51 protein-coding genes, 1 pseudogene and 2 other annotated features (1 of these 54 only partly in view) are annotated in these 57,671 nt (G+C 37.0%); of the genes and pseudogenes, 8 read left to right on the forward strand and 44 right to left on the reverse strand.

The features are described 5' to 3' along the window. Both LOK41_RS01300 and LOK41_RS29215 read left to right on the forward strand, forming a co-directional pair. Window positions 1-333, forward strand: the end of a protein-coding gene (locus LOK41_RS01300) for an ATP-binding protein (protein ID WP_241814838.1). The gene continues 1,254 nt to the left of window position 1, outside the view; 333 of the gene's 1,587 nt are visible here — the last part of the coding sequence; the start codon falls outside the window, past its left edge; its stop codon occupies window positions 331-333. Then, window positions 320-556: a hypothetical protein gene (locus LOK41_RS29215; RefSeq protein WP_241814839.1), complete on the forward strand. Its 237-nt coding sequence runs from the start codon at window positions 320-322 to the stop codon at window positions 554-556. The genes LOK41_RS01300 and LOK41_RS29215 overlap by 14 nt, the downstream gene beginning before the upstream one ends. Window positions 557-824: 268 nt before the next feature. Here the strand turns inward: LOK41_RS29215 and LOK41_RS01310 are convergent. Both LOK41_RS01310 and LOK41_RS01315 read right to left on the reverse strand, forming a co-directional pair. Further along, window positions 825-1,162 (reverse strand): annotated as a pseudogene (locus LOK41_RS01310) (IS4 family transposase); the annotation flags it as partial. Between the two features lie 292 nt (window positions 1,163-1,454). Continuing rightward, the gene (locus LOK41_RS01315) at window positions 1,455-4,427 is read right to left on the reverse strand and encodes a hypothetical protein (RefSeq protein WP_241814840.1); all 2,973 of its coding nucleotides are present in this window, start codon (window positions 4,425-4,427) and stop codon (window positions 1,455-1,457) included. A 476-nt stretch (window positions 4,428-4,903) separates the two neighbouring features. Between LOK41_RS01315 and LOK41_RS01320 the strand changes: the two genes are divergently transcribed. After that, complete coding sequence (locus LOK41_RS01320; RefSeq protein WP_241814841.1) at window positions 4,904-5,170, forward strand: hypothetical protein; 267 nt, start codon at window positions 4,904-4,906, stop codon at window positions 5,168-5,170. A gap of 434 nt (window positions 5,171-5,604) precedes the next feature. On the opposite strand, the gene LOK41_RS01325 is transcribed toward LOK41_RS01320, so the two are convergent. The 9 genes from LOK41_RS01325 to LOK41_RS01365 form a co-directional block, all read right to left on the reverse strand. Beyond that, on the reverse strand, window positions 5,605-6,000 hold the full coding sequence (locus LOK41_RS01325; protein WP_241814842.1) for a DUF6262 family protein: 396 nt from the start codon (window positions 5,998-6,000) through the stop codon (window positions 5,605-5,607). After that, window positions 5,993-8,128 carry a tyrosine-type recombinase/integrase gene (locus LOK41_RS01330; protein ID WP_241814843.1) on the reverse strand — a complete coding sequence of 712 codons (2,136 nt, stop codon included), beginning with the start codon at window positions 8,126-8,128 and terminating at the stop codon, window positions 5,993-5,995. Before LOK41_RS01330 ends, LOK41_RS01325 begins: the two co-directional genes overlap by 8 nt. A 30-nt stretch (window positions 8,129-8,158) precedes the next feature. Continuing rightward, a complete protein-coding gene (locus LOK41_RS01335) occupies window positions 8,159-9,334 on the reverse strand; it encodes a tyrosine-type recombinase/integrase (protein ID WP_241814844.1) in 1,176 nt (391 codons plus the stop codon). A 324-nt stretch (window positions 9,335-9,658) separates the two neighbouring features. Continuing rightward, the gene (locus tag LOK41_RS01340; protein ID WP_241814845.1) at window positions 9,659-9,892 is read right to left on the reverse strand and encodes a YrhC family protein; all 234 of its coding nucleotides are present in this window, start codon (window positions 9,890-9,892) and stop codon (window positions 9,659-9,661) included. A 126-nt stretch (window positions 9,893-10,018) separates the two neighbouring features. After that, complete coding sequence (gene adhE / locus LOK41_RS01345) at window positions 10,019-12,622, reverse strand: bifunctional acetaldehyde-CoA/alcohol dehydrogenase (RefSeq protein WP_241814846.1); 2,604 nt, start codon at window positions 12,620-12,622, stop codon at window positions 10,019-10,021. Between the two features lie 261 nt (window positions 12,623-12,883). Then, window positions 12,884-14,017, reverse strand: coding sequence for a bifunctional cystathionine gamma-lyase/homocysteine desulfhydrase (locus tag LOK41_RS01350; protein ID WP_241814847.1), 1,134 nt, complete (start codon window positions 14,015-14,017; stop codon window positions 12,884-12,886). Window positions 14,018-14,019: 2 nt separating this feature from the next. Beyond that, the gene (locus LOK41_RS01355; RefSeq protein WP_174098918.1) at window positions 14,020-14,943 is read right to left on the reverse strand and encodes an O-acetylserine dependent cystathionine beta-synthase; all 924 of its coding nucleotides are present in this window, start codon (window positions 14,941-14,943) and stop codon (window positions 14,020-14,022) included. 82 nt (window positions 14,944-15,025) lie between these two features. After that, entirely contained in the window at window positions 15,026-15,721 is a 696-nt protein-coding gene (gene mtnN, locus LOK41_RS01360) for a 5'-methylthioadenosine/S-adenosylhomocysteine nucleosidase (protein ID WP_241814848.1), read from the reverse strand. 14 nt (window positions 15,722-15,735) lie between these two features. Continuing rightward, window positions 15,736-16,374, reverse strand: a complete 639-nt coding sequence (locus tag LOK41_RS01365) for a class I SAM-dependent methyltransferase (protein WP_241814849.1) — start codon at window positions 16,372-16,374, stop codon at window positions 15,736-15,738. Between the two features lie 137 nt (window positions 16,375-16,511). Here LOK41_RS01365 and LOK41_RS01370 point away from each other — a divergent pair, with 137 nt between their 5' ends. Then, window positions 16,512-16,727, forward strand: coding sequence for a YrzA family protein (locus tag LOK41_RS01370; protein WP_000010988.1), 216 nt, complete (start codon window positions 16,512-16,514; stop codon window positions 16,725-16,727). Between the two features lie 34 nt (window positions 16,728-16,761). Here LOK41_RS01370 and LOK41_RS01375 read toward each other — a convergent pair whose 3' ends face one another. From LOK41_RS01375 to LOK41_RS01440, 14 genes are all read right to left on the reverse strand, one after another. Further along, the gene (locus tag LOK41_RS01375; protein ID WP_241814850.1) at window positions 16,762-17,400 is read right to left on the reverse strand and encodes a YrrS family protein; all 639 of its coding nucleotides are present in this window, start codon (window positions 17,398-17,400) and stop codon (window positions 16,762-16,764) included. 116 nt (window positions 17,401-17,516) lie between these two features. Beyond that, on the reverse strand, window positions 17,517-19,271 hold the full coding sequence (locus LOK41_RS01380) for a peptidoglycan D,D-transpeptidase FtsI family protein (RefSeq protein ID WP_241814851.1): 1,755 nt from the start codon (window positions 19,269-19,271) through the stop codon (window positions 17,517-17,519). Between the two features lie 94 nt (window positions 19,272-19,365). After that, window positions 19,366-20,061: a hypothetical protein gene (locus LOK41_RS01385; protein ID WP_241814852.1), complete on the reverse strand. Its 696-nt coding sequence runs from the start codon at window positions 20,059-20,061 to the stop codon at window positions 19,366-19,368. 276 nt (window positions 20,062-20,337) lie between these two features. Then, window positions 20,338-20,814: a transcription elongation factor GreA gene (gene greA, locus LOK41_RS01390; RefSeq protein WP_174098911.1), complete on the reverse strand. Its 477-nt coding sequence runs from the start codon at window positions 20,812-20,814 to the stop codon at window positions 20,338-20,340. Window positions 20,815-21,097: 283 nt separating this feature from the next. Beyond that, the gene (udk, locus tag LOK41_RS01395; protein ID WP_098490236.1) at window positions 21,098-21,736 is read right to left on the reverse strand and encodes a uridine kinase; all 639 of its coding nucleotides are present in this window, start codon (window positions 21,734-21,736) and stop codon (window positions 21,098-21,100) included. A 17-nt stretch (window positions 21,737-21,753) separates the two neighbouring features. Then, window positions 21,754-23,034: a peptidase U32 family protein gene (locus LOK41_RS01400; protein WP_174098910.1), complete on the reverse strand. Its 1,281-nt coding sequence runs from the start codon at window positions 23,032-23,034 to the stop codon at window positions 21,754-21,756. An 18-nt stretch (window positions 23,035-23,052) separates the two neighbouring features. Continuing rightward, window positions 23,053-23,982 (reverse strand): peptidase U32 family protein, encoded by a 930-nt coding sequence (locus tag LOK41_RS01405; RefSeq protein ID WP_241814853.1) that lies wholly within the window; start codon window positions 23,980-23,982, stop codon window positions 23,053-23,055. 7 nt (window positions 23,983-23,989) lie between these two features. Continuing rightward, on the reverse strand, window positions 23,990-24,631 hold the full coding sequence (locus LOK41_RS01410) for an O-methyltransferase (RefSeq protein ID WP_174098908.1): 642 nt from the start codon (window positions 24,629-24,631) through the stop codon (window positions 23,990-23,992). Between the two features lie 215 nt (window positions 24,632-24,846). After that, window positions 24,847-25,917: an endolytic transglycosylase MltG gene (gene mltG, locus LOK41_RS01415; RefSeq protein ID WP_241814854.1), complete on the reverse strand. Its 1,071-nt coding sequence runs from the start codon at window positions 25,915-25,917 to the stop codon at window positions 24,847-24,849. Between the two features lie 220 nt (window positions 25,918-26,137). Next, on the reverse strand, window positions 26,138-26,422 hold the full coding sequence (locus LOK41_RS01420; RefSeq protein WP_241814855.1) for a DUF1292 domain-containing protein: 285 nt from the start codon (window positions 26,420-26,422) through the stop codon (window positions 26,138-26,140). A 12-nt stretch (window positions 26,423-26,434) separates the two neighbouring features. Then, window positions 26,435-26,848, reverse strand: a complete 414-nt coding sequence (gene ruvX / locus LOK41_RS01425; RefSeq protein WP_174098905.1) for a Holliday junction resolvase RuvX — start codon at window positions 26,846-26,848, stop codon at window positions 26,435-26,437. Window positions 26,849-26,851: 3 nt separating this feature from the next. Beyond that, window positions 26,852-27,118: an IreB family regulatory phosphoprotein gene (locus LOK41_RS01430; RefSeq protein ID WP_174098904.1), complete on the reverse strand. Its 267-nt coding sequence runs from the start codon at window positions 27,116-27,118 to the stop codon at window positions 26,852-26,854. Window positions 27,119-27,196: 78 nt separating this feature from the next. Then, entirely contained in the window at window positions 27,197-29,839 is a 2,643-nt protein-coding gene (alaS, locus tag LOK41_RS01435) for an alanine--tRNA ligase (RefSeq protein WP_241814856.1), read from the reverse strand. 53 nt (window positions 29,840-29,892) lie between these two features. Further along, window positions 29,893-30,110 (reverse strand) — a binding site (T-box leader). 45 nt (window positions 30,111-30,155) lie between these two features. After that, window positions 30,156-31,214, reverse strand: a complete 1,059-nt coding sequence (locus tag LOK41_RS01440; protein WP_241814857.1) for an AI-2E family transporter — start codon at window positions 31,212-31,214, stop codon at window positions 30,156-30,158. A 168-nt stretch (window positions 31,215-31,382) separates the two neighbouring features. Between LOK41_RS01440 and LOK41_RS01445 the strand changes: the two genes are divergently transcribed. Continuing rightward, the gene (locus tag LOK41_RS01445) at window positions 31,383-31,595 is read left to right on the forward strand and encodes a hypothetical protein (protein WP_174098901.1); all 213 of its coding nucleotides are present in this window, start codon (window positions 31,383-31,385) and stop codon (window positions 31,593-31,595) included. Between the two features lie 46 nt (window positions 31,596-31,641). On the opposite strand, the gene LOK41_RS01450 is transcribed toward LOK41_RS01445, so the two are convergent. The 7 genes from LOK41_RS01450 to cymR all read right to left on the reverse strand — a co-directional run bounded on the left by LOK41_RS01450 (window position 31,642) and on the right by cymR (window position 38,056). After that, window positions 31,642-31,770 (reverse strand): YrzQ family protein, encoded by a 129-nt coding sequence (locus LOK41_RS01450; protein WP_001102898.1) that lies wholly within the window; start codon window positions 31,768-31,770, stop codon window positions 31,642-31,644. Between the two features lie 18 nt (window positions 31,771-31,788). Continuing rightward, window positions 31,789-31,977, reverse strand: a complete 189-nt coding sequence (locus LOK41_RS01455; RefSeq protein WP_174098900.1) for a hypothetical protein — start codon at window positions 31,975-31,977, stop codon at window positions 31,789-31,791. 141 nt (window positions 31,978-32,118) lie between these two features. Next, window positions 32,119-34,455, reverse strand: coding sequence for an SF1B family DNA helicase RecD2 (recD2, locus tag LOK41_RS01460; protein WP_241814858.1), 2,337 nt, complete (start codon window positions 34,453-34,455; stop codon window positions 32,119-32,121). Window positions 34,456-34,557: 102 nt separating this feature from the next. Next, window positions 34,558-35,217, reverse strand: coding sequence for a tetratricopeptide repeat protein (locus tag LOK41_RS01465; protein WP_241814859.1), 660 nt, complete (start codon window positions 35,215-35,217; stop codon window positions 34,558-34,560). Between the two features lie 109 nt (window positions 35,218-35,326). Further along, on the reverse strand, window positions 35,327-36,442 hold the full coding sequence (mnmA, locus tag LOK41_RS01470) for a tRNA 2-thiouridine(34) synthase MnmA (RefSeq protein ID WP_241814860.1): 1,116 nt from the start codon (window positions 36,440-36,442) through the stop codon (window positions 35,327-35,329). Between the two features lie 16 nt (window positions 36,443-36,458). Continuing rightward, window positions 36,459-37,604: a cysteine desulfurase family protein gene (locus LOK41_RS01475; RefSeq protein ID WP_241814861.1), complete on the reverse strand. Its 1,146-nt coding sequence runs from the start codon at window positions 37,602-37,604 to the stop codon at window positions 36,459-36,461. Window positions 37,605-37,639: 35 nt separating this feature from the next. Continuing rightward, entirely contained in the window at window positions 37,640-38,056 is a 417-nt protein-coding gene (gene cymR / locus LOK41_RS01480; RefSeq protein WP_000704116.1) for a cysteine metabolism transcriptional regulator CymR, read from the reverse strand. 301 nt (window positions 38,057-38,357) lie between these two features. Here cymR and LOK41_RS01485 point away from each other — a divergent pair, with 301 nt between their 5' ends. Together LOK41_RS01485 and LOK41_RS01490 are read left to right on the forward strand one after the other, a co-directional pair. Next, window positions 38,358-39,644, forward strand: coding sequence for a replication-associated recombination protein A (locus tag LOK41_RS01485; protein WP_241814862.1), 1,287 nt, complete (start codon window positions 38,358-38,360; stop codon window positions 39,642-39,644). Window positions 39,645-39,681: 37 nt separating this feature from the next. Further along, on the forward strand, window positions 39,682-40,326 hold the full coding sequence (locus tag LOK41_RS01490; protein WP_241814863.1) for an RsfA family transcriptional regulator: 645 nt from the start codon (window positions 39,682-39,684) through the stop codon (window positions 40,324-40,326). A 346-nt stretch (window positions 40,327-40,672) separates the two neighbouring features. Here the strand turns inward: LOK41_RS01490 and LOK41_RS01495 are convergent, their stop codons facing one another. Both LOK41_RS01495 and LOK41_RS01500 read right to left on the reverse strand, forming a co-directional pair. Continuing rightward, window positions 40,673-40,927 carry a hypothetical protein gene (locus LOK41_RS01495; protein ID WP_241814864.1) on the reverse strand — a complete coding sequence of 85 codons (255 nt, stop codon included), beginning with the start codon at window positions 40,925-40,927 and terminating at the stop codon, window positions 40,673-40,675. Window positions 40,928-41,059: 132 nt separating this feature from the next. Then, window positions 41,060-41,827: a tRNA threonylcarbamoyladenosine dehydratase gene (locus tag LOK41_RS01500; RefSeq protein ID WP_241814865.1), complete on the reverse strand. Its 768-nt coding sequence runs from the start codon at window positions 41,825-41,827 to the stop codon at window positions 41,060-41,062. 232 nt (window positions 41,828-42,059) lie between these two features. Here LOK41_RS01500 and LOK41_RS01505 point away from each other — a divergent pair, with 232 nt between their 5' ends. Further along, on the forward strand, window positions 42,060-43,553 hold the full coding sequence (locus LOK41_RS01505; protein WP_241814866.1) for a peptide MFS transporter: 1,494 nt from the start codon (window positions 42,060-42,062) through the stop codon (window positions 43,551-43,553). Between the two features lie 147 nt (window positions 43,554-43,700). Here LOK41_RS01505 and aspS read toward each other — a convergent pair whose 3' ends face one another. From aspS to LOK41_RS01555, 10 genes are all read right to left on the reverse strand, one after another. Next, window positions 43,701-45,476: an aspartate--tRNA ligase gene (gene aspS / locus LOK41_RS01510; RefSeq protein WP_241814867.1), complete on the reverse strand. Its 1,776-nt coding sequence runs from the start codon at window positions 45,474-45,476 to the stop codon at window positions 43,701-43,703. A 12-nt stretch (window positions 45,477-45,488) separates the two neighbouring features. Beyond that, window positions 45,489-46,760, reverse strand: coding sequence for a histidine--tRNA ligase (gene hisS, locus LOK41_RS01515; RefSeq protein WP_241814868.1), 1,272 nt, complete (start codon window positions 46,758-46,760; stop codon window positions 45,489-45,491). A 69-nt stretch (window positions 46,761-46,829) separates the two neighbouring features. After that, window positions 46,830-47,062, reverse strand: a binding site (T-box leader). A 54-nt stretch (window positions 47,063-47,116) separates the two neighbouring features. Beyond that, window positions 47,117-47,293: a hypothetical protein gene (locus LOK41_RS01520; RefSeq protein ID WP_001242606.1), complete on the reverse strand. Its 177-nt coding sequence runs from the start codon at window positions 47,291-47,293 to the stop codon at window positions 47,117-47,119. Window positions 47,294-47,703: 410 nt separating this feature from the next. Continuing rightward, window positions 47,704-48,144 (reverse strand): D-tyrosyl-tRNA(Tyr) deacylase, encoded by a 441-nt coding sequence (locus LOK41_RS01525; protein WP_241814869.1) that lies wholly within the window; start codon window positions 48,142-48,144, stop codon window positions 47,704-47,706. 17 nt (window positions 48,145-48,161) lie between these two features. Continuing rightward, the gene (gene relA, locus LOK41_RS01530) at window positions 48,162-50,345 is read right to left on the reverse strand and encodes a GTP diphosphokinase (RefSeq protein ID WP_174098888.1); all 2,184 of its coding nucleotides are present in this window, start codon (window positions 50,343-50,345) and stop codon (window positions 48,162-48,164) included. A 211-nt stretch (window positions 50,346-50,556) separates the two neighbouring features. Beyond that, window positions 50,557-51,069 carry an adenine phosphoribosyltransferase gene (locus LOK41_RS01535; RefSeq protein ID WP_033672699.1) on the reverse strand — a complete coding sequence of 171 codons (513 nt, stop codon included), beginning with the start codon at window positions 51,067-51,069 and terminating at the stop codon, window positions 50,557-50,559. A gap of 46 nt (window positions 51,070-51,115) precedes the next feature. Beyond that, window positions 51,116-53,455 (reverse strand): single-stranded-DNA-specific exonuclease RecJ, encoded by a 2,340-nt coding sequence (gene recJ / locus LOK41_RS01540; RefSeq protein ID WP_241814870.1) that lies wholly within the window; start codon window positions 53,453-53,455, stop codon window positions 51,116-51,118. Between the two features lie 119 nt (window positions 53,456-53,574). After that, complete coding sequence (locus tag LOK41_RS01545; RefSeq protein WP_241814871.1) at window positions 53,575-54,468, reverse strand: cation diffusion facilitator family transporter; 894 nt, start codon at window positions 54,466-54,468, stop codon at window positions 53,575-53,577. A 294-nt stretch (window positions 54,469-54,762) separates the two neighbouring features. Next, on the reverse strand, window positions 54,763-57,027 hold the full coding sequence (gene secDF / locus LOK41_RS01550; RefSeq protein ID WP_241814872.1) for a protein translocase subunit SecDF: 2,265 nt from the start codon (window positions 57,025-57,027) through the stop codon (window positions 54,763-54,765). Between the two features lie 354 nt (window positions 57,028-57,381). Further along, complete coding sequence (locus LOK41_RS01555; RefSeq protein WP_174098883.1) at window positions 57,382-57,666, reverse strand: post-transcriptional regulator; 285 nt, start codon at window positions 57,664-57,666, stop codon at window positions 57,382-57,384. Window positions 57,667-57,671: the final 5 nt, after the last annotated feature.

The raw sequence follows: 57,671 nt of genomic DNA on the forward strand, positions 1-57,671 counted from the left end.
AATTCTCTTTATACAGTAAAATCAAAGTATAAAGAAACGGATTTCTTTATAGATGAAGTAATAGCAAATCCTTTTAATGTAGGTCAAGCATTTAAAGAATTAGTAAGCGATGATAAAAATTATGTTAAAATGCTACTAAAAGTTGATGATAGTATTGCTAAAGTATTTTTTGCAAAAAATGTTTTGATTATAGAAGGAGATACTGAGGAAGTTGTTATTAAAGAAACTATTTCAAGAATGCCTGAGGAATTAAGAAAAATATTTTCATATGATTGGGAAATTGTAAAAGCTAGAGGTAAGGCTCTAAGATATTTCTCTAGTGAAATATCTTAGAGCCTTAGGAATTAATCCTTATGTTATTCATGATAGGGATATTAATACACCAAAGGCATCTCAATTTAATGATCCTATACTTGAAGCTTTGGGTGATGAAAATAAACATAAGAGAATAATGTTAGAAGAGTGTATAGAGGATATTTTAGGATATGTTTCACCAAGTCGTGATAAACCTTTTAAAGCTTATAAGCATATTACTGAAAATTGGGATGATGACTGAGATAGTGTAAATTCACAGTGGAAAAATATAATCGGAGGATTATTAATTTCTAGTGTCCAAGGTGAAGCATTCAAGGAAGTTGCTGGTACCATAGAAGATTTCTTTAAGGAACAGGAATGACTTAATAGGGGTATCGTCACATCGCTATCAAGCTAAGCTCATACAACGTCAATTATAGTAGAGGTTATTTCTTTTTTCTAAAGGCTACGTGTAGGGAATTTAAAGATTTGCATACGAAATAAACCCTAATGGGTTTCATTTTTTTGATTTAAGCCGCTTGATTATCAGACATGGTACAATTGTAAACGACACCTAATATATCAAAGACTGTTTTCTTCTCATATCTATGAGATTTTCGCCCGTTTTGCTGTAGGAGGTTGAACAAGCGAATTAGAATCTTTGATAGCTCTTGGGTGTCTTTCTGTATAGCTTGGAAAAGAAGAAGAAAGTAATCTTTAATCATATATATGGCCTTATATTCACTCAGTTCTCGTTTCTTCTTCATAAGAAGTAATTGCCGCATTTGAAACATGGTAGAATGGCAATCAGCTGCCCATACAAATGGCATTCCAATCGTTCTCGTTTTATCTTTTTACAATGATGAATAGGAAGTTAAAATTTTTGGTTTCTTGTGTAGCTTTGAAATAAAGTTTAATTGAAACAATTGTAGCTTTTGAATAAAGTTTGATTAAATTAACTTAATAAACCTTGATAAAAGAACAAATAGAAAAAGCGTGTTTTGAAAAAAAGATTGATCAAAACACGCTTTTTCTATATTCAATTAAATCATCCTTTTATAAAAAAGTTTGATAATTTTTGTACTTCTTGCTCAATTAAAGCGCCCTTTAATTGAAAAAGAGCATATTTTACTTATTCAATGGATTTATATACTAATTGATTAACCTATTCTTAACCTTTCAAAACGACTTAAGTCGATTTGAGGTAAGTTGGGTAGGGATACATCTGGCGCCCAATCAGTATTGAATTTAATTTTAAGCTTATTTCTAATTTCTTCGGTGGGTACTCCTGAAAGTTCTAGTATCTTCCCTAATTCAAAAGGCTCAAGGCGAAAAAGATTTCCATAAACCTCTAAAATTAAATCTGAAGAAAATCCTAATCCATTCAACCAACTAGCCATTTCTTCCATAGGAAATCTTATACCGATGTACATACATGCTATCAACCCTTCTGTAATTTGGGGAAGATCGAATTCAAGTTGATTCAGTTTTTTAGTTATTTCTTTCCCATCCCAATACCCAGATTTATACATTGCATAAGCTATTTCTTGAGGGAGAGAACCTATATTCTTTAATTGAAGTGGTATGTCTTCTATATTCACTACTTGATTATCGTATAGGGATGCCAATTTCACCAATCCAGGAGCAATTTCAAGAGCCACATGATAACCAGCATCTTTAAGATAGCGATTCATATCGGCTATTTCCGCCCCAAAAGTACTTCTAAGGTAGTGCATAACCTCTGCGATTTTATAATTATCAGCGCTTTTAAACGCTTTGGCTGCATCTGCTGCTGATAAATGAAACACATCTCTTAATAGTTCACCTTTATCGATGGCAATTTCTACGAGTCCATTTGGTGCTCCAAATAGTGGACCAGCATCCCTAAGTAACTGTGCAGGATCGTCATACCATCGACTAAAATAATCCCAGCTCTTTGTTTTTATATGTTGAATAATTAAATTTTTTATATCTTTAAGGCTTGGAAATTCAGTTTTAGTTTCAAAATTTATTGTTAACTCCTCACCATGGAACGAAAAATTCCCTGTAACCTTACACAGAAATTCATTCAGCTCAAGATTAAGGTCAATTTCAATTGTTACGTGAACTCCTGTATCTAGAAAAAGGTGACCTATTAAGAAAGTAGCAGTAACAACAGGCTTATTTAAGGATATACGCTCTACTAGGTGAAAGCCTATTGTTGTACTTGCTACAAATCGTTTCTTACCATATAAAGCACATGACATAGTAACCGTCCCAAACCCTTCCAATTTCTCTTGAATGTTAAATAAAAAACCTTCTTCCTTAACGTGTGCCTCTATTGCAAGCTTAGCAAAATCAAATAGGGAGACACTTGCCGATAAATATAGATATTCAGAATCCTGTGCAGGTTGAGTAAGCTGTCTCGTATCAATAATAATAATGGCTCCTTTTTCACCCGAAGCATCTGCGATAAGCAGAATATTACTAAATCTAATAGGCTCACCCAACTGACCTTTTGCATAGAGCCCTTTTTCGTAATTAAATTCAATGTGCATTATAGAATCTAAACCAAATAAAGATGAATCAGCATAAAGAGAAAGTCCTGGCTGATAGATTACATTAGGGTCAATAGGGCTTCTAAAACCTTGTGGATCGGCTACAATATATAATTCGAATTTTCGTATGATAACTTTATTTAAGAGTGGAATCCACTCGCTATTAAGTCCTGTTAATGCGTCAATCAATTTTGTCAAAGGAATTTCTTCAAGTTCTGTAGGTGAGGCTGGCTCTTTCTTGAGTGAAGCAATAATAGCTTTAGGAATTCCTCCATTAGCAAATTCCCCTCCAGCTTCTAACTGTATGTCGTCTCCAAGTACAATCTTACCTATAATCCCAAAATTGAACCCATCCTCTTCAAAACCAATACTGGCACCCAAATCTTCTAAAACAACTCCCTTTATACCAAATGGTTCATTCCAATGTCTTTTATCTTCGGGTAACGATAAAATTATGTCTGGCATTTCGTTTGGATTCAAGGAGCTATGGCACTGAAAATCAAATCGGTCTTCACCAATTATGAGTACGATTATCCCTCCGATATTAAAAGAAGTTTGGCTTGTTATAATATTGAAATGAATTCCCTCAAATTGTAGAAATCCTTTTGGTTCAGGATTTTTTGGTAGTTCTGCAATAATCTTCGGTGTGTTTAGTTCACCATCAAGGTGAGCTGATAGTTTGAATGAGTTTAATTGTCCGAATATTGGTTCAAGTGTTTTTATAATGGAACCAGACATTTTGGCGATAGTGAAAAAAGTAACATCTTTTTTTACTATCGAAGGAGCACCTAATAAATTTTGTCCCAATGTACTGCTGGAGATAGGGAAGTTATCTATGGTACTAATGAGTAGACCCGGTTTTTCAAGTTCAACATTCAATTGAAATAGTTGTCTTAATATTTTGAGTTGATATATTATCATATCAGGGATCCAATCCTGTGGTGAAAAGAAACCAATTATATAGCCAGGATTGCTCCCATCTCTGTAAGTTTCAAACAGAATCTGTACTTTTTCTGAGAGATTTTGATTCCATACTTTTAATTCTAAAAAACCTTCAATTTTAGCCGTATACTTTCTTTGATCCTCAGGTACAATTATAAAATTAAGTTCTGCCTGCATGTTGGAAATCTTTATATGTAGGGGAGATATTACTTTTTCCCATGGATGGGAATGTTTTACTAATACTTTTAAAGTGTGTTGATTCCGGGAATCTAATAAAAATATTGACTCTTCTGCATCCAAAGCGTCCAAAACTGTTTCCTTGAGTTCCTGAAAATAAGTTGATATTCCCCATTGAGTAGGAAATTTTGAAAGTTTGATTGAAATTTCTGGCTTATCCTCAGTAATGAAAAGTTCGGCTATTACATCTAAAGACTGTGCAGAAAATATTGTAGTTGTTATTTTTCCTGTTATTATTATCTTACTTTCACTATCTACAGTGTTCACTGTCGCTTGGTCAAACGTAAGCCTTTCAACAGATAGGAAATTTTTAAATAATTGGGATATTTCCGATGTTCCTAGTTGTTCAGCACTTAGGTTAAAGGTTGTACCACTTAATCCTTCGTTAATAATTGTCTTTAACTGGTTGTAATCCAAGTATGTCACCATCCCATTCTATAAAAATTTTGGATAGTAATAGATTTTACTTACTTAATGAATTTATGTAAAAAACAGTAATAAGCCAACTTCTTATTACCTTTTTAAGAATTTTATCGTAATTAACTAATAGGTCTTGTTCCATTAAATGGCCCTTTAGTTGAATAACTTTATTGCTACTCAACTATTCCTAAATCCGCCTTTCAGTTCAGATCTTCTTTTCCCTATAAAAGCACCCTTTTAGATAAACAAATCCAAAGGGGAAAAACATCGCAACTTTTTTATAAACAGTACGACTTTATTTCAAAGCTACATCTTGCTCAATTAAAGCATCAGTTAGTTGAATAAGCAAAAAGTTAAAAACACTATTTGTTGTGGTCTTTTATGCTATGCTCCTTAATATTTTTGTAGTAAAATTCTGAGTATAGACAAGGTTTGTCTGTTTTAACAAATACTTGCTTAAAGAAAGGATAATTATGTCTAAATTCTCAAAAGCATTTAATGAATACTTTTATGCTTGGGGCGATAATGACCCTAAAAAAGAAGTTTGGAGATACGGAAAATATGTATCTTTAGAACGATTACATGGATATGACGATTATGTATATTACAGACCACGTAGGCAAATGGCAGGAAGGGTAATCGTTTTAAGCCTAATTGGAAGTGGATATTGTCTATATAAAGGTGGCTCTTACCTCAAAGCCAAGTACGATAAAAGAAAGACAGATAAAGAAAATCTCTAGTCTAAAATAGGCTAGAGATTTTCTTTTTACTTTTTTCTGAGAGATTTAACACTATTGTTTTCAATGTATACGCTCTTGGATACAAGCATAAATTGGAAACAATAGTGGTGGCTGCGAGGTTATTTTGTAAGCTGTTTTCTTCAACTAAACTGCCAGTTAGTTGAACAAGGAATCATGTATATCATATACAATTTCAGTCTACATAATCGTTTATTATCGGTAGCGAAGACAAGGCGGTTCCCTACTCTCATAAGGAATCCGACTTTTTCTCTTTCTACCAATCTATGCAATTTCTGATACATTCCTATCATGGTGTGGGTTTTCGGGTTCTCGTTTGTTACTGGATTAGCCAATAAACTGTATAAAATCTTGCATACTCTTAGCCTGGGTTTTTTCAAAAATACTGGCGATCCCCCAATATGTGTGCTCTTACTTTATAACTTCGAAAAGTATTCAGTAAGTTTTTCATTTTCTATTTCACGTAATCGCTTATTTTCTTTTTCGATTTCTTTATTCTTTTTCTCCAACTTATCAATCCTTCTTTTGAGTGAAGCGATTACGGCGTTTTGATTGTTTTCATCTCGTTTTATTCGGGATTCTACAAATACCTTTTCTTGTTGATTTCGTAAGAAATTGATACGCTCTTTGAGCTCATGATGGTTATAAAGCGTTGCTTTGCTCACCCCAGCTTCTGCTGCCACGCTATTAAAGTTAATTGCCTTAGAACTCTTGGTTAGACGTTTAATAGCTTCCTCAACCTTGGCTATAGTTATCTGTTTCCTTTTTTCATGTAGCTGCCTCAGTTGCTCCTCACGGTTGAAATTAGCCACGCTTAACACCTTCCTTTTTCTTACGTTCTAATTGTCTCTTCATCCGGTCAAATCGTCCAAAAATGACATTTCCACCCTTGATTGTTTCGTAAATGTTTTGGTATCTTTCCAAGTTCTTTTCGTTTGCTTTAACCATATCTTCGCGACCGTATTCTTTTGAGGCTTCAATCCACTTTGTAGTAGTCTCTATAAGAAGTTCATACTTTTTAACATCAAAACTCGTCATACCTACAGCTAAATCAAAACAAGGCTTTCCATCATTCGCTGTAAGACAAGGAGGCTCTGCTGCCAATGGGCAGTTTCCGTTCACTCTGGCACGACAAGTCCCGTAAGGGTTGTCCAGTGCATTTAACTTCTCGTCTTTCCACATCATCTCTAAAACGTCTTCAGGAATATCCACCGTTTCTGATACTTGATGGATTTCCCCATTTAGGTCAAAAGAGAATACGCCTTGTTTAACAACCTTTTCAAATGCTTTCCGTTTTGTATCGTCTAATAAACGTGCGTAACGTAGCGTCATTTCAGGTGACGCATGAGCTAATAATTCTTGTACTGTTAAAATATCCGCTCCACCATTTAACATCTTTACCGCATAAGTATGCCTAAATTGGTGTGTTTTGAAGTGAAAAACATTGCCCATTTCGTCTCTAATATTCTTTTTAATTGCCAAATCGTTAAGTTTATCTCGCACCCAACCCTGAGGAAAAGGTTTTCCCTTACGGGAACCCCTGTAACGAACGAAAATATATTTTTCAGGATTGTTATCATCGTTACTGAGTTCCTTAGAATTGCGAATTAAAATGGCAATCATATTTGCTAGTTGGTCATCAATTGGCATTTTATGACCTTTTGTATATGTTTTTTCAATATCGGTTTGAATGGAGTATTTGCCATTTAAACGAACTAAACAGTCCTGTGTTAATTCCAATACATCATTTATACGCATTCCGCTTTTGAATGCCACCCATACGACAGGTTGTATATCTAGATGGAGGTCGTTAATATTTTCAAATAACTGTTCCAATACACTGTCTGGAATGTAATCAATATCATCATCCGATTTTTTATCTAGCTTTGGATAATCCTCATCATAAAGCAGTTTGGAAGTTGATTTTTCAGGTGCAATGCTGTAATCAAAACGTTGGGTATCCTTCAAAAATTTATAAACACACTTTATATTGTGAAGTATATGTGCCTTCGGATTAGCATTTTTGTGTTTTATACTGCTTTTTGCATAGTGACGAAGGTGTTCTAAATATTCCTCAATATGCTCTCTTGTAAGACCCTTTAAATCATTCCAATCGGGTTCTAATTTTGAAATGAAATTTAGAAACAGTGGGACTACTTGAAGATAAACTCTAGCAGTTCCCCATGAAAATTTTCCTCCGCCTAATAATCTAGTTTTGATATATTTTTTTAAATACTTTCTAAAAACTATAGTTTCAACATTTTTAAAATTAAGATAATAATTTGTGATCGAAAGAGTATAAGTCACTCCATATTTGGCATTTAATACTCTTACATCCCATCTATCTTTTTCCCATTCTTCACGAGTGTCTGTTAGGTTAAATAAATTTTCATGCATCACACGGAAGAAGTTTGCTATTTCGTTTTTATATTCGCACTCACCGTACTTGAGATTTTTTGATGTCTGGATAGTTTTGATACCTTTATCATTCAACCACCAAATCCATTCTTTTTCAGCTCTCTCAATATCCAAATCAAGGAAAGAGTGAAGGTGAGGATACTTTTCATTTTGAAATTGAATTAGTTTATTTAATTTCGATGGATATTTAGCAAACAGTGTAGTTAAACTCCATTCATCGCTGAACAATTTATGATAGCACACCAATTTCAATTCTAAGGCAAGTGAATGATTCTCCGTTTGGAATTTTATATTTCGACTTGTCCTTTTGTATTTCACATATTGTTCTTGAAAGTTCGGGATTTGACCAATATCATCTACATTCCAAGCATCATTAACGAAAAAGTAATCGTCTTTTACAAGTCTTCTTGCTACTGTCCCGTCGTTGGAAATATCCTTAACCTCGTAAGAGGAGAGAGTAGAAGTGATTAAGTCCCAATATTCACTTTTAGGGATTGAATTACTTACTATGATTTTATCCAATGGTTTTCCTCCTAAAATGCTAATCTAGTTCTAAAAAGGAACTGCTTCGTCAGGGATGTCTGATTGAAAGTCCTCCTCTTTTTGTTCTTTACTTTGCCCAATTTCAAAGGCGTGAGAAGCTTTCTCCCAATCCTTACGGATATCATCTTCGGAAGGGTGAACGTATAGGTTAATCGTTGTTTGTATTTGTGCATGACCTAGACGCTCTTGTACCATCTTGATGTTTTTCGTTTGAAGATAATAAATCGTTCCATGAGTGTGCCGAAACATATGAGGAGTAATATGTATGCCTGTCTTCCGTTCAATCTCTTTAAAAGTGGAATAGACATCGGAATAGGTTAAGGGGGTTCCAGCATTCTTCCCCCAAATCTTCACAAACACAAAGTTATGGTCTGGATTATATTCATCAAGCACTTCGTACAAATAATCATCATACAAATCCATGAGTCCTTGAGAGATGTCTAATTTTCGTTCTCCAGTCTTCAACTTACCCCCATTTGGTAATTCGCCTCTATCTGTCAGTTGGATCTTGTGCTTCCTTTGTTTGGCATCAAATTGCAGGTCCTCAAGAAACAGGGAAAGGACTTCCCCTATACGCAAGCCACTTTCGAAAAGCAACCGTACCAGAAACCTATCCCTAATGTTCGTAGTAGATTGATAGATTCCATCAACTTGTTCCTTTGTAAATACCTTTACTCTTTCCCTTGGTACGTCTAATTTAAGGATATTTTTAGAAAGTGGTTTACCCTCATTTACATGATGTAAGAAACCTTTGTATCCATTTCCACCAGCCCCAACAAACATCTTCTTCATCAGCTTTTCAACAATATCTGAGTCAACTAAATCATTTCTGTATAGATAATCATAAAATGATGTAACTGCCGTAAGGTAAATGTTTACTGTTCTTTCACTACGTTTAGCTTTCGCTTTTTTATGAGGTACTACTTTGTTACTTTCGTATGGATTTCTGAGCCAAGCAACGAAGTTAGATAACAGATGAAAGTTGACTTGCTGATAATTAATTCCTGTTTGTTCTAAGTATGTAAAGTAAAATTTCAAAGCTGTACAGTAAGTCTTTAAAGTGTTGCTGCTCTCTCTGTTATGGAGGTATTTCATGTACTTTGCAACAGATTCTACAGGCAACCCATTTGTATCTAGCAGTAGATAAACTTTTCTATTGTCAACCGATATCTCTTCCACTCTCATGAGAACAATCTCCCGTTAATTATTATTTTTAATAGTATTTCTGCCCATAATGACTACTATTATTGTTGTTTTTTTAAGGTCCTCGACCTAACGGTTCTGCGGAGTGCTGTCCTCGCACTGAGGCTCTGTCCCCCACCTTTAATTGAACCAACATTCTGTTATTTCCATACATTTTATACATTATAAACTATATTTTCAATCTTTATTTTTCAAATCAATTATGTAAATAAAAAAGGATAATTAGCCATCATAATAGACTAACTATCCTTTTAATTACTATCTAAATTAAAAAAAAGATACACTCTTTTCGTAGCGTTTCATCTATCAATTTGATTCATATTCGTTCTCCTCTAATCTATCACGCAGCGCTTTAACACGCTTGAAAAAGAAAAATGACATCCCTAAAAATAAAGCGATAACCCCCATCATCGCAAAGGATTGTACAGTTTCTCTTCCTTCAGTTGGAATCAATAGGCCAATCATTAAAAATGTGGCTAGTGCAAGAAGAACTTGACCGAAGCGAATATAATCTGCTATTTTCTGCTGTAATTCTTTCATACTTCTACCACTCCTCCCTCTCACTCTATCATATTCTAATAGTTTTTAAGGCAAGTAAATACAGCCAATGAGGGAGAAGTTTTCCAAAGGAAAAAGAGCCGCTATGAAACGGCCCTTCCAAATTTTCTATACACCTTTATAAGCGCTCATGTATACTTCTTTCAACTCCGAAATAAGCGGTAATTTGGGATTTGCTGTTGTACACTGATCTTCAAAAGCTCTTTCCGCTAACGTACCAACAACCCCTTCAAACACTTCTTGTTCTACCCCTTGTCCAGCGATACTCATATTAATATTTAATTCTTTTCCAAGAGCAATAATCGCTTGCACGAGTGATTCTACTCCTTCTTCCACTGTGCTCGCTGGAAGTCCAAGCATTCTTGCGATATGTGCATAACGTTCATCAGCAACAAAGTGTTCATATTTTGGGAATAAAGCATGTTTTCTCGGTTTAATTGCATTATAACGAATAACATGTGGCATTAAAATTGCATTCGCACGGCCGTGCGGAATATGGAATTCCGGACCAATTTTATGCGCCAAGCTATGGTTAATACCAAGAAAGGCATTTGCAAACGCCATTCCAGCAATCGCAGAAGCGTTATGCATTTTCTCACGTGCCTCTTCATCATTTCCATCTTTATATGCTCGTGGTAAATACTTAAATACAAGATCAATTGCTTTTAATGCTAAACCATCTGTATAATCATTTGCCATAATAGAAACGTATGCTTCAATGGCATGTGTTAATACATCCATACCAGTATCTGCTGTTACATGAGGTGGTACCGTCATAACAAATTGTGGATCAACAATTGCTACATCTGGTGTTAACTCGTAGTCAGCTAACGGGTATTTGATATTATTCTTTTTATCTGTAATAACCGCAAATGGTGTCACTTCTGAACCTGTTCCTGATGTTGTTGGAATCGCAACAAATTGCGCTTTATTCCCAAGTTTCGGATACTTACATGTCCGCTTTCTTATATCTAAAAACTTTTGCTTAATGCCAAAGAATGTTGTTTCTGGATGCTCATAAAAGAGCCACATTCCTTTTGCTGCATCCATTGCGGATCCACCGCCTAAGGCAATAATCACATCCGGCTTGAAGCTTCTCATCATTTCGGCACCTTTAAATACCGTTTCATCTGATGGATCTGGCTCTACTTCAAAGTATACTTCTACCTTCACATCATTTGTATGTTTGCGAAAATAATGAGTTACTGTATCGACATAACCATGCTCAACCATCCCAGGGTCCGTTACAATAAATGCGCGTGAAATATTCGGCATATTTGCTAAATATCCTGTCGCATGCTTTTCAAAATAGATTTTGGGTGGTAATTTGAACCACTGCATATTCTTTTTTCTACTTGCAAGTCTTTTTATATTCAATAGATGTGTTGCCGTTACGTTTTGAGAAACAGAATTCTTCCCATATGACCCGCATCCAAGCGTTAATGATGGAATAAATGCATTATATATATCACCTATTCCACCTTGTGATGAAGGTGCGTTTACAATAAGGCGGCATGCTTTCATACGTAAACCAAATTGTTTTTGCACTTCTTTATTTGTAGAATGAATAACCGCTGAATGTCCTAAACCACCTAAGTTTAGCATTCCCTCGCAATATGTAAATCCGTCTTCAAGTGAATTTGCTTTTATACACGCTAGTACAGGACTTAATTTTTCACGAGATAGTGGATAATCAGCACCTACACCTTTAATTTCAGCAACGAGCATTTTTGTATCTTCTGGCACTGTAATTCCGACTAATGCTGCAATGTAATATGCTGATTTTCCGACGATATCACTATTGACTGCACATGTATTTTCATTAATCACAAGCTTCTCTAATTTTCTCCGCTCATCTTCTGTCACAAAATAACAATTATTTGCTATCATTTCATCTTTCACATCATTGTAAATTTCTTTGTCTACAATGATTGCTTGTTCAGAAGCACAAATCATACCGTTATCAAATGTCTTTGATAAAATTAAATCATTTACAGCACGCTTCACATGTGCCGATTTCTCTATATAACAAGGTACGTTTCCTGGTCCTACACCTAGGGCCGGCTTACCAGTAGAATACGCTGATTTCACCATTCCTGCGCCTCCAGTTGCTAAAACAAGCGCAACACCTTCATGATTCATTAATTGTTTTGTCGCCTCAACAGACGGTTTTTCGATCCATTGCACACAATTCTTCGGTGCACCTGCCTTCACTGCTGCATCACGTAACGTTTTGGCTGCTGCGACCGAACAGTTTTGCGCCGATGGATGAAACGCGAAAATAATTGGATTTCTTGTTTTCATTGCGATTAACGCTTTAAACATCGTTGTCGAAGTTGGATTCGTGACTGGTGTTACCCCAGCAACTACACCGACTGGTTCTGCAATTTCTATGATTTCTTCATGAGGATCTTCATGAATGATTCCTACTGTTTTATCTTTTTTCATACTATGCCAAATGTATTCAGTCGCAAAAATATTTTTGATACATTTATCTTCATATACACCGCGGCCCGTTTCCTCAACAGCCATTTTTGCAAGTGGCATATGTTGATCTACACCCGCAAGTGCCATTTCATGTACAATGTTGTCAATTTGTTCTTGTGTAAAATCTTCTAATGCTTGTAAAGCCCTCTGACCGTTCTTTACCAACGTATCAATCATTTCTGTTACTTCGTGCATTTCATTTACAACTTTCTCTTTGACTACCATGTAAATTCCTCCTATTCTGCTATAGGGACTTAATTTAGCCATAAAGGTCTTAATAAGTCCCTATTAACGTAAAAAAATAGAGTTACTTTCCCTACATGAATCCCATTGTTTGTGAAACTTTTCACAAGTTTATATGTGAAGCATCTCGTTTCATGATTTTACTATACACGAAATATTTCTCATTGTGTGTGTCTAATTTGTGAAATATTTCACAAATTAATTTAAGAACAAGCACTGCCGTCTTCAGCAGTGCTCCTTCCATTATGCCAATGCTTGTGCTAAATCTTCAATTAAATCTTCACCGTCTTCAATACCAACAGAAATACGAATTAATGTATCTGTAATTCCTAACTCTTTACGGCGATCTGCTGGAATCGATGCGTGTGTCATTTGAGATGGAATAGAAATTAAACTTTCTACTGCTCCTAAACTTTCAGCTAGTGTAAAGTATTGCAATTTCTCAAGTACTTTATTTAACGTTTCTTCACTATCTACATCAAATGAAATAATTGCACCATATCCACCAGCTTGTTCTTTTGCTAATGCATGATTCGGATGAGATTCAAGACCTGGATAATATACTTTATTTACTTTTGGATGATTGTTTAAAAACTCAGCAATCGCGCGTGAATTTGTTTCATGTTCTTCCATACGAATTCCTAATGTTTTTAAACCACGAAGTAATAAGAAGCTGTCTTGTGGTCCAAGAATGCCACCTGTTGAATTTTGAACGAAATGAAGATCTTCTGCTAATTGCGCGCTATTAACAACAACTAGTCCGGCAACAACGTCGCTATGTCCCCCTAAATATTTCGTTGCACTATGAAGCACAATATCTGCTCCTAAAGAAATTGGTGACTGCCAGTAAGGCGTCATGAATGTGTTATCAATAATTGTTAGTAAACCTTTCTCTTTTGCAAATGTGGAAATTTGCTTAATATCTGTAATTTTTAATAGTGGATTTGTTGGTGTTTCTACGTAAATTGCTTTCGTATTCGGACGAACTGCTTCTGCTACTTCGTCTAAGTTCGTTGTATCAACAAATGTATGCTCAATGCCGAAGCGATTCAATACTTTTGTAATCACGCGATATGTTCCGCCGTATACGTCATCTGTTAAAATGACATGATCTCCTTTTGAGAATAACATAATCGTTGCTGTAATAGCAGCCATCCCTGATCCAAATGCAAATCCCGCATGACCATTTTCTAGTACTGCAATCATTTCTTCTAATGCTGCACGTGTTGGATTTCCTGTGCGTGAATATTCGTATCCTTGGTGTTTACCAACCGCTTTTTGTCTATACGTACTTGTTTGATAAATTGGTACGTTTACAGATCCAGTTGAAGGTTCTCCTATGCGAATGCCATGAATTAACTTTGTTTTTGCTCTCATTTTTATTCCCACCCTTTGTATATATCTTTACTTAAGTAACGCTCACTGCTATCTGGAAAAATCGTTACAATGTTTGTACCTGGTTTTGCCTTTTCAGCCTCTAATAAGCTTGCATGAAATGCCGCTCCCGAGGAACTACCTACAAGAAGTCCTTCTTTCTGCGCTAACTCTTTCACACGTCTAAATGCATTTCGATCAGAAATAGTATGAATTGCATCAAAATATGATGGCTTTAAAAATGGCGGAATGAATTCCAGACCGATTCCTTCTGTTTCATGTGAACCTGCTTCACCACCATTTAAAATAGATCCTTCCGGTTCTACAATCACCGTTTTAATCTCACGGTTTTGTTCTTTTAAATAAGACGCAGTTCCCATAAATGTACCGCCAGTACCTGCACCTGCCACAAATATGTTAATCTCTCCATCTAGCGCTTCCCACAGCTCAGGTCCTAATGTTTTGAAATAGGCACGTGGATTTGCTTCATTTGCAAATTGGCTTGGAGAGTATGAGTTTGGAATTTCTTTTACTAATTCTTTTGCCTTCGCAATTGCACCCGTCATCCCTTGTTCAGTAGGTGTATGCACAACCGTTGCACCAAGTGCTTTCATGAGCTCTTGTTTCTCAATACTAAATTTCTCTGGTACACAAACAATAACGCGTAAATCATGCTCTTGTGCAGCGAGTGCCAGTCCAATCCCAGTATTCCCTGCCGTCGGTTCAATAATTGTTCCACCTTTTGCGACAAGTCCCTTTGCTAATGCATCTTCAATTAATTCTCTTCCTAAGCGATCTTTCACACTTCCACCTGGATTATAAAATTCAAGCTTTGCAAATAAACGAACGTCCTCTGGAAGTGAAAAACGAGTAATTTCTACAATCGGTGTATGACCGATTAATTCATGAACCCCACGATACACCTTCATCGTGTTCTCCTCCTTATTTGCCAATAAAGAAAAGGCAACTGTATGTATCTTCTATATATGAAACAGTTGCCTTTTTGTTACATTACTTTAACTCTTCTAATACTTTTACAATAAAGTTTGTAGAATGAAGAGCTGCTTGATCTAAAAATTGATCAAATGAAACATTTGATTCTTTACCAGCAATATCAGAAAGTGCACGAATAATTACAAATGGAACGTTATATTGATGACATACTTGCGCAACCGCTGCTGCTTCCATTTCTACTGCGTAAAGATTTTCAAATTTATCACGGATTGCTGCAACTCGGTTTGGATCACTCATAAATGAATCTCCTGTTGCAATCATTCCTTTCACAACTTGAATATCCTCTTCTGATTTCATACATTTCTCTGCTAGTGCTATTAATGCTTCATCAGCTTTAAATCCTGGTGGCATCCCCGGCACTTGACCATATTCATAATCAAACGCAGTTACATCCACGTCATGATGGCGAACTTCTGTTGAGATGACAACATCCCCAACATTTAAAGATTGGTGGAATCCACCAGCTGAACCTGTATTAATTATTTTTTCAGGCTGATATCTCTCTAATAAAATTGTCGTTGACATCGCTGCATTTACTTTACCAATACCAGACTTTAACAAGATTACTTCATGTCCTACCAATCGTCCTTTCGTAAATTCACAACCTGCGACAGTTTCTGTTTCTGCCTGTTCTAATTTGTCACGTAAAATACGTACTTCTTCTTCCATTGCTCCAATTACAGCAATTCTCAATCTAATCCCTCTTTCTATTGCTTAGTTGCCTCCATTACCCACACAAAATGATTTAATCTCGTGAATGTTACATGGAAACCATTGTTTTCAAAAATAGATTGCATAATAGGAATACGTGTGTAGTATTCTGTTTGCAAATCGTTTGCTAACTGGTGAAAACCTCTTTTCTTTGCAGCTTCAACAGTTTTATCATACGCTTCTTGATCTGCAAATATCGTATCAGCAAACACTATTTTACCACCTTTATGAAGCAATTGACTATATTTCGCAATTGCCACATCTTTTTCATCATCTGTTAGATGATGAAACGCATAGGTGCTTACAATTGTATCAATAGAACCCGGAACGTCAAAAGAAAGAAAATCTCCTTCTGTAATTGAAAATCCTTCTGGCAACTTTTGCTTTGCGATTGTACGCATTTCACGTGATGGCTCTATTCCATAAACAGTATGACCAGCAAGTAATAATTTATTTGTTAAATTGCCAGTACCAACACCAAATTCCAATACATTTCCAAATGATTTATTTACTACATCCTCTAAAATCTCCTCATAACGAGCGAAAACTTCTTTATATTGTATATCTTCGCCTTGTACGAATGAATCGTACGTATGAGCCCACTCATCAAATAAACCGTTAAATTCTGTACCCATATAAAATTCCCCTTTTTCTTATCGGTTTTATCAGTATGATATGCTTTCTTTCTGAAAATGTCAATTGAAATGAAAATGGTATTTCCTTCTTTTCTTTGTTACACTTAACTTGATTATATGGAGAGGAGTGTTTTTTTGTGTCATTTACCTTTGAAATGCTGGAAGATAAAGTAGAATTTTTTGAAGCACCAAACTTAGTTTCCTTAGAAAAGAAAATTAACGAGCAAATTGACAATAACAAAGCACTTATGCTGGAAGTTCATCATATTTCTCATCAAATGGTTATGGATCCTGAAAGCAAGAGACCTTATTATAGTGCTGTTGTTCATTTCAAATTAAAAAAATTACGCTAATAAAAAAGAGAGAGGTTATGAGAACCTCTCTCTTTTAGTTTAGAGTTTGAACAAGGACTGGTTTCCAGCCTTCATTTTCTACCCAATCAATATTTACATAATATCTTTTACCGCTTTGTTTATCTTGGACATTACCGTATGCTTTTTGCTTACCGTTATTTCCAATACGGTGAACAGTTAGTTGCTCCACCGGAACCTCAATTGCAGAGGAAATTGCTTGTTTCATTTCATTCCAATCTGCTGAGCCTATTTTAAATGTCATCGCAGGTGTCGCACCTTGCGTTGTACCTACTGGCTTCCAAGAAGGATTTGTGTACGCATCTGTTGCGTTTGACTGTGTTTTTTCAGCTGGTACTTTTTCATTTGCTTTTGCTTCTTCCTCAGCTTTTTGTTTCTCTTCTTCAGCCTTTTTCTTCTCTTCTTCCTCTTTCTTCTGCTCGTCTATTTTCGCTTGTTCTTCTTTCTCGTTCTTTTTCTCAGCTTTATTTTCTTTCTTCGTTTCCTGAGATACTTTTTTGTCTTGAGAAGACGCTTGTTCTGTTGTATCAGAAGTAAAGAATACTTGGTACGCTACAACAAGGACTGCTAACAACACGATAGCAATTGCAATATTTAAAACACCGTTTTGACGACGTTTTTGTTGTTTCTTTTGAAATCTAGATCCTCCTGCCATTCTTCAAACCTCCATGCAGTTTTTCCTACTTGCTATTGTAACATTAAATCTTAAAAGGTTGAACAACTACAGTGATATTTTCACGAAATGAAAACATTTGATAATAAATTGCAAGATTACCTTCTGTTTTCCAAACGGGATATCTCTTCTACAAATTCTTTAAAAATCGGTGTTACAGTATTTTCTTTATTATTCGTTTCTAAATCAACAACTACTAGCGCATATCTCGGGTTTTCGTACGGGAAATACCCCGCAAACCAGCGATTTACACGCTCCCCTTTTCCTGTTTGTGCCGTCCCAGATTTTCCGGCAATAGATAGCGGTAATGACTGAAAAGTCGCACCCGTGCCTTTTTCCATCGTTACGACTTTCCTTAACAAGGATTGTACTTGTTTCATTGTACTATAAGGGAGTTGTCGCCCTTCCAGTTTATGGTCTTCAAAATCCAAAAATTTTGTTCCATTTTTGTAACGTATTTCTTTTACAGCTTTTACTTCCCTCTTTTCACCATTCCTTGCAATCGTCGCCATCATATTTGCGACGGCTAAAGGGGATATTTTTACGTCTTTTTGCCCAATGGCCGTTTGAGCGATTGCTTTATGACTCCCCTTATTTTCTTCCCCATTCCAAACGGTTGCTTTTTTCTCTTCTAACAATTGTTTAAACTCATGTGTATGAAACACTTGTCCTTGCCATCCTACCGTCCTACTCGCTCCTAGCGCCTCTAAATACGTTTCCATTACATGTTTATCCTTTTGCATCAATTCGTCACCAAGCACTGCAAATGTCCTATTACAACTTCTAGCAAAGCTCTCTGTAAAGCTTAACTTCCCCATCATAACCTGGGGGGGATTTTCACCGTACGGATCTGTATCACAGTTAAACTTACGATGGGATTGAATTATATCATTATCAATTGCTGCAGCCGCAATAACTGTTTTAAAGACAGAACCAGGAAAATGCGGTGTTAGCATTTGATTTTCTATTCTTTTTTTATATGTATTTTGATTGTTCATCTGCAAGGACGGTTTACTCACCATTGCTACAATTTCACTCAACTTGACATCAAGTAATACTAATCCACCCTTCTTGAGTCCATGTTTCTGCACGATTTCTTCAGCTTTTTGTTGCAACGATTTTTCTATCGTTGTTTGAATCGTAACGGGATAAAAAGGATTTCCAGGAGATGTATATTTCGCGCGTTTTCCAAAAATCGGTTCTCCTTGCCTATCTACTTGATACAGTACTTTCGTTTCACCATCAGTCATTAAAAACTCATCAAACGATTGCTGTAATCCAGAAATACCAATCGGTGTTTGGCTAGATATTTTTTTTAGTTCCTCATATCGTTTTTTAAATTCCTTCTCATTTTCCCCGACTACACCGATAAGGTGCTCTGCTTCAGATGATTGTTTTATTTTCACTTCAGTTGCCACCATACCTAACATATCAGTGCGATTCACCTTTTTCATCTGTTCTTTCGTTAATTGTAACGGTTTATCACCTCTTCGAAATATAAATGGTTTTCGTTTTCCTTTCATTTGCAGATTTATGTCTTGCCTTGACACACCAATGATATGCGCAATTTTCTCTAACATGTCACTTTTTATTTGTAGAAATGGAAAAATAACTAAAACTGGGTATCTTTCCTCACCCAGAATTTCCCCATTTCGATCAACAAAATGCCCCCTACCATCATCCACTGTGACAGCTTGTGTACGTTGGGTGACACTCTTTTCAAGTAAATTTATATGTCTCTTCGTAAATGATTCCGTGGCTATAAGTTGTATTTGTGCTAGCCTACCAAGTAATACAAGCATCATACATATAAAGCATAATAAAATGATAATCATTCTGTTCTTGATTTTCATACAAAAACACCTCGTCTTTTTTCAGTTTAGACGAGGTGTTAGTCCTTTTATACAAAGTGAAATGTTATCCAGTCCTATATGGTGTAATTATTTTTTATTGGCTGACGGGTTGCTTTGCATATTTTTCGAAAACTGATTTATAAGTTTCCACATTTAAACCGGAATTTTGAGCAACTTCAACTGCGGTAGTCCTTACTTGCTCTGCACTTTTCACATATTCTTGTTTTAGAGAATTCATTTCATTTCTTTTTTCCTTTGCATTCTCAACTGTTACAGAATCTAAACACGCTATCAACTTTTCTGTTATCTTTAAATAGTTATTTTCTGCGTTGATTAATTTTTGAGTTTCATCCTTCTTTAACTTAGATCCTTTTAGGAAAGTAACAGCTTGATTTACTTCATCTTTTAAAAGTTTGTCATTATTTTTTGCCTGTTCTTGCAATAACTTCTTCATGTCATCTATTGCTTTCTGATCCATCGACTCTTGTAACATATATTCTGGGTTTCCAATTGCATTATCATATTTAACAGTTACATCATTAAAAAGTCTCATGACAATAGCTAATTGGTACTCTGGATCAAAGTCTTCAAACTTCTCTCTCTTTTTATCCTTATTTAATTCTTGCTTTTCTTTTGTATTCGTTTCGTTTTTGGAAGACGAAGATATATCGTCCTTTCTTTCTTCTTGCTTCGATTCTTTTGATGCACTTGTTTTCTCACTAGATCCACATGCCGCTAATCCTGTCATCATAACGCCACAAGTGAGTGCTGCAAATAATTTCTTTTTCATGAACTGTCCCTCTTCCTTATCCCTCTTAAACTCTCTTCACACTTCAAACATAAAGTATAAAAATTCCTCACTCATAATATCAGAATTAAAGCTCTTATATTGTCATATTATGTCGAATAAAGTGAAAATCCCCTCAAGGATCTCTTTCTCTTTTATCGCTCAAACCAGATTATCATGAACAATTATATAGAACTTTTCACTCAGAATCTTGAGAGCAATGGGATAATAAAAGAGAAAAAATAAAAAAGGCCCACTCATAGGAGTGAACCTTTTTTATTATTTTACAGAGATAATCTCTACTTGCATTTCTCCGCCTGGTGTTTGAATTGCTACTTTTTCACCAATTTGCTTACCTAGTAAGCTTTTTGCGATTGGAGAATCGTTAGAAATTCTTCCTTCAAATGGATCTGCTTCTGCGCTACCAACGATTGTGTAAGCTTCTTCGTCTCCATCTGGTAATTCTTTAAATGTTACTGTTTTACCTAATGTTACAACTGTAGATTCTTCACCATTATCTTCAATGATAACTGCGTTACGAATCATATTTTCAAGTTGTGTAATACGACCTTCTACGAATGCTTGCTCATCTTTCGCTGCATCGTACTCTGAGTTCTCAGAAAGATCACCGAAGCTACGCGCGATTTTAATACGCTCTACTACTTCTTTACGTCTTACTGTTTTTAATTGCTCAACTTCATTCTCTAGCTTTTGTTTTCCCTCAAGTGTCATAGGGTATGTTTTTTCTGTTGCCATGTTTTCCACTCCTTTTATATACCAATCCCCCGAAAAAAAGAGGAGTTCAATATGAAAACTCCTCCGCTGTATTAAATAGCGGAGGTTTCTAGCGTAATCACACACCAGTGGAGTTGTCACACACAACCCCATATTTTTTCCAATGCCTCTTTATATAAAGAAGATATGTATGGAAATCTCATATAAATATGCCCCCACCTAACATTAGGTGAGGTTGCATGTTTCATTGTATTCGATAAGAAGGGAAAAAATCCCTTCCTATCGTATATCTTTTACTATGCTATTACAAATTCACTTTTTCTTCAAGAATTGTTGCAATTTTTGTAACCATAATATCAATTGCAACGTGGTTTTGTCCACCTTCTGGGATAATAATATCCGCAAATTTCTTAGAAGGCTCAATAAATTGATTATGCATTGGACGTACAACATTTACATATTGCTCAATAACGGAATCCATTGTACGACCGCGCTCTTTTATATCACGTTGCATACGACGTAAAATACGAAGGTCAGCATCTGTATCAACAAACACTTTAATATCCATTAAATCGCAAAGACGCGGATCTTCTAAGATGAGAATCCCTTCTAAAATCACTACATCTTTCGGTTCTACTGGAATAATTTCTTCTGAGCGTGTATGCAATGTATAATCATATACGGGTTTCTCAACCGGCTTATATGCAAGCAACTGATGTAAGTGCTCAATTAATAAGTCATTATCAAACGCTAATGGATGGTCATAATTTGTTTTTAAACGCTCTTCCATTGGCAAATGGCTTTGATCTTTATAATAATAATCTTGCTCCAAAATTAAAATGGAATGACCTTGAAATTGATCAAAAATCGCTTTTGTTACACTTGTTTTACCTGATCCTGAACCACCAGCAATTCCAATTACAACCGGCTTATTCGTCCCCATTCGACTACCACTCTTTCTTATTGATGTATGCTTTTTCGCATCATATTATTCACATACACTGGTTGATCCACTTTGAATTTCACGATTTGCAACGGATGTCTCGCTGCATCTAATTCGTTTCCATCCTCATCCCAAATTTTCTCCACCGTTTGTGTAAAGTTTTCTATTTCTGGCCCAAAGAATTCAACTTCATGTCCTGGTTTAAAGTAATTACGCTGCTCTAACGTAACAATGCCTGTTTCTTCATTATAATCTAACACTAAACCAGCAAAATCATACGTTGTTTTCTTACTATGGTTCCCGAACATTTGCTCTTTATATCCTGGAACGCCTTCAAAGAATGCAGGAGCTGTATCACGATTTGCGCATTTATCAAGCTCGTCTAACCATTCTTGTTTAAACTCAAAGTTATCAGGATCCGCGCAGTACGCATCAATTACTTTGCGGTACACAGTTGCTACTGTCGCTACGTAATGGATAGATTTCATGCGCCCTTCAATCTTCAAGCTGTCAATTCCAATTTCGATCATTTTCGGAATCGAAAGAATCAGATTTAAGTCTTTTGGACTCATTGCAAAATGTTCATCGCCTTCTTGGAATAAAGGAAGTTCTTCTGCTTCTTTATGTTGTGATACTGTTTGAACTAAGTCATAATCCCAGCGACAAGACTGGCAACAACCACCACGGTTCGAGTCACGTGCTGTCATATGGTTACTTAATGTACATCTTCCAGAGTATGCAATACACATTGCCCCATGGACGAACGCTTCGATTTCAATATCAACGTTTTCCTTAATTTCCTTCATTTCTTCATAGCCGACTTCGCGTGCTAATACAAGACGATGCAAGCCTTCTTCTTTCCAATACTGCGCTGCTTTCCAGTTGGATAGAGACTGCTGTGTACTTAAATGTACTTCAACAGAAGGTGCTACACGTTTACACGTCTCAATAATAAGAGGGTCTGCAACAATAATACCTGTTACACCAGCTTTTTCAATCCCTCTTAAATAATCTTCTAATCCATCCATGTTTTCATTATGTGCAAAGATATTTGTTGTTACATATATTTTCGCACCGTATTTCTTTGCAAATTCTACGCCTTCTGCCATTTCTTCTAGCGTAAAGTTCCCTGCATTTGAACGAAGACCGAATTCTTGTCCACCTAAATATACAGCATCTGCACCGTAATGAATAGCTACTTTTAATTTCTCTAAATTACCTGCAGGGATTAACAGTTCAGGTTTTTTCACAATAACACGTTTTCCATCGATTACTCGTGAAATTTCTTGTACAGTCATATCCTACACCCTCCTCGTTTAGTAAACCGTTTCTTTAAAGAAAAATCCTGTATCTAACGGACGATTTACTGGTTGTATTTCTTCTATCTCTTTATATAAATCGTCTTTCACGTCATAATACGCATCGCGATCTTCTACACATAAATCAATAGCTTTACGATATTTCTTTGTTACTTCGATAATGTACGCAGAGCTTTTTAACACACCGTCAATTTTCAAGCTATCAATTTCAGCATCGATCAGTTCATCTAACTCATCAATGAAACAAATATCATTCGGACTCATAATATGAGTACCATTTTCATCCTCATAAATTGGATATTTGTTATTACGCTCTGGATCATGTAAGAACATATTCTCTTCATGCTTTTTCTTTTCAATTTCCAGATTACGATCTTGGTACTCGAAGTAGTTCCCTACTAATGAACGTTTTGATTGGAACATGCATGTCATACCATGAATTTGTACTTCCACTTCAACTTCAGCGTTTTCTTTTAATTCAACAATTTCATCTAAACTTAATTCACGTGCAAGTACGGCACGTTTTGCACCTTTACGGCCCCAATAGTTACATGTGAACCAGTTTGTTGCTGTTGTTTCTGTATTCCAGTGCATTTGCATATTTGGTGCTACTTCACGTACAGTCATTAATACTGCTGGATCTCCAAAGACAATCGCATCTACATCTACTTCTTGCAGGAATGCAACGTAGTCTTTTAGTTCCTCTACTTTGTCGTTATGGAACATAGCGTTCATCGCTACGTATACTTTCATACCATTTTCATGCGCAATACTCACAGCTTGTTTTACATCATCACGTGAGAATTCCCCTGCTAAACGTAAACCAAATTTTTGTTCACCGATCATTACGGCACTTGCCCCTGCTTTTGCAAGAGGTTCAATATCCGCCACCGCTCTTGGCGTTACTAACAATTCAGGTTTTTTCATACCTTTGTCACCCTCTCTTTTTACTCACGGCTACTCCATCACCAATTGGGAAAATGGTTGTATCATATCCTTCATGGTTCATAAGCCATTCATTGTACGTCTTAATACGACGAATCAAACCACGTGTACGCCTATTTTCGATTTTCTCTTTCGTCGTTACAAGTCCGTGATACATAACATTATCTGAAATAATGACACCACCCGGATTTAATAACGGTTCATATAAGTCAAAAAAGCGACGATATTGTCCTTTTGCCGCATCAATAAAAATAACATCAAATGTTCCGTGTTCTTTCACTTGTTCACCTGTTTCTAGTGCATCACCATAAATAACGGAAATACGTTCTTTTACAGGAGAACGCTCTATATATTCAAGTGCTTTTTCATATCGATCGCTATTGCGTTCTACTGTCACAATTCGCGAATTTGGAATAGCTTGCATCATACGAATACTCGAATAACCAATTGCTGTTCCAAGCTCTAATATGCTTGTCGGTCCAATTAAACGTAAAAATTGCAACATAAACTCCATTCCAAGACGATCCATAATCGGCACATGATGTTCACTTGCATACTGTTCCATTTCAAGAATCAGTTCATCTTTTGGATCAATAAATGATAATAGGTACTCGTTAACTGCATCCTCCATAAATGGTCCTCCTTATTTACATGGAGAAGTGCCTCTATGACGTGTCAGCCTTTGTCTTTTCACACATAGAATGCAATAAAAATACAAGCCAGCTTCACCCTTAGCTTGTACGTCCCGTTTTGATATTAAAAACGATTCTTCTGCCAGTTTTTAACCCGATATATTTTACCATAAAAAAGAGGGATATGCGACCCTTTTCGCTCTCCCTCCTATTTTCATTTCTTTTGCGTAATATATTTTTGTTTCAATGCATTATGTTCTTCTAACGTTTTCGCATAATACACTTCACCGCTTGGTGCTGCTAAGAAATAGTAATAATCTGTTTGTGCAGGTTCTAATGCTGCTTGTACAGAATGTTTACCAGAGTTCGCAATTGGTCCAACAGGTAATCCCTTTACAACATAAGTATTGTAAGGCGAATTTACTTTTAAATCCTCATATAACACGCGGTCTTTATGCTTTCCAAGTGCATATAATACTGTCGGATCTGTTTGAAGCGGCATTCCTTTCGCTAAACGATTGTAAAAGACGCTAGAGATTTTTTGACGGTCTGTAAAACCAGTAGCTTCTTCTTCAATGAGTGAAGACAATGTTAAAAGCTGATGAACGTCCCACTTCTTCTCTTTCATTTTCGCCTCATTTTGAACAATTAATGCATTCGTTTTTTCAAGCATCTGCGTTACAATTTCTTCTAAAGTCGTATCTTTTTTATAGAAAGAATACGTCGCTGGATATAAATAACCTTCTAACGGATATTTAATATTAACATCAAAAATTTTGTTCGTTAATAGTACCGGATACTTTTGCTGCATCTTTTGAATAAATGCCTTATCGTTTAATTGACGCACAACATCATCTTTATTCCATTTCAGTTCTTTCGCAATGATATCGGCAATTTCAACAACTTGTGCACCTTCTTTAATCGTCAATTTATAAGCAACTGGGCGATGTACACTACCTGATGACATTTGTTCCATTACTTCTTCTACATTCATTGAGGAGTTCAATAAATATGTGCCAGCTTGTAAATTTTTAGATTTTGCTTTTGCATAAAAGCTAAATATTGTACCGTTTTTAATCGCGCCTTTTTCTTCCAAAATCTCTCCAATTTTACTTGTAGATGAACCTTTTGGAATCTCTACTTCAACCTCTTTTTTATTTCCGCTATCAACCGGTCCTAACGCTGATGAAATATACACATAGACTGACCCGCAGACTACGAGTAGCGCAATAATCGCAATTAGAAAACCACGTCTACGCTTCTTCTTTACTTGATTCTCTATCAAAATCCTTCCTCCTTATTCCATTGTAGACCATATGTACTTCCTCTATACAATGCCCTACAAACCCAAAGCAAAACTCATTCATTTGCAGATAGTTTTTTATTTAATACAATCCGTCTCATTATACTATAAATAATTATGTAGTTTCGACAAAAAATCTGTCATTTTGCACAAGAATACAAAAAAGATGGACTGTATGTACAGCCCATCTTTTTCACCTAAATTACTCTTCGCCATCTTCTTCTTCAGCAAGTGTGTTAAACATTTCTTGTACCATTTCCCACTCTTCTTCAGATTCGATTGGAAGTAATGTTCCACCTGATTCTTCTTCGTTTTGTTCGAAAGCCATCGCATCATAAATTTGATCGCCATCTTCGTCAACTTCACCGATTGGAGAGAAGACTACATAAGATTTTTTGCCAAATTTTTCAGCATCAAAAGTGAAAATAATTTCACATAAATGTTCGTTTCCTTTTTCGTCTACAATTGTAATTTGATTTTCTTCCATTTTGGTCACCTCTTATTTACTATCTAAATATCCTTGTAAAATCACGACTGCCGCCATCTTATCGATAACTTGCTTCCGTTTCTTTCGACTTACATCAGCCGAAATAAGAAGACGTTCCGCCGCCATTGTTGACAGACGCTCGTCCCACATCATGACTTCTAATTGTAACAGTTCACGTAGGCTTTGTGCAAATTGCTGACAAGCCTCACCACGTGGTCCGATTGTACCATTCATGTTCTTTGGCAATCCTACTATTATCTTGTCCACATTGTACTGTTTTACTAACTCAGAAATGCGATCAAAACCGAAAATTTCTCGTTCTTCATTGATTTTAATCGTTTCTAAGCCTTGTGCTGTCCAGCCCATTTCATCGCTAATCGCCACGCCGACTGTTTTTGTACCAACATCTAAACCTAATATCCGCATAAACTACTCCTCACGATGTTGTTTCAAATAAGACTTCACAAGCTCTTCAATTATTTCATCACGTTCTAGCTTACGAATAATGTTTCGTGCATCTTTATGACGAGGTATGTATGCTGGGTCTCCACTTAATAAATAACCGACAATTTGGTTAATCGGATTATATCCTTTTTCTTGAAGTGCATCATACACAGTTAAAAGTACATCATTTACATGGACACTCTGTTTTTCATCTTGAAAGTTAAACTTCATTGTTTTATCAAAACCGTCCATTTTAAGCACCTCACTTATAAGTAGTAAGTATAGGGAGAAGAATTTCTCCTCTCCCTACTATTGTACACTACTCTCTCTTTATTTTGAAACAGATTTAACGTACTCTTCTACAAATGCTAAAGCTTCATTCACTTGTGCTGGGTTTTTACCGCCTGCTTGAGCCATGTCAGGACGACCACCACCGCCACCACCGCAACGAGAAGCAACTTCTTTCACAAGTTTACCAGCATGGTAACCTTGGCTGATTAAATCTTTCGTTACACCTGCTAGGATATTCACTTTATCTTCATTTACAGCTGCCAATACAACAATTGCAGACTCTAATTTATTTTTCAGATCATCCATCATTGTACGTAAGTTATTCATATCCGCAACATTTACTTTTGTTGCTAATACATTTACTCCGTCCACTGTAACAACTGAATCTGTTAAGTTTCCAGCTTCAATATTGCTTAATTTCGCAGCAAGAGATTCATTCTCTTTTTGAAGTTGTTTCACTTCAGCAAACAGACCATCTACCCTTGTTAAAATATCTTTTGGATTTGTTTTCATTTTACCTGCAGCTTCTTTTAATAACCCTACTTGATCGTTCATTAATTCGTATGCAGATTTACCTGTCACTGCCTCAATGCGGCGCGTTCCTGCTCCGATACCAGACTCAGCAACGATTTTGAAAATACCGATAGATGCTGTGTTATCAACGTGACAACCACCACAAAGTTCTAAGCTGTAATCGCCTACTTGGACAACGCGTACAACATCTCCGTATTTTTCACCGAATAATGCCATTGCACCCATTTCTTTTGCTTCTTCAATTGCTTTTTGAGAAATCTCAACATCAATACTTTCCCAAATTTTCTCGTTTACAATACGCTCAATTTTTTCTAATTCGTCAGCTTGTACTTGACCGAAGTGAGAGAAGTCAAAGCGTAAACGTTCTGATGTTACAAGAGAACCAGCTTGGTTAACATGTGTTCCAAGTACATCTTTTAATGCTTGATGAAGTAAGTGAGTCGCTGTATGGTTTTTCACAACGCTGCTACGGTTTTTCATATCGATAACAGCTTTTACAGCCGCTTCTTTCGTTAAAGTACCCTCTTCAACAACAACTTTGTGTAAGTTTTGACCATTCGGCGCTTTTTGTACGTCTTTTACAAGGACTTTTACACCATCAGCAAGAAGGTAACCACGGTCTGCAATTTGTCCACCGCTCTCAGCATAGAATGGTGTTACATCAAGCATTAATTGCCCTTCTTCGCCCGCTTGTAAGCTATCTGTATACTCGCCATTTTTCACAAGTGCAACAACATTACTTTCTGTCGCAACTGTACCATAACCAACGAATTCACTCGTTACTTTAATTTCTCCAAGTACGCCGCCTTGAACTTGCATAGAATCAACGTCTTGACGAGCAGCACGTGCACGTTCACGTTGTTTTTCCATCTCCGCTTCAAAACCTGTATGATCAACTGTCATACCAGCTTCTTCTGCATATTCTTCTGTCAATTCAATTGGGAAACCGTATGTGTCATATAGACGGAACGCATCTACTCCAGAAATAACAGTTGTTTTTTCTTCTTTCGCTTTTGCAATTACTTCTGCTAAAATTGCTTCACCATCATGAAGAGTTTCATGGAAACGCTCTTCTTCATTTTTCACAACTTTTGCAATGAAGTCTTTCTTTTCAAGAACTTCTGGATAGAAGTCTTTCATTACTTCGCCAACAACCGGTACTAATTCAAACATGAATGGACGGTTAATGTTTAATTTCTTCGCATAACGTACAGCACGGCGTAATAAACGACGTAATACATAACCGCGGCCTTCGTTAGAAGGAAGAGCACCATCACCTACAGCGAATGTTACTGTACGAATATGGTCAGCAATTACTTTAAACGCCATATCTTTTTCTACATCACCATCGCGATACTTCTCACCAGAGATTGATTCTGTTGCACCAATCATCGGCATGAATAAGTCTGTATCGAAGTTTGTAGGTACATCTTGAACGATGGATGTCATACGCTCTAGACCCATCCCTGTATCGATGTTTTTCTTTGGAAGTGGTGTATATGAGCCATCTGGATTATGGTTAAATTGAGAGAATACAAGGTTCCATACTTCTAAATAACGCTCGTTTTCTCCGCCTGGATATAATTCTGGATCGCTAAAATCATTGCCATAAGCTTCACCACGGTCATAGAAAATTTCTGTATTTGGCCCACTTGGTCCTTCACCAATATCCCAGAAGTTTTCTTCTAGACGAATGATTCGTTCTTTTGGAACACCCATTTTTTCATTCCAAATTGTAAATGCTTCATCATCTTCAGGATGGATTGTTACAGATAACAACTCTTTATCGAATCCAATCCATTTGTCGCTCGTTAAGAATTCCCAAGCCCATGTAATCGCTTCTTCTTTAAAATAGTCACCAATTGAAAAATTCCCTAACATTTCAAAGAATGTATGGTGACGAGCTGTTTTCCCAACGTTTTCAATATCATTTGTACGAATTGATTTTTGTGCATTTGTAATACGTGGGTTTTGCGGGATTACACGACCATCAAAGTATTTCTTTAATGTTGCTACACCACTGTTGATCCATAAAAGAGATGGATCCTCATGCGGAACTAATGATGCACTTGGTTCAATTGCATGCCCTTTTTCCTCGAAAAAGTCTAAAAACATTTGACGAATTTGTGCGCCTGTTAATTGTTTCATCTATATTTCCTCCTTTAAGAAATTCCATAAAAACAAAAAACTCCCGTCCCTATAAAAGGGACGAGAGTTAACTCGCGATACCACCCTAATTATGAACCGATCTTTACAATCTCGGTTCATCACCTCATGGTGCCGTAACGTGGCAAGACGACAGTGATTAGCTGCTCTCAGGATTAGCGTTCTGTCACCCTTCATTTAAAACTTCTTTCAGCCGATGGAAGCTTCTCTCTAGAAATGGACTGTGACATACTCGTTCCGTCATCAATTTAAAATCATATACTATATGCCAAAATTGTAGCGAATCCGTTTCCATTTGTCAATGTTTCCATAGTGGCTTTATATGAACAATGACTGTACGAACTACCGCTAAAATAGGAACTGCTATTAAAAGACCTACGATTCCGCCTACTTCTCCTCCAATCAACAGAGACAGCATAATAATAACAGGATGCATACGTAACGATTTCCCAACAATATACGGAGAGAGAATGTTACTTTCAACAAATTGCAAAATAGCAAGTGCAATACTCGCTTTAATGAAAAGGTTCGTGGATACCGTTGCCGCAATCATCAATGTCGGAATCGCTCCTAAAATTGGACCAAAGTAAGGAATAATATCAGTAACCCCAACAATAATCCCAAGTAGTAAAGGATATTTCATACCGATAAACCAAAATGAAAGAGCAGACACTCCCCCTAAAACTAAACAAACAAATAATTGTCCTCGAATATAACTTCCAAGTGACTTATCAATTTCTTTCGCTAACACTTGCCCTGTGCTACGCCATTTACTCGGAACCATCTTCCAAAAGATATGATAAAACTCTCCATAGTCTTTTAATATGTAAAATACAATAAACGGAATTAAGAAAATAATAAGCAATGAATCCAGTACACCACGCGCTGTACTCATCACTTTATTTAAAAGTGCTTGTATCTTCATTTCAATGCCGACAAATATTTGCTTTACTTTTTCATGAATAAACGATGGAAAATTATCCGTCTGTTCCGTCACACCGTCCAGCCAAGAATCATACATTTTCATAAATTGCGGGAATTGCTTATTAATTTCTTGCAACTGACTAATGACAACTGGTGTCCCTTTATAAATCCCGTATCCGAGACCGCCGAAAAAGAGAATATAAATAAGCAAAATAGCAAGTGTACGCGGCATTCCTTCTTTATGTAATTTTTCAATTAAGGGATGCAGTAAATACGCAATGAAACAAGCGATAAAAAATGGTGTAATTGCTACTTTAAAAACAAATATAATTGGCGCCCATAATGGCTTGATTTTTAAGAAAACGAGTAAACATAGAAACACTAATAACAATAATCCCAATCGATAGATCCAAATAATTTTAAGATTCTTCAAACGAAAAACCTCCTCCCCTCTTATTTTGAAAAGAAATAGAGAAGGTTATGTGCAAAACTTTTAAAAAAATAACCGGACTAAAATAATTTCATACAGACCATACTGTTTTTAAAAAACTTACATATATTTAACATCATATGGACAAGCATTTAGGTGAGGAGGGATCAAGTGGTTTGGTTCATGTTAGTTCTTTCAGCACTTTTCATGATACTAGAATGGGTTTGCATTGGCTTTGGTATTTGGAAAGGACTCTTCACACGTTCAACGCGGAAAGAACGTGCAAAACAGTTGTGGTATTATGGAGTTCTCGGTATTGGATGTTACGGACTTTCTTATCTTTTTTCTGAAATCGGACTATTTTATTTATATACGAGCACATGAAAAAACTCCCTAATGCATACGGGAGTTTTTCACTTTATAGAAATAATTATAGATAAGACTTAATCATTTTTCGTGCTCTTTTCATATTGCGTTTGGAAAACACGTCTTGTTTACGTGCATATTGATATGCCGCAGCTCCGATACCTAATGCGATTAGTGAATTGCGTACGTTCAAAGTAAATCCCCCTTTTGATTATCCGATGGTTCGTTCATTCTCATCAAATAAATCATCAAGAGAACTAAGCGAGCCATCTTCTTCTACTTGATGCGTATGGATTTTCCCCTTTGAAACCGATAATTCAATATAGCAGTTCCAGCAATAAAATTGGTTGACACCTATTTTCCCAATGTCTTTCCCTCTGCAATTTGGACAACTGAACATATGGCTTTCATCTCCTTACAGTCTCCCAGATTCTATTCGCCATTATGTCCAAACTGCATTCATTTATACATACTAGAACGGCTTTACACTTTCAAAATAACGTTATACAGGTTGAAAGGTTCACTATATAATCTCACCTTGCTACATAAAATCATACGGTGAAATGTTTTCCACATCCATCTCTTGTCCATCAATCGTTACCATTTGCACTTCTCCTTTTGATTCCTGCAAGCGACCAGCTAACGTCGTTTGCCGCATGGAATCATCCAGGCGATTTACACCAGATTGAAAGGCTGCTTCTTCCCCGCAAATAATTAAAAACTTTTTACTTCTCGTAATACCTGTATAAATTAAATTCCGGCGCAACATGCGGTAATAACTCTTTACAATTGGCATGATTACAATTGGGAACTCACTTCCTTGGGACTTATGGATTGAACAACAATACGCATGTGTAATTTGATTTAAATCCGGCTTTATATACGTTACTTCAATTCCATCAAATGAAACGACAATCATATCTTGTTTCTCGACATTTTCTTTTGCATAAAAGACAGAAACAATTTCTCCGATATCACCATTAAACACTTGGCTTTCCGGTTGATTCACAAGTTGAAGTACTTTATCGCCCGTTCGGTACACAACATCACCGTAAGCAATTTCTTTACTCTTTTCTTTTTTCGGATTAAATACTTCTTGGAGCGCTTCATTTAACACATTAATCCCCGCTGGCCCGCGGTACATAGGCGCTAACACTTGTACATCTCTAGCGCTAAATCCTTTCGTTTTTGCGTTTTCACATACTTGCTTTACAACTTCAACAATTTGAGCACCTGAGCAACCAATAAACGAACGATCTTTTTTATTTTGCGCTAAGTCTGGTGGAAGCGTTCCTTTTTTTATCGCATGAGCAAGCTGAATAACTGAGGAGCCTTCTGCTTGACGGTAAATTTCTGTTAGCTTCACTGTTGGAATCGCATGAGCATCTAATAAATCTTTTAATACTTGTCCAGGTCCTACAGAAGGCAATTGATCTTCATCACCTACAATAATGACTTGAATATTTGTTGGTAATGATTTAAACAATTGATTCGCAAGCCAAATATCAACCATTGAAAATTCATCGATAATAAGGAGTTTTCCTTGCACAGGGTCTGTTTCATTTCTCTGGAATGAACCTTCTGGCGTCCAACCAAGCAAACGATGAATTGTACAAGCTGGAAGCCCTGTAGACTCGCTCATTCTCTTCGCAGCTCGCCCTGTAGGAGCGGTTAAAAGGATCGGAAACGGATTATCATCACTGTAATCTTTCGGGTTCAATGATAAACCATGCAAGGAGGCATACATTTCAACAATTCCTTTAATTACAGTTGTTTTCCCTGTACCGGGCCCACCTGTTAATAACATCATCGGTTTATGAAGTGCAGTTTGAATCGCTTCTTGCTGTAGCGGTGCATATTGTACTTTTAGCTGTTCTTCAATTTTTCCTAGTGTTAATAGTACTTCTGCTTCAGGAAATGAAGGCGTCTCTTCTTGATTCATGAGACGACGAATTGATTTGACAACACCCTTTTCAGAATAAAACAAAGAAGCCAAATAAATGCGCTCATCTTCGATAATAACTTTCCCTTCTCCTTGCATCATTTCAACACACTGCACTACATCTTCTTCTGTCACAATGCCCTCTTGCTTATTTAAAAGCGAGATCGTCTCTTGAACCAGTTGACCTCTTTCCATAAATACATGCCCATCTTGCAGCGAAACATTCTCTAACGTATAAAAACATCCAGCACGTACACGGTCGTTATGGTTCCCTGATATACCAAGCGCTCGTCCTATATCATCAGCTCTTCCAAATCCGATTCCATCAACTTCCTCAATCAGCTGATACGGATTGTTTCGAATTACCTCAAGTGTCATTTCTTTATATTGCTGATAAATCTTAATTGAGAGCTTCGTCCCAAAACCATAACCATTTAAAAAGCTCATGACCTTTTCCAGACCTTGATATTCAATGATTGTGTCATATATTTCTTGCGCTTTCTGCTTGTTTACCACACCTTCTAGCGCTGATGGATCGTCCATAATTTTAGAAATTGCATGCCCCCCAAGATGATCAACAATCTTTTCTGCTGTCCGTTTTCCAATCCCTTTAAACAAATCACTCGCTAAATATTGCACCATACCGGTTTTTGTTTGAGGCAATTCTTTTTTAAATGTTTCAACTAAATATTGCTTTCCATACTTTGGGTGGTCTTTAAAGTGACCTGTCAATGTAAATACTTCATCTTCATGCATACGGGGAAAGTGACCATTTATCATCACTTTTTTTTCGTCGTATGTTTCATTTGTTTCAATGATTTTCATACTGACAACGGAATAGAGGTTTTCTTCGTTGTGGAAAATGGTATGAAGAACTTGTGCTTTTATAAATTTTTGCTCTTCCTCAAACAAATCCATTGCATGTTGGTTTCCCATCTTTTCTCTCCTTTCCGGTTTCCCTCACCCTAACGAGCAGTAAAACCCCCACCTCATTCTTTATAATGAGATGAAGGATAACTGCACGTTAAAGCACATCTGTTATTCAGCTTCTTGCTCTAATAAGCGAATGCCGTTCCCTGCTAAGAAGTGATCTGGTTGAATTTCAGTCGCCTTCTTAAATAAAGCAAGTGCCTTCTCATTATTTTCTTCAAATACATACACAACGCCTAAATTATAGTACGCATCTGCATGCTCTTCATCCATTTGTAATACCTTTTCAAAATAAGGTTTTGCGTATTGAATATGTTCTAATCTCGCAAAGCATAATCCGCATTGGAATACCGCTTCTACATCCATCTCATCTAATTCTGCAGCCCTTTGTAAAAATGGCAATGCAAGACGATCATTTCCAAGTTGCACGTGTGTCATTCCAAGCATAAATGTCACATCTGCTGATTGTAAGCCAGCTTGCATCGCTTGCTCAAACATTTCTTTCGCTTCGTTAAATTGCTCTTGACTATAATATAAGCTTCCAAGACCATAATAGGCAGTAGCTGATTTTTCATCTAATTCTAATGCACGTTTATAAAATAAAATCGCACGCTCACTATCACCTAGTGCATCTAATAGATTCGCAAAATTAATGTATCCAAGTGCATCTTTCGGATTTTCTTCAATTGCTTCTGTAAAGTTTTTTGCTGCCTCTTCCCAATTTCCTTCTTGCATATATTGAATACCTGCTTCAAGCTTATTTGACATGTTCTTCACCTCTACAACAAATTATAACAAAGAATCTATTTTCCGAGCGAACAAAAATTCGCTCTTTAAGAAAGAAACCTCTGACCGCTAATCGGCAGAGGCTTCTTTTTTATCCTAAATAATCTAATTTCTTACCACTACGATATACTTCATCAATTGTAGCACCGCCCAGACATTCATCCCCATCATAGAAAACAACCGCTTGTCCTGGCGTAATCGCACGAATTGGTTCATCGCAAAGAATACGAATCGTATTATCATTAACGATTTGAACCGTTACCTTGTTATCCTCTTGACGATAACGGAATTTTGCAGTGCACTTAAATTCCTTTTCTTTCGCTCTGTTGCTTACCCATCCTACATTAGTAGCAATGACTTCATCACCGTATAGAAGTTCATTATGGAAACCTTGATCAACGTATAAGATGTTCTCTTTTAAATTTTTCCCAACAGCGAACCATGGATCACCATTACCACCAATACCAAGGCCATGACGTTGTCCAATTGTATAGTACATTAAACCGTCATGTTTTCCTTTCACTTCACCAGATAATGTTTGCATCACACCCGGCTGAGCTGGTAAGTAGTTACTTAAGAAATCTTTAAAGTTACGTTCACCGATAAAGCAAATACCGGTGCTATCTTTTTTCGTTGCTGTTGCTAAACCAGCCTCTTTCGCCATTTCACGAATTTGCGGTTTCTTTAATTCGCCTAATGGGAACATCGTTTTTGAGAGTTGCTCTTGGCTTAATTGATTTAAGAAGTATGTTTGATCTTTATTATCATCAACGCCGCGAAGCATTTTATATTCGCCATCGATATAAGCAACACGCGCATAATGACCTGTCGCGACATAATCCGCACCAAGCGCGATTGCATGCTCTAAAAAGGCTTTAAATTTAATTTCTTTGTTGCACATTACATCTGGGTTTGGCGTACGACCAGCTCGGTACTCATCTAAAAAGTACGTAAACACTTTATCCCAATATTGTTTTTCAAAGTTTACTGCATAATATGGGATACCGATTTGGTTACATACTTCGATTACATCATTATAATCTTCCGTTGCTGTACAGACACCATTTTCGTCTGTATCATCCCAGTTTTTCATAAAAATCCCGATTACATCATAACCTTGCTCTTTTAATAAAAGAGCTGCTACAGATGAATCGACGCCACCGGACATTCCGATGACAACGCGCGTTTCGTGAGGTAGTTTGTTCATCTTGTCACCTCCCATGCTAGTTTTGTGTTAATCGCTTCACGATTTTCACTGTTTCGTACGCTGCTTTTTCCACTTGCTCTTTCGTATTACCAAGACCAAAGCTAAAACGTACGGATGAACGTATTTGATCAGAATCTTTTCCAAACATCGCTACTAACACATGTGATGGGTCAATAGAGCCAGCTGTACATGCAGAACCACTCGATACTGCAATGCCCGCTAAGTCTAGATTTACAAGAAACGGCTCAATATCCATTCCTGTAAAACTTACGTTAAACACATGTGGCAAGCGATATTCTAAGTTTCCGTTTACCTCGAAAGTAATGTCTTCTTTTTGAAAGACAGATACCATTATATCCTTAAATTCTTCATATTGGGCATTTTTTTGCTCACGTGTTTCTTCAGCGAGAAAAACAGCATGCTGTAATCCAACGATACTAGGCACATTCTCAGTGCCTGCACGGCGTTTTCGCTCTTGCTCTCCGCCCGTTAATAACGGTTCGAATTTCACCCCTGTGCTAACATATAGAAACCCTACACCTTTTGGACCATTAACTTTATGAGCTGAGATTGATAATAAATCAATGCCCAAAGTCTTCACATCAATCGCTGTTAAACCATATGCTTGTACAGCGTCTGTATGGAAATAAGCTTGATGTTCTTTTAACAATGCTCCAATTTCTGCAATCGGTTGAACCGTTCCAACTTCATTATTCCCAAACATAACAGATACAAGAATCGTTTCACCCGTTAACGCCTCTTTCACATCAGAAACTCGAACACGGCCCGTTTCATCAACAGGTAAATATGTCACTTCGAAGCCTTCTCGCTCTAGTACTTCACATGTATGCAAAATAGCATGATGTTCAATTTGCGTTGTAATAATGTGATTTCCTTTATTACGGTTTGCACGTGCCACACCTAAAAGCGCTAAATTATCAGCCTCCGTACCACCGCTTGTAAAAATAATTTCATTTGGATTTGCATTGATGCTGCGTGCACAAACGCGTCTTGCTTCATCTACCGCATGGCGCGTTTGGCGTCCATAAAAATGAACACTAGACGGATTACCAAATATTTCTGTCATATATGGAATCATCTTTTCGACTACTTCTGGGTGAGCCGGAGATGTCGCAGCATGATCTAAGTAAATGCGTTCCATCAGATCTCCTTCTTTCCAAATCGTTTCACAAGGATTTAAATGTAAAACATATAACCCCCATGATTTTCTTCCTCATAGCGTACTAAATCTTCTAAAGTTGTACTATCTAATACTTCTTGTACTGCATCACGAACACGCATCCATAATTGGCGCTGTGCTGGCTCTTCCTCTTCTATCATTTCAACAACGCTAATCGGACCTTCTAGCACGCGAATTACATCCCCTGCTGTAATGTTAGCTGGCTGATCAGATAATACATAACCACCATATGCCCCACGCGTACTTTTTACAAGACGAGCGTTACGAAGTGGAGAGATCAATTGCTCTAAGTAATGTTCAGATAGGTCATGCGCCTGCGCAATTGATTTTAAAGAAATCGGACCCTCACCAAACTTTTTCGCAAGATCAATCATAATTGTTAAGCCGTAACGGCCTTTCGTTGAAATTTTCATCTATTTCGCACCTCTTTTCAAAATTTCACTTCTATTAGTTAAATCTTTATTCGTAAGAAAAACACAATGTAAAAATCAAAATCCTATGAAATTATAGCATAATATAGTATTATAAGAAATTTCAACTTATGTATCAAAATGATAACATAAAATCACATTGAAAAACTCGGAAATTATTACAATTGATAGAAAAATGAAAATATTCACTCAGATTACTTATATTATATAGCATCACATTTCAATTTTTCACCCAAAAGATGTTACCATGGAATGAGATTATATATTAAGGGAGACGGTGACAATGAAACAACCACTCGCACACCGAATGCGTCCAACAAATATTAAAGAAATTATTGGACAAGAGCATTTAGTTAGTGAAGGGAAAATTTTATGGCGAATGGTTCAGGCAAACCATTTCCAATCGATGATTTTATACGGCCCACCCGGAACTGGAAAAACATCAATTGCTAGTGCAATCGCTGGTAGTACAGGGACGCCTTTTCGCCTATTAAATGCTGTTACGCATAATAAAAAAGATATGGAAGTTGTCGTACAAGAAGCAAAGATGCACCGCCACCTTGTGTTAATTTTAGATGAAGTGCATCGCTTAGATAAAGCAAAACAAGACTTTCTCTTACCCCATTTAGAAAGCGGGCTCCTAACCTTAATTGGCGCAACAACGAGTAACCCTTTCCATGCGATTAACTCTGCTATTCGCAGTCGTTGCCAAATCTTCGAGTTACACGCACTAACAGAAGATGACCTTTTAATCGGCTTAAAACGAGCGCTCAACGACAAAGAAAGGGGCCTTAGGGAATATAATGTAACGGTTACAGATGAAGCGCTTCGCCACTTTGCAAACGCCTCTGGTGGAGACATGCGCTCTGCCTATAACGCACTTGAACTTGCTGTATTATCTAGCTTTACAACAGATGATCAAAAAGTAGAAATCACATTAGACATTGCAGAAGAGTGTTTGCAGAAAAAAAGTTTCGTTCACGATAAAGGCGGAGATGCTCATTATGACGTTCTATCTGCCTTCCAGAAATCTGTACGAGGTAGCGACGTGAATGCTGCCCTTCATTATTTAGCGCGCCTTATTGAAGCTGGCGACTTACAAAGTATCGGGAGAAGGCTTCTCATTATGGCATATGAGGATATCGGACTTGCTAGTCCACAAGCTGGACCACGTACGCTTGCTGCGATTGAAGCAGCAGAACGCGTCGGGTTTCCAGAAGCTCGCATCCCGCTTGCAAATGCAGTAATTGAGCTTTGTCTCTCTCCAAAATCAAACTCAGCCTACAAGGCGCTTGATGCTGCACTTCATGACTTACGAAACGGACAAACAGGTGATGTCCCAAGTCATTTGAAAGATAGTCACTATAAAGGCGCTGAATCACTAGGCAGAGGTATCGGATACTTATATCCACATGATTATCCAAATGGATGGATTGAGCAACAATACTTACCTGATAAAATTAAAAACAGACAATATTATAAACCGAAAACAACCGGGAAGTTTGAACAAGCACTTTCAGGTGTGTATGAAAGATTACAAAGTTCGCATAAAAGCAAACCAAAAGGGTAATCTAAGCGAAAACGACATGATAATGGAGGTTTCGCTTATGAAAACGCGCCAAGATGCATGGACAGGAGAAGACGATCTCCTTTTAGCAGAAACCGTCTTACGGCATATTCGCAGTGGCAGCACACAACTAAAAGCATTCGATGAAGTCGGAGATAAATTAAACCGCACTTCTGCCGCTTGTGGATTTCGCTGGAATGCTGAAGTTAGACAAAATTATGAGGATACTGTACAACTTGCTAAGAAGCAAAGAAAAGAGTTAAAACGCTCTGAAGCAAATACGGAAAAAGAACAACTATTAAAACCAAAACAAAAAGTCATAATCGATGCTGAATTTTCCGAAGAACTTGTTTCTAATAAACCTTCTCTTACAATGCAGGATGTAATCTCATTCTTGCAAAACTTAGGCCACAGTAATCCTAGGTTAGAAAAGATACAAATTGAAAATGAAGACTTGCATAAAAAGCTTGCCTCCTTACAACAAACAAACGAGAAACTAGAGGATAAACTAGCTACTTTAACGAAAAAACAACAAGCAATCGAAGAAGATTATGCAATGCTTGTTCGAATTATGGACCGCGCGCGAAAACTTGTGCTAGTAGATGAACAAGAAGATCAAATTGCTCCTATTTTTAAAACCGATCAAAACGGGAATTTAGACATTATATATTCAGCTGAAAATTGAAATACTCTCCACCTTATATACATGGTGGGGAGTATTTTTTGTGCATTCAAAACAAAATAAGGAGAAATATAACTTTCATGTTATTATATACCTAACGAAACACGTTATTGAAAGGGGATGTTATCTATTTCATTAACAATTTTCAAAATTACACTCGGGATTCTTGTTTTGATTTTAGGTTTTTGTACTATTAAAGGCTTAAAAAAACTTCCTCATACAAATCGGACAAATATGATAATTATTTATTATTTTTAGTCGCCTTTGAATCTATTGCATTACCGATGTGGGTATTTCTTTTTTGAAACTTAAAAGATCCTACTTTTTAAAGCAGAATCTCTTTTTCATTTCAAAATGAATTCATATACATGAAAGATAGCTCTTTCACTTCTAAATTATGCCTATCAGCCGTCTCTTTCGCAACTTCCATCGCTTCTTCTTTCGTTTTCAAATGTTCCGCAATTACTTGACATACTTGGCAATACGCTTTTTCATTTCCAGCCAATTTATGAGTAATTCCATTTTTACAACTAAATTTTACAAGCCATCCTTTTGAATTTTCCCATACTCCTACAAATGCTACCGCTGGATGTAATTGTTCCATGCTTTCTCCCCCTAGCTAAATGTGAGTATTTACAATTATATTATACATAAAAATACCAATATACAGATAAATAAATACACCGGAAACAAAAGAGGGTGTATCCCTCTAATAAGGGATACACCTTTTTATCTGTTATTCTTGTCCTACACGCTTTACTTCTACATTCTTTATACGTTCACGCACAACGTGACTTGCCATAATTAGACCGACAACAGATGGTACGAATGCATTTGAAGAAGGTGGTAACTTCGCTTTACGAATTTTTGCGTTTTCATCTGGAACGATTTCTTTACGAACCTCTTCACGAATTACGATTGGGTTTTCATCAGAGAATACCACTTTCACACCTTTTTTAATTCCTTCTTTACGAAGTTTCGTACGAATCACTTTCGCAATTGGATCTGTGTGTGTTTTTGAAATATCCGCAATACGGAAACGAGTTGGATCCATTTTGTTTGCTGCACCCATACTTGAGATAATTTTAATTTTACGTCGTAAGCATTGTTTAATTAAATGAATTTTGAACGTAATTGTATCAGATGCATCGACTACGAAATCTAAACCATGCTTAAAGAACTCTTCGTATGTTTCATCTGTATAGAACATTTCTAGTCCAATTACTTCACAGTCTGGATTAATATCAGCAATACGCTCTTTCATTAACTCTACCTTTGAACGCCCTACAGTAGAAAGTAATGCGTGAATTTGACGATTAACGTTTGTAATATCAACAACGTCCTTATCAACTAATACAAGGCGTCCTACACCAGAACGCGCTAATGCTTCCGCTGCAAATGAGCCTACGCCGCCAATTCCTAAAATACCAACTGTACTATTTTTTAATATTTCAAGACCTTCTTTTCCAAAGGCTAATTCATTACGTGAAAATTGATGTAACATTCAGTTCTACACTCCTATTACAAAAAATGGTCTACCATGATGTATTCTAGCGTTTTTCCGACTATTTGTATAGAAAAAGTTATAGAATTCCTAAAAATGCATATTCAAAAAACATAATAAAGGAATCGGAATCGTTCTATGACTAGATGAAGTAAACTTAAAAATTTGTTTTAAAATCAAAACTCTTAAGTTATACTGAAATAATATCTAAATATATTAAGGAGATAACATTATGGATAGGAAAGAAAAAAACGAAATTATTGAGAGTATTCCACAAAAAGGTTTTTTTGGACATCCTAAAGGTTTATTTACTTTATTCTTCACGGAATTTTGGGAAAGATTTTCTTATTATGGAATGAGGGCCATATTACTTTACTATATGTATTATTCTATTGCACAAGGCGGATTAGGGATTGATCAAGCTACTACCACCTCAATTATGGCGATTTATGGATCCCTATTATATATGTCCAGTATTATTGGTGGTTGGGTCTCTGATCGCCTACTTGGTTCAAGTAGGACTGTTTTTTGGGGCGGCATTTTAATTATGGTTGGTCACCTTATTCTATCGCTGCCAGGTAGTATTACTACTTTATTTATATCAATGGTCTTTTTAATATTTGGAACAGGATTATTAAAACCAAATATCTCTAGTATTGTTGGAAATTTATATAGTGAATCTGACACACGTCGAGACTCCGGGTTTAGCATTTTCTATATGGGCATTAATCTAGGTGCTCTTGTAGCCCCTCTTGTCGTTGGTACATTAGGTCAACAATATAATTTCCATCTCGGTTTTGGAATTGCGGCAGTTGGTATGATAATAGGCTTATTACTATTTGTGTTTACGAAAAAGAAGACTCTTGGTTTAGCTGGTACACAAATACCAAACCCTTTAACAAGTATGGAACGAAAGAAAACACTTAAACATTTTAGCATAAGCATACTTGTTATCGTCTTCTTATGTGCTGTTACAATACCCACTGGGTTATTAACTATTAATCGTTTTACTTTTTTAATAGGTATCTTAGGAATTATTATTCCTACTTGCTACTTCATTTATATGTATCGTAGTCCAAAAACTACAAAGGTTGAACGCTCTCGCCTTCTTGCTTATATACCGTTATTTATTGCAGCTACAATGTTTTGGGCTATACAAGAGCAAGGTGCAATTATTTTAGCTACCTATGCTGATCAACGGACCCAGTTACAATTTGCTGGATTCAAAATACAATCTGCATGGTTTCAATCATTAAGTCCTATATTTATAGTAATACTGGCACCATTATTTGCATGGGTTTGGGTAAAACTTAATACACGCCAACCTTCTACTACAAAAAAGTTTGCTATCGGATTACTTTTTGCTGGATTATCATTCTTGATTATGATTATTCCTGCTTATATTAACGGTACAGATTCTCTAGTAAGTCCTATCTGGTTAGTTCTTAGCTTTTTATTAGTAGTAATTGGGGAAGTTTGTTTATCACCTGCCGGATTATCAATAACAACAAAATTAGCTCCAGCTGCATTTTCAGCACAAACAATAAGTTTGTGGTTTTTATCTACTGCATCCGCACAAGCTATAAATGCACAGGTTGTAAAATTATACAATCCTGCAACAGAAATTATTTACTTTGGAGTTATTGGCGCTATATCTATCGTATTAAGCATAACATTATTTATGTTATCAACAAAAATTCAAAGCTTCATGAAAGGGCTCCACTAATATCCAATTGATTAAAACGAAAAGCTGGTATTGCACCAGCTTTTTTTATTTTTACCTTTGTAAACTTACTATATACCATGAAATTTAAAACAATGCCCTAAAAAAAGAATCCTAGATAGGTTTAGTCTAACCATCTAGGATCCATTCTTACTTCTCTTTTTTTACGTTTAATTGCAAGTACAGCTCTTCAAGCTGCGCTCCAGCAACTGGGCTTGGCGCAGCTGTTAATAAGCAGCTTGCACTCGCTGTTTTCGGGAATGCAATTGTATCGCGAAGGTTCGTGCGACCCGCAAGTAACATAACAAGACGGTCTAAACCTAATGCAATTCCGCCATGTGGTGGTGTACCATATTCGAATGCTTCTAATAAGAATCCAAATTGCTCTTGTGCTTCTTCTTGTGAGAATCCAAGTGCTTTAAACATTTTTTCTTGTACATCACGCTCATAAATACGAAGTGAGCCACCGCCAAGCTCATAACCATTTAATACAAGGTCATATGCTTGCGCACGCGCTTTTTCTGGTGCTGTTTCTAATAACTCAACATCTTCATGGAATGGCATTGTGAATGGATGATGCGCTGCGAAGTAACGGTCAGCATCTTCATCGTACTCAAGAAGTGGCCAATCTGTTACCCATAGGAAGTTAAATTTACTTTCATCAATTAACTCCAGTTCTTTCCCTAAGCGTAAACGAAGTGCCCCTAAGCTATCTGCAACAACGCTCTTCTTATCAGCAACGAATAGTAATAAGTCGCCAGAAGCCGCTTCTAATGTGCTCATTAGTACGTTTGCATCTTCTTCACCGAAGAATTTCGCAATCGGGCCTTTTAAGCCATCTTCTTCAACTTTTAACCAAGCTAAACCCTTTGCTCCGTATACTTTTACGAATTCAGTTAATGCATCGATATCTTTACGAGAATATTTGCCTGCCGCACCTTTTGCATTAATTGCTTTTACTTGCCCACCGTTTTCTACAGCACTTGTGAACACTTTAAAACCACAACCCGCTGCGAATTCAGATAGGTCAGTAAGCTCCATTGCAAAGCGCGTATCTGGCTTATCAGAACCATAGCGAGCCATCGCATCAGCATACTTCATACGCGGGAATGGCGCATGAACTTCTACACCTTTTGCATCTTTCATCACTTTCGTCATCATGCGTTCCATCATCTCTAGAATTTCATCTTGTGTTAAGAATGATGCCTCGATGTCAATTTGTGTAAATTCCGGTTGACGATCCGCACGTAAATCTTCATCACGGAAACAACGCGCTACTTGGTAATAACGCTCAAATCCACCGACCATAAGAAGCTGTTTAAATAGCTGCGGGGATTGAGGTAATGCATAAAATTCACCTTCATGCACACGACTTGGCACTAAGTAGTCACGCGCGCCTTCTGGTGTACTCTTTGTTAAAATCGGTGTTTCAACTTCTAAGAACTCTTCTGAATCTAAGAAGTTACGAATTGTTTTTGTTACATCGTGACGCATTTTAAATGTGTTATACATAACCGGACGACGTAAATCCAAGTAACGATATTTTAAACGAACATCTTCTGATGCATCTGTATCATCTGTGATAATAATCGGCGTTGTTTTTGCTGCATTTAGTACATTTACTTTTGTAGCTTGTACTTCAATGCGCCCTGTTGCCATATTGTCATTAATCGCACCAGCGCCACGCTCAACAACTGTACCTTCTACGTGTAATACGTATTCGCTACGAATTGTTTCTGCTACTTCTAGTGCTTCTTTAGATGTTTCTGGGTTAAATACAACTTGCACGATACCTGTGCGGTCACGTAAGTCGATGAAAATTAATCCACCTAAGTCACGGCGTTTTTGTACCCAACCTTTTAATTGAACTGTTTGTCCAACTGCTTCTACTGTTACCTTTCCACATGCATGTGTTCTTTCAGCCACTATGAGTTCCCCCTATATTAATTTCTCTGCTACATATGAAGCAAATACATCTAATGCTACTTCTTCTTGCTCACCTGTTGCCATACATTTCAAGTTAATGATACCTTTATCTAACTCATCTTCACCTAATACAGCTACATATTTTGCATTTAGACGATCCGCTGATTTAAATTGCGCTTTCATTTTGCGATCTAAATAATCTTTTTCAACTGATAATCCAGCTTTACGAAGATTAAACGCAACTTTTGCAGCATAATCTTTTGCTTTGTCTCCAAGTGCTACAATATAGCAATCAATGTTATTTTCAATTGGCAACTCAATGTTTTCAGCTTTTAGCGCCATAATTAAACGCTCGATACTCATCGCAAAACCGATACCAGGCATTTCTGGACCACCGATTTCTTGTACAAGTCCGTTATAGCGACCTCCACCACTTAATGTTGTAATTGCACCGAAACCATCTGCTTCACTCATAATCTCAAAGACAGTGTGCTGATAGTAATCTAAACCACGTACTAGATTTGGATCTTTTTCAAATGGAACGCCCACCATTGTTAATAATTCTTGTACTTTTTCATAGTACACTGTTGATTCTTCGTTTAAGTATTCTGTAATAGATGGCGCTGTGCTCATTAATTCATGATCACGATCCTTCTTACAGTCTAAAATACGAAGTGGATTTTTCTCTAAACGAGATTGGCAATCAGAACAGAACTCACCGATGCGAGGCTCAAAGTGAGCGATTAACGCCTCACGATGTGCTTGACGGCTCGCTGCATCACCTAAACTATTTAGAACAACTTTAATATTTTTCAAGCCCATGCCGCGGTAAAACTCTACAGCAAGTGCAATTACTTCTGCATCAATTGCCGGATCATTACTACCGATTGCTTCGATACCGAATTGTACGAATTGACGATAGCGACCTGCTTGCGGTCTTTCGTAACGGAACATTTGACCGATATAATATAATTTCGTCGGCTGTGTTGCATCACCATACATTTTGTTTTCAACGTAAGAACGTACAACAGGTGCAGTCCCTTCTGGACGAAGTGTTAAGCTACGCTCTCCACGATCTTGGAATGAGTACATTTCTTTTTGCACGATATCTGTTGTATCACCAACACCGCGTAAAAATAATTCCGTATGCTCAAAAATTGGTGTACGAATTTCTTTATAGTTGTAACGACGGCAAATTTCGCGTGCTTGTCCTTCGATATACTGCCATAACTCAACACTACCTGGAAGAATATCTTGTGTTCCGCGTGGGATTTGAATAGACATATTCAGTTCCTCCTCAAATTGTTTTAATCTTATTAAAAATAAAAAAACTCCCGCCTCTACTGATTACACAGTAGGGACGAGAGTATAATACCCGTGGTGCCACCCTAATTGAAGCACATTATGCTTCCACTTTTTTAATAACGCTTAAATTTGCGTCCAACCTCTACTAAGCATACAAGCTGTTCAAGTTGAAACCTACAGAGTGTCATTCGATCAGTCATCGTATAGAAATGTTTTCAGCCTAGGACATTTCTTCTCTTTTCACGTGTCTCTCATCTACTCTTCTCTATCATCGGTTCTCTTCATATGTAAATATAAAATTACTATACGTTTCTTCCTAACAGTTGTCAAGTCTCTTAGGAGCGTTCAATCTGCCTCTTCAATCGCTTGACATCTTGTAAAGAAATACCAAATTCAGAAGCGAGCTCCATAGAAGTATTGTTTTGCTCTTTGTCGATAAATTCATGGAAATTCACATTAAATAATTGGTTCGCTCCGTTCGTCACAGAGTGCCCTTTTTCGTTCATGCGCATACGTGTATCCCTCACAATCAATATGGATGTTTTTACTTCTATTGTTCCATATTAATAGCGTGATTATACACAGAGGTAAAAGCAGAACACTATTGTTCCCATACATGCATCAAAACACGGTTAACAATAATTACCACCACAAATACGCTCGCTAACGTAACATACCGTGAATGACCCCTCCCTACCACTGGACTATGTCCTGCACGTGCTTGAGGAAGGGGACTTCTGTCGGAGTACCGTTAAATTGTATAGCGCGACAACACCTTATTCAGATTCCCCTTCTCCCATAGGAGCACACGATTTTAATATTTCCCACTATTTCCAGATGATATCATTATACGTTTTTGTTACAAAAAATCCCTTTTTTAACAAATAAAAAAGAGAGGATTGTATATCTCCTCTCTTCACCCTTACTTACTTTCCAAAATTAAGGTCACCGGACCATCATTAATTAAAGAAACATCCATCATTGCCCCAAATTTTCCTGTTTCTACGTGAAGTCCTTGTTTGCGAAGTTCTTCATTAAAGAAATCATACAAGCGCTCTGCGTAGTCTGGTTTCGCAGCATCCATAAAGTTTGGGCGTCTTCCTTTACGGCAATCTCCGTACAGTGTAAATTGTGAAATGGATAGAACTTGTCCTTCTTTATCAAGTACCGAATGGTTCATCTTCCCGTTCTCATCTTCAAAAATACGTAAATTCGCAACCTTCTCAGCAATATACGTTGCATCCTTCTCTGTATCTTCATGTGTAATGCCAACTAACAATGTTAAACCGAACGGGATTTGTCCCACAATCTCACCATCTACTGTAACAGACGCTGCTTTGGATCGTTGCAAGACAACTCTCATATTTTATACACTCCCTATTAATGCATCATGCGGCGTACTGCATAGATTTCTGGTACTCTCTTAATACGCTCTACTACCTTTTTCAAATGATGTAAATTACGAATAGAAATAGACATATTGATCGTCGCCATTTTATTACGATCACTTCTACCTGATACAGCTGAAATGTACGTTTTCGTCTCTGTAACAGCTTGCAGAACTTCATTTAATAAACCACGGCGATCATATCCAGAGATTTCAATATCAACATTGTATTCAATTTCTTTCTCTGGGCTACCTTCCCATTCTACTTCTAGTAAACGTTCTTGTGCTTCTTCCGTATGCACATTGACGCAATCACGACGGTGAATCGACACACCGCGTCCTTTCGTAATATATCCAACAATATCGTCTCCCGGAACTGGGTTACAGCATTTCGATAAGCGTATTAATAAATTATCAGCTCCACTTACCTTTACACCAGAATCCCATTTCCGAATTTTCATCGGTTTACGAACTTCTTTCACTTCAACAATTTCTTGTTCTTCTTCCCGTTTACGGAACTTGTCTGTTAGACGCGTTACAATTTGTGCCGCCGTAATGCCGTTATATCCAACTGCTGCAAACATATCCTCTTCATTCGCAAAGTTATATTTCTCAGCTACTCGTTTTAAATTGTCAGGTGCTAATACTTCTTTCATTTCATACTCTAAACCTCGTACTTCTTTCTCTACAAGCTCGCGACCTTTTTCAATATTCTCATCTCGGCGCTGCTTTTTGAAAAATTGACGAATTTTATTTTTCGCATGAGACGTTTGAGCAAGTTTTACCCAGTCCTGACTTGGTCCATACGAATGTTTAGACGTTAAAATTTCAATGATATCACCTGTTTTCAACTTATAATCAAGTGTTACCATTTTACCGTTTACTTTTGCACCAATTGTTTTATTCCCGATTTCTGAATGGACACGGTAAGCAAAATCAATTGGAACTGATCCTAGGGGTAATTCCATGACATCGCCTTTTGGTGTAAAGACGAATACCATATCAGAGAACAGATCAATTTTTAATGACTCCATAAACTCTTCCGCATTAGAAGCTTCATTTTGCCATTCTAATATTTGACGGAACCATGTTAGTTTCTTCTCAAGGGTCCCTGTTGCTTCTGCAGCTTTCCCCTCTTTATACGCCCAGTGCGCGGCAATCCCGTACTCTGCAATTTCATGCATTTCTTTCGTACGAATTTGCACTTCAAGCGGGTCACCTTTCGGCCCGATCACGGTTGTATGAAGAGATTGGTATAGATTTGCTTTCGGCATAGCAATATAATCTTTAAAACGACCTGGCATCGGTTTCCAACATGTATGGATAATACCAAGCACCGCATAACAATCTTTAATACTATTCACAACAACGCGCACAGCTAATAAATCATAAATTTCATTAAATTGTTTATTTTGAAGTGCCATTTTACGATAAATACTATAAATATGTTTTGGGCGTCCTGAAATATCTGGTTGAATCGCTACTTCTTTCAGTTTGTCACGAATACCCGTCATGACTTCATCCAAATATTCTTCACGCTCTGCGCGTTTCCGCTTCATTAAGTTAACAATGCGATAGTATTGCTGCGGATTTAAATAGCGAAGCGCTGTATCCTCTAGCTCCCATTTAATAGTATTAATTCCGAGTCTATGAGCTAAAGGTGCAAAGATTTCTAACGTTTCATTTGCAATACGACGCTGCTTTTCTTGTGGCAAATGCTTCAGCGTACGCATGTTGTGAAGACGGTCAGCTAATTTGATTAAAATAACACGAATATCTTGGGCCATTGCGATAAACATTTTGCGATGGTTCTCCGCTTGCTGTTGTTCATGCGATTTGTATTTAATTTTCCCAAGCTTTGTAACCCCATCAACAAGCATTGCAATTTCTTTATTAAATTCCCGTTCAATATCCTCTAATGTAACTTCGGTATCTTCTACTACATCATGTAAAAAACCTGCTGACACTGTAGATGGATCCATGTGTAAATCAACTAAAATACCTGCAACTTGAATCGGATGAATAATATATGGTTCACCCGATTTTCTATACTGTTCACTATGTGCGTCACGCGCATATTCATAGGCACGCGCCACTAGTTCAATATCATCATCTGCTAAATATTGCCGTGCTTTCTCGAGTACCTGTTCAGCTGTTAGTACTTGCTCATTTGCCATCGAATCACCTTTTATTGAAAATTGACTTTTCCCTTATCATTAGAATAAATTTTATTCTATCATTATAACCTAATGATTGTGAATTGTGAAAAGGAAAAGATTTTACAGATATTTCACCATACTTTTTTGTACAATTATACAAAAGTACCCGCTCCTCTCCAAGAGATTCACGGGTACTTTTTCTATCGCCGTAGTTTTACCTATATAATAATTAGTATTTTTCTAACACTAATACATCATAACCGTCTAACATTTTACGGCCATCTAAGTAAGTAAGCTCTACTAAGAATGCAATCCCTGCTACAACTCCGCCAAGTTCTTCAACTAGCTTAATTGTCGCTTCAATTGTTCCACCTGTAGCTAATAAGTCATCTGTAATTAATACACGTTGACCTGGTTTAATCGCATCTTTATGGATTGTTAAAACGTCTTTCCCATACTCTTTACCATAGTCAACTGTAATTACTTCACGAGGTAATTTCCCTAATTTACGAACTGGTGCAAACCCTACCTCTAGCGCGTAAGAAACTGGGCAACCGATAATAAAACCACGTGCTTCTGGGCCTACTACAAGATCAATGTCTCTTTTTTTCGCATAAGCAACGATTTCATCTGTTGCTGCTTTGTATGCTTTCCCATCGTTCATTAAAGGTGTGATGTCTTTAAACACGATACCTTCTTTCGGATAATCCGGTACAATTGCGATATGTTGCTTGAAATCCATATTTCTGAATCCTCCTCAGATATAAAGGTCTGTAAATACAAGGCCTTTACCCTAACTGTTCTACTTCTTTATGATTACGAATCGCTTCAAACCATGTATATAGTTGTTGATATGTGCTATAAACCAACTCTTTTTCTAATTGAAGGTGGTTCATTTTCTCACGATATGTGTTCGATTCAATTAAATCACGCTTTTTCATTTCTTCTGCCATAAAAATGACACCGTCTTTTATTGTAACAAATTCTAACTCAAAAAACACCTGTGTCATGAAATTTACTGTATCTTTTGACCAACCTTTATGACGACATAGTTGTTCCCCATGCTGTCTTAAAGAAAATGGTGCTTTTTGGTGTAAAAAGGAATAGTACCATTTAAAATGTTCTCTTGTTGGAATCGTACTAAATAAATGATTATTCTCTTGATAAAACAGCGTATACATTCGCGCTGGGAAGCCTACCTTAAATAAACCACGTAATTCGTCTGTTGCCTTTGGTAAATCTAGCAAAACAATGTAACGATCATCTAGCTCAGTCACCTCTGAAGCATGCATAAGCTGTTCTTTATATTCTTCTAAAGAAAATTTATTTAATACCTCTTCAGAAAAATACACCATTGTTACTTTTTCTTTCGGAAGTTCTGCTAAATTTGATTCCACATTACGCATGCTACGCCAATCAAATAATTGCCATGCCTCTACTGCAATATCTTGAATCATTAGTTGCGGTTTCTTAAAATTGTTCCACTCATTAATTGAAGCTTCCCCAACAACTGAAACAGTGGCAACTGGAGAGATTTCCTTCGCGTAACTACCAAAACCAAAACCAATTGTATCTAGCGTTGCTTGTCCATCACGAAGTGCCATCTTTAAATGAGAACCATCTGATCCAATCGCACGAATACTTTCTAACTCGGCATCCTTAATTGCGATACGCGGCTTCGGATTTCCAACGCCAAATGGCGCAAGCTTCTGCATTCCCTCAATTGCCGAGAGCGTCACATCCTCCACTTTACAAAAAGCATCAACTGCTGTAATCGGTGTAAAGTCTTCAGGTGTTAAGATCGCTTCTGCCTGCTCATTTAAACGGCAGCGCAGTTCCTCCACATCATTCATATGAAGCGTCATTCCCGCTGCCATTGGATGACCACCAAAGTGTGGTAACAATTCTCTACAATCTGATAAGTTTGCAAACAAATCAAATCCTGCAATACTACGAGCAGATCCTTTTGCTGTTTGCTTTTCGGGATCAATACATAACACGATTGTTGGACGATAAAAGCGCTCTACTAGCTTAGAAGCAACAATCCCTATTACACCTGGATTCCATCCTTCTTTCGCAAGCACTAGTACTTTATTGTCCTCTGGCGGATAATTGTTTTCTACCTCTGCAATCGCCTCTTCTGTAATTTGCTTTACTATATCTTTACGTAGCTTATTCATTTCATCGATTTCTTCAGCAAGCTCTTTCGCTTCTTCAGGATCCTCTGATAAAAGCAAGTGAACTGCTGGTGCCGCATCTTCTAAACGACCAATTGCATTAATACGCGGTGCGATTGAGAAGCCAATGCTTTCTTCTGTAATCTCGCTTTGTGAAACATTTGCTACTTTAAATAATGCTTTTAAACCAATATTTTTCGTCATTCGCATTTGTTTCAGTCCACGCTGTACGAGCAATCTATTTTCACCATGAAGCGACACTAAATCAGCTACCGTACCAATTACTGCAATTTCTAATAAGTGCTCCGGTACACGTCCAAGTAATGCATGCGCTACTTTAAACGCAACACCAACGCCTGCTAAATAATGAAACGGATAAACGCCGCCTTCTAGCTTTGGATGAATAATCGCAAGTGCTTCTGGCAGTTCTGGTGGTGGCTCATGGTGATCTGTAATAATGAGATCTATACCAAGGTCTTTTGCAACCTTAGCTTCATGAACTGCTGCAATACCTGTATCAACAGTAATGATAAGAGAAAATCCTGCACGGTGTGCCCAGCGGAACGCCTCTTCATTTGGCCCATATCCTTCCGTAAATCTGTTTGGAATATAGAACTCAACATCCGCCCCTAGTTCTTGAAGAGCAAGATATAACACTGTTGTACTACTTACACCATCGGCATCGTAGTCACCAAAAATTAAAATTTGTTCTCCATTTTGAATGGCTTGTTTTACACGCTCTACTGTACGGTCCATTCCTTCAAGTAAAAATGGGTCGTGAAATTCTTGTCTTTCTGTATTTAAAAAGTCCACAATCTTATCTTCTGTATCTAAACCTCTACCGAGGAATAACGAAGTAACAAGCGGTGATAATTGCAATTTACTTGCCAACTCACTTACCTGCTCTTCATTAAATGACTTTTCTTTCCAACGCGTCTTCGGTTGTAACACGAAATCACCCCTTAACCTGTCCATTATACAAGACAGATTAAGGGGTGACAATATGATACAAGTTCTATTAACTAAGATTAAATATCTCTATAAATAGATGTTTATTTACTCGTTTCATCTCAATCAGGAGAGTACGGATTAATATGAACAAATACATTCTGTACGTTATCTTGTTTCATCAATACCTCTTTTACATGCTTCCCAATGCGATGCCCCTCTTCCACTGTGATATATGGATCAACAGACACTTTAATATCAACAATAACGTAATGACCATGTTCTCTCGCATATAGGGAACCGATTTTTTTCACACCTTCTACTCCAAGAACTGCTTCTCTCAACGGAATAACATCTTCCTCATGGAGGACATGATCAAGCGTTGTATGGATTGCTTCTTTCCCAATACTCCATGCCATCTTTACAACAAGTAGAGAAACAAATAACCCCGCAACAGGATCGGCATATACAAGCCAATCTACGCCTAATTTATCCCCTATAATAGCTGCACAAATCCCGATTAAAGCTGCAATTGAAGAAAACACATCTGAACGGTGCTCATATGCATTTGCAATAATTGCATCACTGTGTACCCGTTTCCCTAATCGATACTTATACCGAAACATCGCTTCTTTTACCACGATAGAAAGGATAACCGCAAAAATTGTAATTTCCTTCGGTGGTTCCAGGTCCTGCGAAAAGGCCTTTATAGAAGAAATCGCAATTTCAATCCCAACAATAAATAATAACACTGCAACAATAATTGCTGAAATTGATTCCGCTTTTCCGTGCCCATAAGGATGATCTTCATCGGGCGGTTGCTTCGCTGCACGTAATCCAAAAAAGACAGCTAACGAACCGACTACATCTGACGCTGAATGAACTGCGTCCGCTAAAAGCGCCTTACTATTTCCAATATAGCCGATTACCGCTTTCACAATCGCTAGGACAATATTTCCAACGATTCCAACAATAGCACCAAATTCCGCCTGTTTAAAACGTTCATCTTTTTCCATAAATAAAATCCCTTCTTTTCTCAAACTCCCTTGTTATTCCGCATTAACTATGCAGCTAACACTCCCACTTTAAACTTTAGCAAAAGGCGCTAAAGAAAGTATCACTTTACCCCGGTCTAAGGGACAGTACCTTGTTTGCCTATTCAAGAAGTTTCACTGTCCCTTAGACCCCGATTGGTTCCACTAACCTTTAGCAAAAAAGCGCTAAAGGAAGTGTCACTTTAGTGTATCCGCAAACGAAAAAAGAGATGCCTCCAAAAGGGGCATCATCTTTTTATATGTTTTTTCTCATTTTTATACTTGTGGTTCAGATACTTCAGTTTCTACTTTCTTCTTACCTCTTCCTTTTTTCAATCGGCGATTTTCAAGCATTAGCCAAATTTGAGAAGCAACAAAGATAGAAGAATACGTACCTACAACTAATCCAACCATTAATGCAAGTGAGAAGTTTCGCAGTGATTCACTACCAAAGATAAGGAGTGCAATAACTGGGAACAACACCGTTAGAACTGTATTAATAGAACGACCAATTGTTTGACGAATACTTGAGTTTACGATTTCTTCTAAATCCTTCACGTCGCGAATTCGTTTTTTCTGCTTGTATAGCTCACGGTTTCTATCAAACGTAACAATCGAGTCGTTAATGGAATAACCAATGATTGTTAATACCGCTGCGATAAACGTTAAATCTACTTCCAATTGGAAGATACTAAACACCACAATCATAACGAACGCATCATGCAATAATGCGATTACCGCAGATAATGCGTATGTGAAGCGGAAACGAATACTCACATATAAAATAATAACCGCCGATGCAATCATAACTGCGATAAATGCATTTCGTGCAATCTCTTTCCCGATTGTCGGCGAAACTGTACTTACATTCGGATCTGTACCATATTTATCGTGGAAGAATGTTTTCGCTTTTGCAATTTCATCTTTCGATAAAACACCGATTGTACGAACTGCAAAACCTTTATTGTCATCTCCAGTTGGTACAATGTCCTCTTTTTTCACATCAATTTTCAATTCATGTAAATCTTTTTGAACTTGATCTACACTAATCGCTTGTTTTGACTGTAGGTCCATACGTGTACCACTTGCAAAGTCAATTCCAAGGTTCATTTTGAAAATTGGTAGTATAATTGCTCCAGCAATAACAACTACAATTGAGAATAAGAAGAACTTGTGACCAATATTTACAAAGTTAATACGGTCAAATCTCGTTGGTGCATGTTCTACACCTTTTGACAATGGAATAATTTCCTTCTCTTTCACACCAAAGTAAGATAATTTCTTATCGAAGTAACGGCTTTTCACAAGTAATCCAAGTAGGAAACGCGTACCGAATACGTTTGTAATAAAGCCGACTAAAATACTCACAATTAAACTTGTCGCAAACCCTTTTACAGAGCTTGTACCGTAAACGAATAACACACCAGCCGCTGCTATTGTTGTAATGTTTGCATCTAAAATTGTCGCTAACGAACGATGATTACCCGCGCGATATGCTGACATCATCGATTTACCAATTCGTAATTCTTCCTTCAGTCGCTCATATGTAATGATATTCGCGTCAACCGCAATACCAACTCCGAGCACCAGTGCCGCAATACCTGGTAACGTAAGGACTGCATGCATCCAGTTAAAGACAAGCAATGTTACGAAAATATATAAACCTAACATGATAACCGCTACAAGTCCTGGCAAGCGGTAGAATACAAGCATAAATAAGAAGATTATAGCAACCCCGATTATACTAGCAAAAATCGTTTGCTGTAATGCTTGTTCACCGAATTTCGCACCAACAGATGTTGAATACATTTCTTTTAAATCAACAGGAAGTGCACCAGCGTTTAATAAGTCTGAAAGTTGCTTCGCACTTTCAACCGTAAAGTTTCCACCAACGATGGATACTTCTTTTTGATTAAATACTTGATTTACTGTTGCTGCTGATAAAAATTTCGGATTTGGTTTTGCTGCTTCTGCTTTATAAGAATCTTTACCTTCTTCAAAATCAAGCCAAATCACCATTAAGTTTGTTGGTGGTGGCATTTTAGATACTTTTTCAGTCACTTCGCGGAATTTATCAGCACTTTTCAATGTAAGCCCAACGCTTGGTCGACCTTGATCATCAAATGTTTGCTTCGCTCCTCCGCCCTTTAAATCCGTTCCATCCATGAGAAGATTATCATCTACATCACGGAATGTTAATTTTGCTTGAGTAGATAAGATTTCACGTGCCTTTTGCTGATCTTTGACACCCGCAAGCTGTACACGAATACGATCTTTTCCTTCGATTTGAATATTTGGCTCACTTACACCGAGAACATTCACACGATTTTCAAGAGCACCTACTGTACTTACAAGTGCTTCTCGATCAATTTTATCACCCTTTTTCGCTGGCTTTACTTCATACAAGATCTCAAAGCCACCGCGAAGGTCTAGTCCAAGACTAATTCCTTTTGTTATGTTTTTTCCTGTCGCACCAATGATTCCACCGATTAATAATACGATGAGAAAAAAGGCGACAATTCTAGTACTACGCTTTACCATATGTACCTTCTTTCTGCTACTAAAATCATAAACAAATCATATCATTCATTTACGCTAGACAATTCCTGTAACAATCATTTTTGTTTATTCACAGGTATTTCTCTACACTTATGTGTTTGTCTAATTAGTAGGCTTCCTTTCTGTGAATTTTCAACTTTTCTACTAGTGCTACTAGCCATATAGGTAAACCTTCAGTTCCACGCCATAGACGTACAACAAAACCCTATATCTTACTACGAATTGTTATGTTTTCTGCTTTCTACCTCCTTTACTTAGAATCTCTGACATATACATTCCTCTTTATCAATACCTATCATTATACTGCAAAAGGAAGAACAAACCAATTACAGCCGGTTATTTATTTTCATATTCTTCAAATGACCCAAGTGGTTCTTGATACGCTTCTACCGTTAAATATGTCATATACTCATTTGTTGTTAATGTTAGCACATCATTCACAAGTTCATATAATCTAACGTCACTATCTACCTTTTTCCACTTTTTACTTTTTAAACATTTCCATATATCCTCAGTCGTCACTCGGTCGTAGCCGATCATTTGAAATTCTTCTACTTTACTTTCTAAAACGACTTGCAACTGTCCGCGGTAAGCTTCTACCAAATCTTCTTTCTCAATCATACATC

It is taken from the genome of Bacillus sp. TL12, assembly GCF_022625245.1.
Taxonomy (GTDB): domain Bacteria; phylum Bacillota; class Bacilli; order Bacillales; family Bacillaceae_G; genus Bacillus_A.

Excerpts from the sequence above, each read along its gene's own strand:
- LOK41_RS01525 (WP_241814869.1), bottom strand. The coding sequence starts at position 48,144 with ATGAGAGTTGTCTTGCAACGATCCAAAGCAGCGTCTGTTACAGTAGAT.
- LOK41_RS01505 (WP_241814866.1), top strand. The coding sequence starts at position 42,060 with ATGGATAGGAAAGAAAAAAACGAAATTATTGAGAGTATTCCACAAAAA.
- LOK41_RS01455 (WP_174098900.1), bottom strand. The coding sequence starts at position 31,977 with ATGTTCAGTTGTCCAAATTGCAGAGGGAAAGACATTGGGAAAATAGGT.
- udk (WP_098490236.1), bottom strand. The coding sequence starts at position 21,736 with ATGGGGACGAATAAGCCGGTTGTAATTGGAATTGCTGGTGGTTCAGGA.
- LOK41_RS01335 (WP_241814844.1), bottom strand. The coding sequence starts at position 9,334 with ATGAGAGTGGAAGAGATATCGGTTGACAATAGAAAAGTTTATCTACTG.
- recD2 (WP_241814858.1), bottom strand. The coding sequence starts at position 34,455 with ATGGGAAACCAACATGCAATGGATTTGTTTGAGGAAGAGCAAAAATTT.
- LOK41_RS01520 (WP_001242606.1), bottom strand. The coding sequence starts at position 47,293 with ATGCGCATGAACGAAAAAGGGCACTCTGTGACGAACGGAGCGAACCAA.
- LOK41_RS01340 (WP_241814845.1), bottom strand. The coding sequence starts at position 9,892 with ATGAAAGAATTACAGCAGAAAATAGCAGATTATATTCGCTTCGGTCAA.
- relA (WP_174098888.1), bottom strand. The coding sequence starts at position 50,345 with ATGGCAAATGAGCAAGTACTAACAGCTGAACAGGTACTCGAGAAAGCA.
- hisS (WP_241814868.1), bottom strand. The coding sequence starts at position 46,760 with ATGTCTATTCAAATCCCACGCGGAACACAAGATATTCTTCCAGGTAGT.
- LOK41_RS01430 (WP_174098904.1), bottom strand. The coding sequence starts at position 27,118 with ATGGACGGTTTTGATAAAACAATGAAGTTTAACTTTCAAGATGAAAAA.
- mnmA (WP_241814860.1), bottom strand. The coding sequence starts at position 36,442 with ATGAACAAACTACCTCACGAAACGCGCGTTGTCATCGGAATGTCCGGT.
- LOK41_RS01535 (WP_033672699.1), bottom strand. The coding sequence starts at position 51,069 with ATGGATTTCAAGCAACATATCGCAATTGTACCGGATTATCCGAAAGAA.
- adhE (WP_241814846.1), bottom strand. The coding sequence starts at position 12,622 with ATGGTAGTCAAAGAGAAAGTTGTAAATGAAATGCACGAAGTAACAGAA.
- LOK41_RS01555 (WP_174098883.1), bottom strand. The coding sequence starts at position 57,666 with ATGATTGAGAAAGAAGATTTGGTAGAAGCTTACCGCGGACAGTTGCAA.
- greA (WP_174098911.1), bottom strand. The coding sequence starts at position 20,814 with ATGGCAACAGAAAAAACATACCCTATGACACTTGAGGGAAAACAAAAG.
- LOK41_RS01320 (WP_241814841.1), top strand. The coding sequence starts at position 4,904 with ATGTCTAAATTCTCAAAAGCATTTAATGAATACTTTTATGCTTGGGGC.
- LOK41_RS01500 (WP_241814865.1), bottom strand. The coding sequence starts at position 41,827 with ATGTTACATCAATTTTCACGTAATGAATTAGCCTTTGGAAAAGAAGGT.
- LOK41_RS01420 (WP_241814855.1), bottom strand. The coding sequence starts at position 26,422 with ATGGAAGAAAATCAAATTACAATTGTAGACGAAAAAGGAAACGAACAT.
- LOK41_RS01350 (WP_241814847.1), bottom strand. The coding sequence starts at position 14,017 with ATGAGAGCAAAAACAAAGTTAATTCATGGCATTCGCATAGGAGAACCT.
- LOK41_RS01405 (WP_241814853.1), bottom strand. The coding sequence starts at position 23,982 with ATGAAAAAACCTGAATTGTTAGTAACGCCAAGAGCGGTGGCGGATATT.
- LOK41_RS01490 (WP_241814863.1), top strand. The coding sequence starts at position 39,682 with ATGAAAACGCGCCAAGATGCATGGACAGGAGAAGACGATCTCCTTTTA.
- LOK41_RS01385 (WP_241814852.1), bottom strand. The coding sequence starts at position 20,061 with ATGAAAAAGAAATTATTTGCAGCACTCACTTGTGGCGTTATGATGACA.
- LOK41_RS01475 (WP_241814861.1), bottom strand. The coding sequence starts at position 37,604 with ATGGAACGCATTTACTTAGATCATGCTGCGACATCTCCGGCTCACCCA.
- LOK41_RS01375 (WP_241814850.1), bottom strand. The coding sequence starts at position 17,400 with ATGGCAGGAGGATCTAGATTTCAAAAGAAACAACAAAAACGTCGTCAA.
- LOK41_RS01495 (WP_241814864.1), bottom strand. The coding sequence starts at position 40,927 with ATGGAACAATTACATCCAGCGGTAGCATTTGTAGGAGTATGGGAAAAT.
- LOK41_RS01485 (WP_241814862.1), top strand. The coding sequence starts at position 38,358 with ATGAAACAACCACTCGCACACCGAATGCGTCCAACAAATATTAAAGAA.
- LOK41_RS01355 (WP_174098918.1), bottom strand. The coding sequence starts at position 14,943 with ATGAAGGTGTATCGTGGGGTTCATGAATTAATCGGTCATACACCGATT.
- LOK41_RS01465 (WP_241814859.1), bottom strand. The coding sequence starts at position 35,217 with ATGTCAAATAAGCTTGAAGCAGGTATTCAATATATGCAAGAAGGAAAT.
- LOK41_RS01545 (WP_241814871.1), bottom strand. The coding sequence starts at position 54,468 with ATGGAAAAAGATGAACGTTTTAAACAGGCGGAATTTGGTGCTATTGTT.
- LOK41_RS01365 (WP_241814849.1), bottom strand. The coding sequence starts at position 16,374 with ATGGGTACAGAATTTAACGGTTTATTTGATGAGTGGGCTCATACGTAC.
- LOK41_RS01380 (WP_241814851.1), bottom strand. The coding sequence starts at position 19,271 with ATGAAAATCAAGAACAGAATGATTATCATTTTATTATGCTTTATATGT.
- LOK41_RS01400 (WP_174098910.1), bottom strand. The coding sequence starts at position 23,034 with ATGACTGTACAAGAAATTTCACGAGTAATCGATGGAAAACGTGTTATT.
- LOK41_RS01410 (WP_174098908.1), bottom strand. The coding sequence starts at position 24,631 with ATGGAGGATGCAGTTAACGAGTACCTATTATCATTTATTGATCCAAAA.
- secDF (WP_241814872.1), bottom strand. The coding sequence starts at position 57,027 with ATGGTAAAGCGTAGTACTAGAATTGTCGCCTTTTTTCTCATCGTATTA.
- alaS (WP_241814856.1), bottom strand. The coding sequence starts at position 29,839 with ATGAAACAATTAACAGGCGCACAAATTCGTCAAATGTTTTTAGACTTT.
- cymR (WP_000704116.1), bottom strand. The coding sequence starts at position 38,056 with ATGAAAATTTCAACGAAAGGCCGTTACGGCTTAACAATTATGATTGAT.
- ruvX (WP_174098905.1), bottom strand. The coding sequence starts at position 26,848 with ATGCGGATATTAGGTTTAGATGTTGGTACAAAAACAGTCGGCGTGGCG.